Annotated in this window: 46 protein-coding genes, 1 other RNA gene and 1 pseudogene (1 of these 48 only partly in view); 24 read left to right on the forward strand and 24 right to left on the reverse strand. The window is 61.9% G+C overall.

Going from position 1 to position 50,824, the window contains the following annotated elements; all coding sequences use genetic code 11:
* The 11 genes from EPN31_RS04225 to rpmB form a co-directional block, all read right to left on the reverse strand.
* Positions 1-414: the beginning of an Hsp33 family molecular chaperone HslO gene (locus EPN31_RS04225; protein WP_291769974.1), read on the reverse strand. It extends 528 nt beyond the left edge of the window; only the first 414 of its 942 coding nucleotides appear in the window; the start codon lies at positions 412-414; the stop codon falls past the left edge of the window.
* Between the two features lie 19 nt (positions 415-433).
* A complete protein-coding gene (locus EPN31_RS04230; protein WP_291769976.1) occupies positions 434-955 on the reverse strand; it encodes an RDD family protein in 522 nt (173 codons plus the stop codon).
* An 86-nt stretch (positions 956-1,041) separates the two neighbouring features.
* Entirely contained in the window at positions 1,042-1,233 is a 192-nt protein-coding gene (locus EPN31_RS04235; protein WP_291769978.1) for a hypothetical protein, read from the reverse strand.
* Between the two features lie 97 nt (positions 1,234-1,330).
* Positions 1,331-2,893: a THUMP domain-containing protein gene (locus tag EPN31_RS04240; RefSeq protein WP_291769980.1), complete on the reverse strand. Its 1,563-nt coding sequence runs from the start codon at positions 2,891-2,893 to the stop codon at positions 1,331-1,333.
* Positions 2,894-2,899: 6 nt separating this feature from the next.
* A complete protein-coding gene (locus EPN31_RS04245) occupies positions 2,900-3,355 on the reverse strand; it encodes a CopD family protein (RefSeq protein WP_291769982.1) in 456 nt (151 codons plus the stop codon).
* Positions 3,319-4,578 (reverse strand): glutamate-5-semialdehyde dehydrogenase, encoded by a 1,260-nt coding sequence (locus EPN31_RS04250; protein WP_291769984.1) that lies wholly within the window; start codon positions 4,576-4,578, stop codon positions 3,319-3,321. The genes EPN31_RS04245 and EPN31_RS04250 overlap by 37 nt, the downstream gene beginning before the upstream one ends.
* 27 nt (positions 4,579-4,605) lie before the next feature.
* Positions 4,606-5,658 carry a DNA polymerase III subunit delta gene (gene holA / locus EPN31_RS04255; protein WP_291769986.1) on the reverse strand — a complete coding sequence of 351 codons (1,053 nt, stop codon included), beginning with the start codon at positions 5,656-5,658 and terminating at the stop codon, positions 4,606-4,608.
* On the reverse strand, positions 5,658-6,287 hold the full coding sequence (gene lptE, locus EPN31_RS04260) for an LPS assembly lipoprotein LptE (RefSeq protein ID WP_291769988.1): 630 nt from the start codon (positions 6,285-6,287) through the stop codon (positions 5,658-5,660). Before lptE ends, holA begins: the two co-directional genes overlap by 1 nt.
* 5 nt (positions 6,288-6,292) lie before the next feature.
* Positions 6,293-8,944 carry a leucine--tRNA ligase gene (gene leuS, locus EPN31_RS04265; protein WP_291769990.1) on the reverse strand — a complete coding sequence of 884 codons (2,652 nt, stop codon included), beginning with the start codon at positions 8,942-8,944 and terminating at the stop codon, positions 6,293-6,295.
* 143 nt (positions 8,945-9,087) lie between these two features.
* The gene (rpmG, locus tag EPN31_RS04270) at positions 9,088-9,255 is read right to left on the reverse strand and encodes a 50S ribosomal protein L33 (protein ID WP_291769992.1); all 168 of its coding nucleotides are present in this window, start codon (positions 9,253-9,255) and stop codon (positions 9,088-9,090) included.
* 21 nt (positions 9,256-9,276) lie between these two features.
* Complete coding sequence (gene rpmB, locus EPN31_RS04275; RefSeq protein WP_291769994.1) at positions 9,277-9,513, reverse strand: 50S ribosomal protein L28; 237 nt, start codon at positions 9,511-9,513, stop codon at positions 9,277-9,279.
* Between the two features lie 246 nt (positions 9,514-9,759).
* On the opposite strand from rpmB, the gene EPN31_RS04280 reads away from it, so the two are divergent.
* The 4 genes from EPN31_RS04280 (at position 9,760) to EPN31_RS04295 (ending at position 14,417) form a co-directional block, all read left to right on the forward strand.
* Positions 9,760-11,019 carry a class I SAM-dependent methyltransferase gene (locus EPN31_RS04280; RefSeq protein ID WP_291769996.1) on the forward strand — a complete coding sequence of 420 codons (1,260 nt, stop codon included), beginning with the start codon at positions 9,760-9,762 and terminating at the stop codon, positions 11,017-11,019.
* A gap of 279 nt (positions 11,020-11,298) precedes the next feature.
* Positions 11,299-12,348: an ABC transporter substrate-binding protein gene (locus tag EPN31_RS04285; protein ID WP_291769998.1), complete on the forward strand. Its 1,050-nt coding sequence runs from the start codon at positions 11,299-11,301 to the stop codon at positions 12,346-12,348.
* Between the two features lie 10 nt (positions 12,349-12,358).
* The gene (locus EPN31_RS04290; protein ID WP_291770000.1) at positions 12,359-13,213 is read left to right on the forward strand and encodes a proline/glycine betaine ABC transporter permease; all 855 of its coding nucleotides are present in this window, start codon (positions 12,359-12,361) and stop codon (positions 13,211-13,213) included.
* Between the two features lies 1 nt (position 13,214).
* Positions 13,215-14,417 carry a glycine betaine/L-proline ABC transporter ATP-binding protein gene (locus EPN31_RS04295; RefSeq protein ID WP_291770002.1) on the forward strand — a complete coding sequence of 401 codons (1,203 nt, stop codon included), beginning with the start codon at positions 13,215-13,217 and terminating at the stop codon, positions 14,415-14,417.
* A gap of 49 nt (positions 14,418-14,466) precedes the next feature.
* Here the strand turns inward: EPN31_RS04295 and EPN31_RS04300 are convergent, their stop codons facing one another.
* The 4 genes from EPN31_RS04300 to radC form a co-directional block, all read right to left on the reverse strand.
* On the reverse strand, positions 14,467-15,861 hold the full coding sequence (locus tag EPN31_RS04300; RefSeq protein ID WP_291770003.1) for an MATE family efflux transporter: 1,395 nt from the start codon (positions 15,859-15,861) through the stop codon (positions 14,467-14,469).
* Positions 15,858-17,627 (reverse strand): glycosyltransferase, encoded by a 1,770-nt coding sequence (locus EPN31_RS04305; protein WP_291770004.1) that lies wholly within the window; start codon positions 17,625-17,627, stop codon positions 15,858-15,860. The genes EPN31_RS04300 and EPN31_RS04305 overlap by 4 nt, the downstream gene beginning before the upstream one ends.
* A gap of 107 nt (positions 17,628-17,734) precedes the next feature.
* Positions 17,735-17,995 (reverse strand): type B 50S ribosomal protein L31, encoded by a 261-nt coding sequence (locus tag EPN31_RS04310; protein ID WP_291770006.1) that lies wholly within the window; start codon positions 17,993-17,995, stop codon positions 17,735-17,737.
* Positions 17,996-18,194: 199 nt separating this feature from the next.
* On the reverse strand, positions 18,195-18,872 hold the full coding sequence (gene radC / locus EPN31_RS04315; protein ID WP_291770008.1) for a DNA repair protein RadC: 678 nt from the start codon (positions 18,870-18,872) through the stop codon (positions 18,195-18,197).
* Positions 18,873-18,923: 51 nt separating this feature from the next.
* Here radC and EPN31_RS04320 point away from each other — a divergent pair, with 51 nt between their 5' ends.
* The 3 genes from EPN31_RS04320 to EPN31_RS04330 all read left to right on the forward strand — a co-directional run bounded on the left by EPN31_RS04320 (position 18,924) and on the right by EPN31_RS04330 (position 21,896).
* Entirely contained in the window at positions 18,924-19,400 is a 477-nt protein-coding gene (locus EPN31_RS04320) for an FKBP-type peptidyl-prolyl cis-trans isomerase (protein WP_291770010.1), read from the forward strand.
* Positions 19,397-20,401 (forward strand): 4-hydroxy-3-methylbut-2-enyl diphosphate reductase, encoded by a 1,005-nt coding sequence (gene ispH / locus EPN31_RS04325; RefSeq protein ID WP_291770012.1) that lies wholly within the window; start codon positions 19,397-19,399, stop codon positions 20,399-20,401. Before EPN31_RS04320 ends, ispH begins: the two co-directional genes overlap by 4 nt.
* Before the next feature lie 67 nt (positions 20,402-20,468).
* Positions 20,469-21,896: a YdgA family protein gene (locus tag EPN31_RS04330; protein ID WP_291770016.1), complete on the forward strand. Its 1,428-nt coding sequence runs from the start codon at positions 20,469-20,471 to the stop codon at positions 21,894-21,896.
* 21 nt (positions 21,897-21,917) lie between these two features.
* Here EPN31_RS04330 and EPN31_RS04335 read toward each other — a convergent pair whose 3' ends face one another.
* A complete protein-coding gene (locus EPN31_RS04335) occupies positions 21,918-22,406 on the reverse strand; it encodes a hypothetical protein (protein WP_291770019.1) in 489 nt (162 codons plus the stop codon).
* Positions 22,407-22,822: 416 nt separating this feature from the next.
* Between EPN31_RS04335 and EPN31_RS04340 the strand changes: the two genes are divergently transcribed.
* The 6 genes from EPN31_RS04340 (at position 22,823) to EPN31_RS04365 (ending at position 30,765) form a co-directional block, all read left to right on the forward strand.
* Complete coding sequence (locus EPN31_RS04340) at positions 22,823-24,184, forward strand: substrate-binding protein (RefSeq protein WP_291770022.1); 1,362 nt, start codon at positions 22,823-22,825, stop codon at positions 24,182-24,184.
* A gap of 90 nt (positions 24,185-24,274) precedes the next feature.
* Positions 24,275-25,141 (forward strand): branched-chain amino acid ABC transporter permease, encoded by an 867-nt coding sequence (locus EPN31_RS04345; protein WP_291770025.1) that lies wholly within the window; start codon positions 24,275-24,277, stop codon positions 25,139-25,141.
* Entirely contained in the window at positions 25,138-27,030 is a 1,893-nt protein-coding gene (locus EPN31_RS04350; protein WP_291770027.1) for a branched-chain amino acid ABC transporter ATP-binding protein/permease, read from the forward strand. Before EPN31_RS04345 ends, EPN31_RS04350 begins: the two co-directional genes overlap by 4 nt.
* Positions 27,017-27,721, forward strand: a complete 705-nt coding sequence (locus EPN31_RS04355) for an ABC transporter ATP-binding protein (protein WP_291770030.1) — start codon at positions 27,017-27,019, stop codon at positions 27,719-27,721. Before EPN31_RS04350 ends, EPN31_RS04355 begins: the two co-directional genes overlap by 14 nt.
* A gap of 102 nt (positions 27,722-27,823) precedes the next feature.
* Complete coding sequence (gene ribA, locus EPN31_RS04360; protein ID WP_291770032.1) at positions 27,824-28,471, forward strand: GTP cyclohydrolase II; 648 nt, start codon at positions 27,824-27,826, stop codon at positions 28,469-28,471.
* A gap of 191 nt (positions 28,472-28,662) precedes the next feature.
* Complete coding sequence (locus EPN31_RS04365) at positions 28,663-30,765, forward strand: bifunctional diguanylate cyclase/phosphodiesterase (protein ID WP_291770035.1); 2,103 nt, start codon at positions 28,663-28,665, stop codon at positions 30,763-30,765.
* Positions 30,766-30,778: 13 nt separating this feature from the next.
* Here the strand turns inward: EPN31_RS04365 and EPN31_RS04370 are convergent, their stop codons facing one another.
* Positions 30,779-32,362 carry a glycosyltransferase family 39 protein gene (locus tag EPN31_RS04370; protein WP_291770037.1) on the reverse strand — a complete coding sequence of 528 codons (1,584 nt, stop codon included), beginning with the start codon at positions 32,360-32,362 and terminating at the stop codon, positions 30,779-30,781.
* A gap of 60 nt (positions 32,363-32,422) precedes the next feature.
* Here EPN31_RS04370 and lipA point away from each other — a divergent pair, with 60 nt between their 5' ends.
* The gene (lipA, locus tag EPN31_RS04375) at positions 32,423-33,415 is read left to right on the forward strand and encodes a lipoyl synthase (RefSeq protein WP_291770040.1); all 993 of its coding nucleotides are present in this window, start codon (positions 32,423-32,425) and stop codon (positions 33,413-33,415) included.
* A 33-nt stretch (positions 33,416-33,448) separates the two neighbouring features.
* Here lipA and EPN31_RS04380 read toward each other — a convergent pair whose 3' ends face one another.
* Positions 33,449-34,357: a LysR family transcriptional regulator gene (locus tag EPN31_RS04380; RefSeq protein WP_291770043.1), complete on the reverse strand. Its 909-nt coding sequence runs from the start codon at positions 34,355-34,357 to the stop codon at positions 33,449-33,451.
* Positions 34,358-34,449: 92 nt separating this feature from the next.
* On the opposite strand from EPN31_RS04380, the gene EPN31_RS04385 reads away from it, so the two are divergent.
* A complete protein-coding gene (locus tag EPN31_RS04385; RefSeq protein WP_291770045.1) occupies positions 34,450-35,307 on the forward strand; it encodes a pirin family protein in 858 nt (285 codons plus the stop codon).
* A 102-nt stretch (positions 35,308-35,409) separates the two neighbouring features.
* Here the strand turns inward: EPN31_RS04385 and EPN31_RS04390 are convergent, their stop codons facing one another.
* Both EPN31_RS04390 and EPN31_RS04395 read right to left on the reverse strand, forming a co-directional pair.
* Entirely contained in the window at positions 35,410-35,721 is a 312-nt protein-coding gene (locus EPN31_RS04390) for a hypothetical protein (RefSeq protein ID WP_291770047.1), read from the reverse strand.
* A 159-nt stretch (positions 35,722-35,880) separates the two neighbouring features.
* A complete protein-coding gene (locus EPN31_RS04395) occupies positions 35,881-36,549 on the reverse strand; it encodes a dienelactone hydrolase family protein (protein WP_291770050.1) in 669 nt (222 codons plus the stop codon).
* A gap of 239 nt (positions 36,550-36,788) precedes the next feature.
* Between EPN31_RS04395 and fliD the strand changes: the two genes are divergently transcribed.
* Both fliD and ssrA read left to right on the forward strand, forming a co-directional pair.
* The gene (gene fliD / locus EPN31_RS04400) at positions 36,789-38,210 is read left to right on the forward strand and encodes a flagellar filament capping protein FliD (RefSeq protein WP_291770052.1); all 1,422 of its coding nucleotides are present in this window, start codon (positions 36,789-36,791) and stop codon (positions 38,208-38,210) included.
* Positions 38,211-38,317: 107 nt separating this feature from the next.
* Positions 38,318-38,682, forward strand: a transfer-messenger RNA (tmRNA) gene (gene ssrA / locus EPN31_RS04405).
* A 196-nt stretch (positions 38,683-38,878) separates the two neighbouring features.
* On the opposite strand, the gene EPN31_RS04410 is transcribed toward ssrA, so the two are convergent.
* From EPN31_RS04410 to EPN31_RS04420, 3 genes are read right to left on the reverse strand one after another with little or no spacing between them, the layout of a single operon-like run.
* Positions 38,879-40,303, reverse strand: coding sequence for a TniQ family protein (locus EPN31_RS04410; RefSeq protein WP_291770055.1), 1,425 nt, complete (start codon positions 40,301-40,303; stop codon positions 38,879-38,881).
* The gene (locus tag EPN31_RS04415; RefSeq protein WP_291770057.1) at positions 40,300-41,313 is read right to left on the reverse strand and encodes a TniB family NTP-binding protein; all 1,014 of its coding nucleotides are present in this window, start codon (positions 41,311-41,313) and stop codon (positions 40,300-40,302) included. Before EPN31_RS04415 ends, EPN31_RS04410 begins: the two co-directional genes overlap by 4 nt.
* Positions 41,313-44,078, reverse strand: a complete 2,766-nt coding sequence (locus tag EPN31_RS04420; protein WP_291770060.1) for a DDE-type integrase/transposase/recombinase — start codon at positions 44,076-44,078, stop codon at positions 41,313-41,315. The genes EPN31_RS04415 and EPN31_RS04420 overlap by 1 nt, the downstream gene beginning before the upstream one ends.
* Before the next feature lie 379 nt (positions 44,079-44,457).
* Between EPN31_RS04420 and EPN31_RS04425 the strand changes: the two genes are divergently transcribed.
* The 4 genes from EPN31_RS04425 to EPN31_RS04440 all read left to right on the forward strand — a co-directional run bounded on the left by EPN31_RS04425 (position 44,458) and on the right by EPN31_RS04440 (position 48,260).
* Entirely contained in the window at positions 44,458-44,673 is a 216-nt protein-coding gene (locus EPN31_RS04425; RefSeq protein WP_291770062.1) for a hypothetical protein, read from the forward strand.
* 504 nt (positions 44,674-45,177) lie between these two features.
* On the forward strand, positions 45,178-45,567 hold the full coding sequence (locus tag EPN31_RS04430; RefSeq protein WP_291770064.1) for a hypothetical protein: 390 nt from the start codon (positions 45,178-45,180) through the stop codon (positions 45,565-45,567).
* Positions 45,568-45,597: 30 nt separating this feature from the next.
* The gene (locus tag EPN31_RS04435; protein ID WP_291770067.1) at positions 45,598-47,265 is read left to right on the forward strand and encodes an AAA family ATPase; all 1,668 of its coding nucleotides are present in this window, start codon (positions 45,598-45,600) and stop codon (positions 47,263-47,265) included.
* A 158-nt stretch (positions 47,266-47,423) separates the two neighbouring features.
* Complete coding sequence (locus tag EPN31_RS04440; RefSeq protein WP_291770070.1) at positions 47,424-48,260, forward strand: metallophosphoesterase; 837 nt, start codon at positions 47,424-47,426, stop codon at positions 48,258-48,260.
* Between the two features lie 241 nt (positions 48,261-48,501).
* Here the strand turns inward: EPN31_RS04440 and EPN31_RS04445 are convergent, their stop codons facing one another.
* Entirely contained in the window at positions 48,502-48,717 is a 216-nt protein-coding gene (locus EPN31_RS04445; protein ID WP_367188291.1) for a transposase, read from the reverse strand.
* On the opposite strand from EPN31_RS04445, the gene EPN31_RS04450 reads away from it, so the two are divergent.
* The 3 genes and pseudogenes from EPN31_RS04450 to EPN31_RS04460 all read left to right on the forward strand — a co-directional run.
* Complete coding sequence (locus tag EPN31_RS04450; protein ID WP_291770073.1) at positions 48,698-49,156, forward strand: hypothetical protein; 459 nt, start codon at positions 48,698-48,700, stop codon at positions 49,154-49,156. The two genes, EPN31_RS04445 and EPN31_RS04450, sit on opposite strands and share 20 nt — an antisense overlap.
* Positions 49,157-49,284: 128 nt before the next feature.
* Complete coding sequence (locus EPN31_RS04455; protein ID WP_291770077.1) at positions 49,285-50,358, forward strand: SIR2 family protein; 1,074 nt, start codon at positions 49,285-49,287, stop codon at positions 50,356-50,358.
* Positions 50,355-50,824, forward strand: a pseudogene (locus EPN31_RS04460) (hypothetical protein); the annotation flags it as partial. The gene EPN31_RS04455 and the pseudogene EPN31_RS04460, both read left to right, overlap by 4 nt.

A 50,824-nucleotide genomic window follows, 5' to 3' on the forward strand; every position in this document is an offset into this window, starting at 1 on the left:
CGGCACGATCCCCTGGTAGAGGCTGGTACCTTCGCCGCGCCGGGAAGGGTCCAGCATGACCGTGAAGCGGCCCTTGCCGTCCGGGTTCACCAGCGCCTGCAGGCCTGCGTCTTCAGGCGGGGCTGCCGCGGCATCCCGCAGGTGTGCAGTGGCCCGCAACTCCAGCGCCCCCGTGCATTCCGCCACCATCAGACTGACGGGGCCGCTGCCCTGGATCTGCAGGACCACGGAGCCATCGAATTTGATGTTGCCGGCCAGCAGGACGCAGGCGGCCGATAGCTCGCCCAGCAGGCGGGTCACGGCCGCCGGCAGCTTCTGGTGCGCCAGACCGTCCTGCCAGGCCTGCGACAGCCTGAGCAACTGGATGCGCGTGCTGTGGTCGGTGGTCAGATATTTCTTCAGCGTATCGGTCATGGGGTTTCGGCTGATCTGCTCAGGATCCGGCGTCGGGCCGGTTCAGGTCATGCAGTTCGGTGCCCAGCAGGCGGTCGTGCAGAAATTGGCCCTGGGGGTCGAACCACGTCCAGATGAAGATGGAGAATGGCGCCAGTACGATCAGCATGTCAAATGGCGGCCAGGCCAGTGCCCGGGAAATGGCTCCCACCAGCAAGCCCGTCAGCAGCGGGAGGGGCCAGATGAGCAGATAGCGCAGCAGCAGGCGCGAGCCGCGCAATGGCCGCGCCCCGCGATCGGTCAGGCGGATGGCCCAGGTCTTCATGGGTAGCGTCTGGCCGCCTTTGCGCCAGCAGGCAATGAAGTACAGGCCGATGGCCAGGAACAGAAAAACCTGCCGGGTGTGGCGCAGCATGAGACCGCTGCGGCTCTGGGTGAGTGTGTCGAACACGTAGCCCGCCAGGAACACGACACCAAAGAGCAGCACGCCTTCGTACATCATGCAGGCGAACCGCCGCAGGCGCGCCGGAGCGATGGGGATGGGCGAGGGAGTGTCAGACATGGTTTTAGCGGATTTCAAACCCGCAATTATCGCCCAGAAACACAGAGGCCGCCCGGTGGGCGGCCTCGTCTGCGGACCTGAGCGCCTTAATGGGCGGTATGGGCCGTATGGTGCATCAGCCGGACTTCCGGTGCCCTGAAGAAGCTGGCGATCTTTTGGAACAGGTGTCCGATCGCGCGGTCAAGGGCGTAGCTTTGCTGATTGGCGATCGCTTCTTGCAGAAGTTCACGTTCCAGAGCGTCGGTCAGACGCACATCGAAGTTTTCCAGGTTCTTCATAGCAAGCCTCTTTGCTTGAAAATGAGCGTTTCGCTCAACTGGAAGCATTATAGGGTTAACCCTAGTATCGTGCAAGTCTCGTGGTAGAAAAGAGACTTCAGTCCGACTCTTGAGACCCCGACGCCTCAGACGCGCCATCGGCCGGGTCCCGGTAGCCCGCGCTCACCAGTTCGAACTGGAACAGCCGGCAGTCCAGGTCGCCGTTGTACAGCGGGTAGCGCCGCCGCGCCTTGAGCCGCAGGCGCTTCGGGAAGTCCAGGTCGCTGGTGATGACGTTCAGCCGCCAGCCGCCGTAGTGGCGCTTCAGGTGGGTTGCCCATTGTGACCAGAGATCGGCGTCTTCCTCGCTCAGGCGTTCGCCATAGGGCGGGTTGGTGACGATCCAGCCTGCGTCGCCGGGCGCCGGCAGCGCTCGCGCGTCGCAGACTTCGAAGCGGATGGCTTCGGGACCCAGGTGGGCGCGCTCCACGTTCGAGCGGGCAGCCGCGATGGCGGCCGGTTGCAGATCGCAGCCCACGATGGGCTGCTCGAGCCGGGTGGCAATCCTGGCCCTGGCGTCGTCCTTCAGGTCACGCCATAGCCGCGCATCGTGGGAACGCAACCGTTCGAATCCGAAGGGGCGCCAGATCCCGGGCGGTACGCCCAGCGCGATCCAGGCCGCTTCGATCAGGATGGTGCCGCTGCCACAGAACGGATCCAGCAAAGGGGAATCGGGCGTCCAGTCCGACAGTGCGAGCATTCCTGCTGCGAGGTTCTCTCGCAGCGGTGCTTCGCCCTTGTCCAGGCGCCAGCCCCGCTTGAAGAGCGATTCGCCTGAGACGTCCAGATACAGTGTGGCGGAATGCGCGTCCAGGAACAGATGAACTCGAGCATCCGGGCGCACGGTGTCGATATCCGGCCTGGCGCCTTCGAGTTCGCGCAGGCGGTCGCAGATGCCGTCCTTGGTCCGCAAGTTGCAATACTGCAGGCTCTGCATCGGGCTGCGGATGGCGGAAGTGTCCACGCGCAGCGTCTGTTCTGCGCCGAACCAGCGCTCCCAGGGCGTCTGCCGGGCCAGTTCCAGGATGTCGTCTTCCGTGTGGACGTCCGCGTGCGCGACCTGGACCAGGATGCGCGTGGCCAGTCGGGAATACAGATTCGCCCGCAGGATGCTGGTCCAGTCGGCCTGGAAGTGACAGCCCGCCCGGCCGGCCTGCACCGATTCGTAGCCCAGCGCCTGCAGCTCCAGCGACAGGGCTTCTTCCAGGCCGTGCGGGCAAGGGGCGAAGACGGTGAAGGTTTCGGTGATGCGCGGTGCTCGCGGGGTTCGCGGCTTGCGCTGGATGCGCGGTTCGGAAGGTGCCTCGGACAGTGATTCAGCGACCACCTGTTCCGCGGCGCGCGACGACGGACTCTCGCGTTGTGCGTCGCGGGGAGGGCGACGAGGGGCTGCATGCGGGTGCTGTTGCTCCGTATGCGGACCCTGTGGCCGCTTGCGGGCTTCGCTGCGGGGTGCCGCGTCGGTCGCCGACGGATTGGCCTGTTGCGCGTGCTGCCGCAGCGCGGCTTGCCGCGCGCGGGCGCCAGCGCGCGGGCGGTCCTTGCGTTCGGGTGTGGTGGAGTCGCGGCTCGTGCTGCGCGGCTTCAGGCTCAGGGTCTTGCGGGATGGCGTATCGCTCATGATGACTCAGAAGGGTTTGGTGACCACCAGGATCAGGATCAGCAGGAGCAGCACCACGGGGATTTCGTTGAAGATGCGAAAGAACCGGTGCGAGTGGGCGCAGGTGTCCGACTCAAAGGCTCGGAGGTAGTGGCGACACGCCAGGTGGTCGGCGATCAGCAGCACGACGAACAGCAGCTTGGCGTGCATCCAGCCTTGTCCCTGGCCGATGCCGTAAATCAGCCACAGCCAGAGGCCCATGATCAGCGCAAGGACCCCCAGCGGCGTCATGAAGCGGTAGAGCCGTTGGGCCATTCCCAACAGGACCGCTCGGGTGCCAGCATCGGTAGTCTGCGCCAGGTTCACATAGATTCGCGGCAGATAGAACAGCCCCGCGAACCATGAGACGACGAACAGGATGTGGAAGGTCTTGACCCAGAGCACGCTCAGCCCCGCACCTGACCGTCGCCGGTCAAAACCCATTTCTGCATGGTGAGGCCTTCCAGCCCCACGGGGCCGCGCGCGTGCAGGCGGTTCGTGGAAATACCGATTTCCGCGCCCAGGCCGTACTCGAAGCCATCGGCGAAGCAGGTGGGCAGGTTCACATAGACGGAACTGGAATCGACTTCGCGCTGGAACCGCTGAGCGGCCGCCAGGTCTTCGGTCACGATGGATTCGGTGTGCTCGGAGCCGTAGCGCGCGATGTGGTCCATTGCCTGCTCCAGCGAGTCCACGACACGCACGGCGAGGATGGGTGCGAGAAACTCCGTGGCCCAGTCTTCTTCGGTTGCGGGAACCGACTGCGGCAGCAGCGCTGCTGCGCGTGGATCCGCCCGCAGCTCCACGCCCAGCTCGGTGAAGCGGGCGCCTGCGCGTGGCAGCCATTGAGGCGCGATCTGATCGTGCACCAGCAGGGTTTCCATGGCGCCGCAAATCCCGGTGCGGTAGGTCTTCGCGTTGATGGCGATGGCCAGGGCCTTTTCCGGATCGGCTGCCTTATCCACATACACATGGCAGTTGCCTTCGAGGTGCTTGATGAGCGGCACGCGTGATTCGGCGGACAGCCGTGCGATCAGGTTCTTGCCTCCGCGCGGAATGATGACGTCGATGAAGTCGGTCAGCGTGATCATCTCGCCCACCGCGGCCCGGTCCGTCGTGGGCACGACCTGGACGGCGTGCGTGGGCAGGCCCGCTGCGCGCAGGCCTTCCTGGATGATTTCGCCCAGCGCCCGGTTCGAGTGGAAGGCCTCGCTGCCCCCGCGCAGGATGGTTGCGTTGCCCGATTTGAGACACAACGCGGCGGCGTCTATGGTCACGTTCGGGCGGGATTCGTAGATGATCCCGATGACGCCCAGTGGCACCCGCATGCGCGCCACGCGCATGCCGTTGGGGCGTATGGTGGTTTCGCTCAGGCTGCCGATGGGATCGGGCATGGCTGCGATCTGTGACAGGCCGGTGGCCATGCTGTCCAGCGCCTTGTCCGAGAGGCGCAGGCGGTCGATGAGAGGATCCGCCAGTTGCTGGTCCGCCGCCTCCTTCAGATCATGGGCGTTTTGCGCTTGCAGCCAGGCGCGGCGGGCCTGCAGCCCATCGGCCATGGCCAGCAGTGCCGTGGATTTCATCGCCCCCGTCGCCATGCGCATGGCGCGTGCGGCTTCCCGGGCCTGGCGGCCCAGGGTCTGCATGGAGAAACTGCTGTCGTTCATAGAAAATCCGCGTGAAATTCGGTAAGGTCAGGTGCGGGGGGCGCCTGCCGTGGCCATGCGCATCACCAGCCTGGCAAGCTCATCCCAAGGGTCGCTGAGCCGACCCTCGACCGGTACGCCTTTGATCATACGATCGATTTCGTGGACGTGCCGTAGCGCCGGCGGCCAGACCGCCGCCGGAATTCGCCTCAGGGCCTGGCGTGCCAGCCGTTCGCGTGCGCCGAAGATCCGGTTGGCACGCAGGCCGGCGTCCAGATTGGCCGGCCCCAGATCGGATATCCGGCCCAGGATCCGGATTTCCTCGCCCACCGCCCACAGGACCAGCAGCAGCGCTTCGCCTTCGGCACGCAGGCCTTCGAGCACCGTCAGGGCCCGGTCTGCCTGACCCAGCAGCATGGCATCGCGCAGGTCATAGAGATTGTAGCGGGCGACGTTCAGCACGGCCGCCTGGACCTGTTCCGGCGACAGCGCGCCGGCAGGATAGATCAGGGCGAGTTTCTGAATTTCCTGGTGTGCGGCCAGCAGGTTGCCCTCGACCTTTTCGGCCAGCCAGGCGAGTGTCTCCCGGTCCGTGCCTTGTTCCTGGCGGCGCAACCGATCGGCGATCCAGGCGGGCAGCGTGTCTCGCGGAATGCCGGGAATGTCGATCCAGTGCGTCTGCTGGCGCAAGGTGGTGACCCACTTGCTCTGTTGCGTGGCGCGGTCCAGCGCCGGCAGCTGGATCAGGAGGCGCACGTCGGGCAGCTGTCCTTTGGTCGCCAGCGACGCGAGGTTCAGCAGGGCGTCGGCGCCCGTCTTGCCCGGCTTGCCGCCCGGCAGGCTGACTTCCAGCAGGCGCAGATCCCCGAACAGCGAGCTGTTGCGTGCAGCCGCCAGCACCGGGCTCCAGTCGCTGCGCGCATCCATCACCCAGTGGCTGCGTTCGGTGCAGCCCAGCCGTGCCGCGCTGGCGCGGAATGCGTCCACGGTCTCGGTCAGCAGCAGAATCTCTTCGCCGGCAAGCACACAGCAGGCCGGGAGTTCTGGCGCGCTGGTCAGCTGCTCCAGGGTGCGATTGAAATCCTGGACCCGGTTGTTCATCAGGGTAATGAGCCTGGCGTGCCGGGGATGCGGGGGGTGCCCGGATGGCGCTGGCGGTTGATCTCGGTGCTCGGGATGGGCACCACGGGCCGGTGATCCGCGTTGCGGTAGGCTTCTTGTACGTCAGGGGCGCTCATGCGGCGCAGGATCTGGTCGATCAGGCTGTTGCGCATGTCTTTGAAAGTGCGCGTGATTTCGCTGTCTTTGGCCTGGACGATGTTGACGTTGTAGGGCAGTTCGCGAACGCTGTGCAGGACGGTCGGTGCGAGCAGTACATGGCCGGCCTTGTCCAGCAGCTCGAAGCTGAAGTTCAGATCCAGTTCGTATTCGTCGACCTGGCCCTGCGCGTTGATGGAAAGCTGGCGCAGGCCCTGGTCGTCGGAAATCTGGTGCAGATAGACTTCCGCCTGGCTCCGGTCTTCGATGAAGCGGGTGTCGGGCGAGTTGGCTTCCACGGCACGGCGCAGGCGAGCGCCGAACTCGGAATCCAGGTTGATGTTGGTAAACAGGGTCTTGAAGGGCAGCGGCGTGGCGGCCTTCAAGTGAAAGCCGCAGGCGCTCAGCACGGCCAGGCAGGGCAGGGCCAGGCACAGTCTGCGGGTTCGCTGGAATTGTTCGGAAACGGCCATGTGCATCATCCCACCACGTTCACCAGACGCCCGGGGACCACCACGATGCGTTTGGGCGGACGGCCTTCCAGAAAACGCCCGACAGCCTCGTGGCTTCGGGCCAGCGCATCGATGGCTGCCTTGTCAGCGTCCTGTGGGACGGTGATCTGACCGCGCATCTTGCCGTTGACCTGCAGGACCAGTTCCACGGTCTCGGCCTTCAGGGCTGACGCGTCGACTTGCGGCCATGGCGCATCCAGCAGATCGCCGAGCGCATCGGCGAAGCCGAGCTCACGCCAGAGCTGCCAGGTGATGTGCGGCACGACCGGGTACAGCACGCGCAGGAGAATGGACGCCGATTCGACAATCGCCGTGCCGTCGGCGCCCTCGTGGGTGGCTGCTTCCAGCGTGTTGAGCATTTTCATCGCGGTGGAGACCACGGTGTTGTACTGGATGCGCTGGTAGTCGTAGTCGGCCTGGCGCAGCAAGGTGTGGATCTGACGCCGCAGCGCCAGGCCCTGGTCCCCGAGCTGGCTCCAGTCGGCTGTTCCCTGGTGGGTGCGGATGACGTCGTGGTGGGCATGACCGAATGCCCACAGGCGTCGCAGGAACCGGTGTGCGCCCTCGACTCCGGAGTCCGACCATTCCAGCGTCTGTTCGGGCGGGCTGGCGAACATGACGAACAGGCGCGCCGTGTCGGCGCCCATGGTTTCGATCAGCGACTGCGGGTCGACGCCGTTGTTTTTGGACTTCGACATGGTGCCGATGCCGCCGTAGTCCACCGTGGAACCGTCGGATTTCAGGCGGGCGCCGGTAATCGCGCCCTTGTCGTCAGTGATATTTTCGACCTGGTCGGGCCAGAAGTATTCGATGCCGCCGCGTTCGTTGCGGCGCGAATAGATGTGGTTCAGAACCATGCCCTGGCACAGCAGCCGCGTGAACGGTTCGGAGAACTTCAACATGCCCAGGTCGCGCATCACGCGCGTCCAGAAGCGCGCATACAGCAGGTGCAGCACGGCATGTTCGATGCCGCCGATGTACTGGTCCATCGGCATCCAGTAATTGTTCCGGGCGTCCACCATGGCCTGGTCATTGCCGGGCGAGGTGTAGCGCATGAAGTACCAGGACGAGTCGATGAAGGTGTCCATGGTGTCGGTTTCTCGACGCGCGGCCTTGCCGCAGCGGGGACACTGGCAGGACAGGAAGGCTTCGTTGCGGGCCAGCGGATTGCCGGTGCCGTCCGGCACCAGGTCTTCGGGCAGCCGGACGGGCAGGTCTGCTTCCGGCACCGGTACCGGGCCGCAGTCCGGGCAATGAATGATGGGGATGGGGGTCCCCCAGTAGCGCTGTCGCGAGATACCCCAGTCGCGCAGGCGCCAAGTGGTGCGCAGCTCGCCCAGCCCCATGGCCTGCAGGTCGGCCGCCACTGCCTGAATGGCCGCGCTGGTGGTCAGGCCGTCGTATTTGCCGGAATTCACGGTATGGCCGACCTGCTTGTCGGCGTACCATTCCTCCCAGGCGTCGGTGGAATAGGTCTGTCCGTCCGCGGCGATGACCTGGCGGATCGGCAGGTCATATTTGCGCGCAAATGCGAAGTCGCGCTCGTCGTGTGCGGGCACGCCCATCACGGCGCCGTCGCCGTAGCTCATGAGCACGTAGTTGCCTACCCAGACAGGGACGGGTTGGCCGGTCAGCGGGTGTGTGACGGTCAGCCCGGTGGGCAGGCCTTCTTTTTCGCGCGTGGCCAGTTCGGCTTCGGTCGTGCCGCCCTTGCGGCAGGATTCGATGAAGGCTGCCAGGTCGGGGTTGTTGCGGGCCGCGTGCGCCGCGAGCGGGTGTTCTGGTGCCACCGCGCAGAAAGTCACCCCCATGATGGTGTCGGCGCGCGTGGTGAAGACGTGCAGGAGCCCGTCCTGGATGAGGGTGCCATCGCTGTTGTGGATATCGTGGCGGAAGGCGAAGCGCACACCTTCGCTGCGGCCCAGCCAGTTCTCCTGCATCAGGCGCACGCGATCGGGCCAGCCCGCCAGGCTGCCGTCTTCCAGTGTGGTGAGCAGCTCGTCTGCGTAGTCGGTGATGCGCAGGTAGTAGCCAGGGATCTCGCGCTTTTCGACCAAGGCGCCCGAGCGCCAGCCGCGTCCGTCGATCACCTGTTCATTGGCCAGCACCGTCTGGTCCACGGGGTCCCAGTTGACGATCTGGGTCTTGCGGTAGGCAATGCCCTTTTCCAGCATCTTCAGGAACAGCCACTGATTCCATTTGTAGTAGTGCGGATCGCAGGCGCACATCTCGCGCGACCAGTCGATCGCCAGCCCCATGGCCTGCATCTGCTTCTTCATGTAGGCGATGTTGTCGTATGTCCATTTGGCGGGCGGCACGCCATATTTCATGGCCGCGTTTTCCGCCGGCATGCCGAACGCATCCCAGCCCATGGGCATGAGCACGTTGTACCCGCGCATGCGCAACTGGCGCGCCATCATGTCGTTGATGGTGTAGTTGCGCACATGTCCCATGTGCAGCTTGCCGCTGGGGTAGGGCAGCATCGAGCAGGCGTAGAACTTCGGTTTGGGGGAACCGTCTCGGCCCTTGGCGTCTTCCGTGACGCGGTACACGTCGTCTGCACGCCAGTGTGCCTGGGTGTCGGATTCAACCTGGGTGTGGAGGTAACGTTCCTGCATGGGTCTGTCTGTGGAGTGAATGGGAAAAGGCAAGCCTTGCATTATAGGCTGCGGGGCTGGATTCCGGACCGGCAAAAAAAACCCCGCGACAGGGCGCGGGGTCTTCGAGAAACCGGTGAGACGATCCGGGAGAGGTGCCCGGATTATTTCAGCTTGGTTTCCTTGTAGTCGACGTGCTTGCGCGCAACCGGATCATACTTTTTGATCAACATCTTTTCCGGCATGTTGCGTTTGTTTTTCGTCGTCGTGTAGAAGTGGCCCGTTCCTGCGGAGGATTCGAGCTTGATCTTTTCGCGAGCGCCTTTTGCCATGATGTGCTCCTATGCGGCCGTTCAGGCCAGTTCGCCGCGGGCGCGCAGGTCGGCCAGCACGACGTCGATGCCGTTCTTGTCGATGGTGCGCAGGGCTTTGGTGGATACGCGAAGGCGTATCCAGCGGTTCTCGGATTCAACCCAGAACCGGCGCGATTGCAGGTTGGGCAGGAAACGCCGCTTGGTCTTGTTGTTCGCATGCGAGACGTTATTGCCCACCATTGGGCTTTTGCCGGTTACTTGGCATACGCGTGCCATGGTCCCACCTCTGTTTGTCTGTCAGGAAAGCCCTGCATTCTATACTGAAAATCCGTGGTAAATCAAGCAGGTCTCGTGCGGCGGGGTGCCCAGGCGCCATGGAGTGCACCGGATGCAGGGCCCGGTCGTGCCTTCGTGCGAAATCGTTACCCCGCACGAAGCGGCCAGAATGGCGCCTGAAGGGCTTGGCTCGCCGATGTTTGGCGCTATATTAACAGGGTCCTGTTCGCACTGAGGGAGGCTCTGTTGAGCGCGATTACGTCCATCATCGAGAAAAAACTCGGGTCATTGGCCATGCCGGTATCGCTAGAGATGCCGGACGGAGAAAAGATCGGCGCAGCCGACCCCACGATCCGCCTACGCATCAAGGACGCATCCGTCCTGACCCATTTCGCGGCTGGCCAGGTCGGGGTGTTGGGCGAAGACTACGTCGAAGGAAAGTTCGACTTCGAGGGTTCCATGCGTGACCTGATGCGCATGGCGGCCACCATCCTGCCGGGCTCCCCGATCGATGCCTCGCAGCTAGGTTGGCTGTCCGGTTTCGTGCGCCGCATGATCTCGGTCTGGCACCATTCCATGGAACGGGACGCGCGTCAGATCGAATTTCACTACGACCTGTCCGATGACTTCTACGCTCTATGGCTGGATCCGCGCCGCGTGTATTCCTGTGCCTACTATAAAGAGGCCGACTACACGCTGGCCCAGGCTCAGAATGCCAAGCTGGATCATATCTGCCGCAAGCTGGCGCTGAAACCCGGTGAGCGGTTCCTGGACTGTGGCGGCGGCTGGGGCGGCCTCATGCTGTGGGCCGCCGAAAATTACGATGTGGACGTCACCGGCATCACCCTGTCGCACAATCAGCATGCGTATGTGAACGATCTGATCCAGAAAAAGGGGCTGTCCGGGCGCGTGCGCTTCGAATTGCTGGATTATCGCAAGCTGGATGAGACCAAGCCATTCGACAAAATTGCCTCGGTGGGGATGTTCGAACACGTGGGGCGTGCCCAGCTGACAGGATACTTCTCCAAACTGCGCCGCCTGGTCCGACCCGGCGGCCTGATCATGAATCACGGCATCACCGCCGGCGGCCTGAGCAACACTGAGCTGGGCAACGGAATGGGGGATTTCATCGAAAAGTTCATCTTCCCGGGTGGCGAGCTGTCGCATGTCCATTACGTCATGCAGACCATCGCCGAAGCGGGCCTGGAAGCGGTCGACGTGGAGAACATCCGTCCCCACTATGCCCGCACGCTCTGGGCCTGGAGCGATGCCCTGGAGCAGCATCTGGGTGAGGCTCGTACGCTGCTCAATACGCCTTCGGCCGAGCGCTCGCTACGCGCCTATCGCATGTATCTGGCCGGGTGCGCGATGGGGTTCGAGCACGGTTGGGTCGCTCTGCATCAGATCCTCGCGCAGCATGTCCCGACTGGCCGCTCCGATGAACTCGATTACCCTCGGGATCTCGCCTATCCCTGGCGCCGTGACTACATTTATGTAGACCGTTGAATCCGTCACGCGTCCCCCGTTTTCCGGTCCGTTCAGGCCCGGAAAACGGGATCTTGGTTTATTTTCTGTTATCCTGAATTAAAGTAACGCTTCTGCTGTAGTACTGGATTTCAATTCTGGCGGTGCCGTCTCCGGTCCCGCCTGTCCATCCGGCGCCATGTGGCGCCAGTAGTGCCGGTATGTATTGGCGGTCTCCCCGGCCGTCTTCCGCACACCCTCCCCTAAGCTATGGCGTTGGACGCTTGCGTCCTGCGTCTCCGTAACCCAAAGGAGGCTTCAATGTCTGTTCCTTGTTCCCTGCCGCCACGCGCGGCTCTTCCCTGGTCCCGTGCTTTTCTGGGGCTGGCGCTGTCCGCATCGCTGAGCGTGCTGTCCTTGGCGCCGGTTACGGCGCAGGCCGCCGGCACACCCGAATGCGAGCTGCATCGCCCCATGCGCTTTGGCGGCATGAACTGGGAATCCAACCTCATGCTGGTCGAAATCGAGCGTTTCATCGTCAAGCATGGCTATGGTTGCGATACCGAGGTTCTGCCGACCGATACGCTGCTGGCCCTGGCTTCGCTGGAGCGCGGCGATCTGGACATCAACAGCGAGCTCTGGCTGAACAGCACGCTGGAGCCCTGGGACAAGGCGAAGGCTACCGGCAAGGTCAAGCGCATTGGCGATCTCTTCAACGGCCAGGAAGCTTGGTACATCCCGAAGTACACGGCCGAGCGCCTGCCGGGCCTGAAAAAGGCGTCGGATCTGCCCAAGTACTGGAAGGAGTTCAAGGACCCCGAGGAACCGACCAAGGGCCGTTTCTACACTTGCCCGGCCGGTTGGGCGTGCGAAATCATCAACGGCAATCTCTATAAGGCCCTCGGCCTGGAGAAGACCTATACGCTGTTTTCTCCAGGTACCGGTGCCACCCAGAAGGCGGCTTTGATGTCGGCCTATCAGCGCAAGCAGAACATTGTGTTTTATTATTGGTCGCCGACCCCGTTGGTCGGGGCGCTCGATCTGGTGAAGCTCAAGCTGCCCCCCTATGATCCAGCCAAGCAGAAATGCCTGACCGACGCCGACTGCGCTGATCCGCAGGCCACCGACTTTCCGGACAACCCCGTCTTCACGGCTGTGAACACCAAGTTCGCCGAACAGGCGCCGACGCTCATCGCCTTCCTGTCCAAAGTCAAGATTCCGCTGGCGGTCGAGAACGAAGCCATGGCCTACATGGAGAAGAACGAGGCGGAACCCAAGGATGCGGCGCTCTGGTTCCTGAAGAACAAGCAGGATGTCTGGGCCCAGTGGCTGCCCGCCGACGTGACGGGGCGGGTCAAGGCGGCACTCTGAGGGGGCTGCCATGTTTCCTGAACTGATTTCGGCGCGGGAGCTGCAGCGGCCCATTGACGTTTTCGTCAATGGGCTGGTGAACCAGTATTCCGACGTCCTTCGCGCGCTGACCCAACCTCTGCTGGATCTGCTGATCTGGTCTGACAATCTGCTGCGGCATTCACCCTGGTGGGCCATCATTGCCGTGATCATGGGTGTGGCCTGGCTGGCCAGCCGCAAATGGCGCTTCAGCCTGGCCATGGGCGGCCTGCTGGCGCTCCTGGGGGCCATCGGCCTCTGGGAGCCGTCCATGCAGACGCTGTCCCTGATGCTGGTGGCGGTGGCGATTTCCGTCATGCTGGGGATCCCCGTGGGCATCGCCATGGCGAGTTTCCGCTGGGTGCGTGCCGTGATGTTGCCGATCCTGGACGTGATGCAGACCATGCCCAGCTTCGTCTACCTGATCCCGGTGGTGATGCTGTTCAACCTGGGCAAGCTGGCGGCGCTGTTTGCCACCGTCGTCTATGCCGTGCCGCCGGTCATCCGCCTCACCGATCTGGGCATCCGGCTGGTGGACGCAGAGGTGCTGGAGGCTTCGCGCGCGTTTGGCGCGAGCCGCACCCGCCAGTTGTTCGGCGTCCAGCTGCCGCTGGCGCTGCCCAACATCATGGCCGGCATCAACCAGACCACCATGATGGCGCTGGCCATGGTGGTGATCGCCTCCATGATCGGCGTGCGCGGGCTGGGCTACGAGGTGCTCCAGGGCATCAACCGCTTGCAGGTGGGCCGTGGGCTGCTGGCCGGCCTGGGCATCGTGATCCTGGCCATCATCTTTGACCGGATCACGCAGCAGTTCGGCCGTCGCCACCAGAAGCGGGGGAACTGACATGAACAAGATCGAGGTCCACAACATCTACAAGATCTTCGGCCCGCATCCGGATCGCTGGATGGGCGCCGCGCGTGACGGGGTGTCCAAGGACGCCTTGCTCGAGCGCAGCGGCCACACGCTGGGGCTGCGCAACATCAGCCTGTCGATCGAGGCGGGTCACATCCACGTCATCATGGGCCTTTCCGGTTCCGGGAAGTCCACGCTGATCCGCCATTTCAACCGCCTGATCGAGCCCAGCGCCGGGCAGATCCTGGTGGATGGCGTGGACGTGATGGGGCTCAAGCCGCGTGAACTGGAAAAATTCCGTCAGCAGAAGATGAGCATGGTGTTCCAGCGCTTCGGGCTGCTGCCGCACCGGACGGTGCTGGACAACGTCGCCTATGGGCTCACGGTGCGCGGCGTGCGGCGGTCGGAGCGTGAGGCGCGGGCGCACCACTGGCTGGAACAGGTGGGACTGACCGGGTTTGAATCGCAGTACCCGTATCAGCTGTCAGGCGGGATGCAGCAGCGGGTGGGGCTGGCCCGGGCGCTGGCCACCGATGCGGAAATCCTGTTGATGGACGAGGCCTTTTCGGCGCTGGATCCCTTGATTCGTCACGAAATGCAGGACCAGTTGCTGGCACTGCAGGCTCAGCTGAACCGGACCATCGTGTTCATCACGCATGATTTGGACGAAGCGCTGCGGCTGGGTAACCGGATCGCGATTCTGAAGGACGGCGAACTCGTCCAGGAGGGCACGCCCGAGGACATTCTGCTGTCACCGGCCAACGATTACATCGAGGCGTTCCTGCAGGACGTCAACCGGGGCAAGGTGCTCAACGCTTCCCATGCCCTGGTGGAACGGACGCTGACCCTGACCATGCGCACGCAGCCCGTGCATGCGCTGGAGCGCCTGGTGGCCCGGGGTTACAGCTATGTGACCGTACTCGATGGCAAGCGGCTGGCGGGTGTGCTCATGCGCGCGGATGCGCAGCGTGCAGTCAGGGAGGGCGCGCGCGACATCTCGCGCCATCTGTCGGACATGGCCTCGGTGCCCGCATCGGCGGGCCTGGACGAAGTTCTGGCCCGGTTGTTGTGCAATCCGGAGCCCGTCGCCGTGACAGACGACCAGGGTGATTTCATCGGCGTCCTGTCGCGCAGCAAGGTCGTGGAACTGGTCACACCCAGTGCAAGCGGCGAGCCGCCCCAGCAGGCTGCCTGAGCGGCGGTCACGGGTCTTGCGGTGCGGGTCGTTGCAGTATGAAGTGACGTCAGGCTGCCTTGCGGGCGTATTGGCGCAGCACATGGCCGTACCAGCCAAACAGTGTCAGGGCGGTGAGCGCCAGCCCGGCCATGGCCATGAGCCACATGGATGCTGCGCCTACCGGTGCGCCTGGCATGAACCAGTGCGCAACCGGGGCCAGTGTCCCGGCTCCGGGCCCGTATCCCAGCCACCAGCCGCCCACCAGCCCCAGTCCCGTCAGCGACGTGATCTGCAGGATCAACGGAACCAGCGCGACCTTGTAGGCGCGCAGCACGTAGGAGCTTACGCAGTGCATGGCGTCGCAGAGATGGAACCAGGGGGCGATCTGCAGCAGCGCGAGCGCCAGGACCGCGACCTGGGTTTCGTCCGTATAGGCGGCCACGATGGAGCTCGATCCGACAACCAGTATGACGTCGGTGAGTACGGCCCCCGCGAACACAAGCAGGATGCCGTGGCGGCCGGTGCGCCGGGCCAGGCGCAGGTCGCCGGCGCCCACCGACTGCGCCGCCAGCGATGCGGTGGACAGGCTGAGCGACATGGGGAGCATGTAGCACAGTGCGATCAGGTTGCCCAGGATCTGCTGTGCGCCGCTGGCGTAGATCCCGTCGCGGGCCACCAGCAGGGCCATGAAGCTGAAGGCGCAGATCTCGATCAGATAGGAGCCTCCCATGGGCAGGCCCAGGCGCAGCAGTTCCTTCTGGTCGGCCAGGCGCGGTCGGACCAGCCGCAGCGACAGGGCCTGGAAAGCGGGCCGCCGGCGGATCATCCACAGACCCGTCGCCAGCATGAACCAGTTGACCAGCAGTGTGGCAACCCCCGCGCCGATCGCACCCATGGCCGGAACGCCCCAGCCGCCAAAGATGAACCACAGGTTGAAAACCAGCTTGAAGACGATGCTGGCCAGGTTGATCGCCATCACTTCGCGCGTCTGCGAGATGGCGGTGGCCATGGCGTAGATGGTGCGGAAGATCAGCGCGGCGGGCAGGGCGCCCGCCAGGGCCAGCAGATAGCCGGCGATGCGGTGCCGGACCTCCGGCTCCACATTGCCTGACAGCGACAGCCAGATGTCGGGGAAGAGCAGGCTGGCGGCGCCCAGCACGGACAGTCCCAGGGCCAGCCAGACACCCTGACCCCATGCATGTCCGGCATCGGAGAAGCGCCGGGCGCCGAAGTGCTGTGCGATGATCGGGATCAGGGCATGTACCACGCCCATCAGACCGATGAAGACCGTGATGTAGATGGAGGCGCCCAGCGCCATCGCCTGCAGGTCGGCGGCGCTGGTGTGCCCGACCATGGCTGTGTCCAGCACGGCAAAGATGATGCCGGCCCAGGCGCTGACCAGGATGGGCCAGGATTGCTGCAGGATGGTGCGCCAGGGCGTTGGAGTGGCGCGGGCAGTCATGAAGCCGGTTTCAGGCGCAGCAGCCGGAACATTTCGTGCCGATCGGGGCCGCGCCGGCCTTGCCAGAGTGCCGGGTGATTCGCGTAGTCCGCTGTGCCGGTCGCCAGACTGTGCGGGCTGACCTGCTGCAGCAGCAGCGTGCACCGGGAATCAAAGCTGAATGTGATGTCGTTGAATACCAGGAACGAGGCGCGCTGGCCGCTGCCCAGGTTCAGTGTCCGGACGCATTCTCCCGGTTGCCGGTACAAGACCAGCGCATGGGCCAGCGAGGCTGATACGTCGCGGTAGCTCCGGATGTAGTCCAGCACCGGCATCCACAGGGTTGCCAGCAGCAGCCAGGTGGTGATCAGGCCGCCCGCCGACAGCGCCGTGCCGCGCCACAGGCCCTTGGGGTGGCTGTGCAGCCGCCAGTGCACCAGAACGATCCACGCCAGCGTGCCCAACCCGGCGATGAAGGTGGCTGGCCAGGCGACGTGGACATCGTAGCCGTATGTCTGGCGGCTGATGTTGTCGGCAATCTGGTGGGGCCATCCGGCCTGAAGGGCGATCCAGCCCAGCCAGACGGTGGCGGCCGTCAGCGAGAAGCACATGACCGCGAACCAGTCCAGCGTGTTCACTACCCCGCGGCGCAGCGTCGGCAGCGCAAATGCAGCCAGCACTGCGCAGGGCACGGCCAGCGTGCTGTATTCGGGTTCAAAGGGGTCTGTATTGAACAGCAGGACCAGGGTTGCCGCGACCAGAAAGCCGAGAGGGATGCGGATGTGGGGTGCGCGGAACCAGCCGCGCCAGCGCCAGAGTGCGAGCAGGGCGAGCGGCCAGGTCGGCCAGAGGAACCAGGGTAGGTCACGGGCCACGTTGATCCAGGCGTGCAGGCGCGGCAGGCTGAAGGCGTGCTTGGTCCATTGCAGCCAGCTGGTGGTCCAGTAGGTGCCGAATTCCCGGGCCGGGATCCACCAGAGCAGGATGACCGACGTGCAGATCAGGGCGCTGACGATCAGCCATTTGCGTTCGCCGGCGAGCAGTCCGCCTGGCAGGAAGATCACCGGGACGGCGAGCATGAGCGGCAGTGCGCCAACCCAGCCGCGCGCCAGAAAGGCGGCCCCCAGCGCCGCCCCCAGCGTGATGGCCCCCGAGACAGGGTGATCCAGCATGCGCGCGACGGCGTAGTAGGCCAGCGCCTGGCACGCGATCACGGCGGGGACCTCGGAGGTCTCGTGCATGCGCCAGATGATTCCGACCGTGGCGACGATCAGCAGCAGGGCGGCGTCGGCCAGCATTCGGCCGTAGTCGCGCCCGGCCGGTTCGCCGCCGAATGGCAGGGCCAGCGGCTGCGCCTCGGTGCGTCGGCCCAGCAAGTAGGTGCCGTACCAGATCGATGCGGTGAGAATGCAGAACCAAAGGATGTTGGGCAAGCGAGACGCGATGATGGCTGAGTCCAGGGGGCTGAAAAACAGCTCGAAGAAAGGTCTGAAGGTCTGGATGAAGATCGCGCCGACCCAGGTGACCAACGGGCCATCCTGCGCCTGCGCAAGGTGCCCGATCTGCGGCAGCAGCCAAGCGTGTTGCTGGCCGGACAGCGCCGTAAGCATGGTGGCCAGTCCGGTGACGTCGTCTGTTTTCCAGGGGTCGCGGTAGAACAGGCCGGCCAGGATATAGACCAGGCCCACCGCCGCCAGGAACAGGCGCGGCAGTTTGGCGGCCGCAGTCGCCGTCAGGCGGGCGGGTGTCGAGCGGATGACGTCAGGAGGCACCAGGAAACGTCCCACGAATCTCTAGGGGAAAACCCATATTAAATGAAAAGAGGCAGCCAGTAGGCTGCCTCTTGTGCGGAGGTCCGGGGCGGGGGTCCGCCACGGCTCCCTGGAGCGCCGTGTTATTTCTTTACGGTGCCGCTGGTGCGGGCAAAGCGCGCGCGGAACTTTTCGACACGGCCCGTCTCGACGATGCGGGTCTGGGCGCCGGTGTAGAACGGATGGGACTCGGACGTCACATCGCATTTGAAAAGCGGGTAGGATTTGCCGTCGATCTCGGTGGTCTCGCGCGAAGCGAGCGCTGACCGCGAGATGAACTTGTGGCCAGTCTGCAGGTCCAGGAACACGACCTCGCGGTATTCGGGGTGGATGCCTTCTTTCATGGTGTATTCTCAACAATGGTTGGGGTCGCCAGTCAGATGGCCGCGCATGACGTACAAAATCGGCACCGAACCGGTGCCAAGCCGCCGCGCCGGTACTGCCGACGCCAAACGATGTGCCGATGGCCCTGACTACGTATCCAAATGGAGCCGGCCATTTTAGGATGTCTGGCCGTGATGTGCAAACTGGCTGGGTGTGTCATCAGATCTGCCCTCGCTCGGCCAGCGAGCTGACCTCGGTCGCGCCGACCACCAGATGATCCAGCAACCGGACGTCCACCAGCGCGAGGGCCTGTTTGAGCTGATGTGTGAGACTGACATCGGCTGGGCTGGGCTCCGCCAGCCCAGAGGGGTGGTTGTGCGCCAGGATCAGGGCCGCCGCGTGGTGGGCCAGGGCTGCCTTGACGACTTCACGTGGGTAGATCGAGGCCTGCGACAGCGTGCCGCGCGCGATTTCCACGCAGTCAATGAGCTGGAGCTGGGTGTCTAGGAAAAGGGCAATACAGTGTTCCACCCGCAGGTGCGCCAGCCGCATGGCGCAGAATTCCTTGACCCGTTCGGGTTGGTTCAGGATGCGGGTCTGGCGCAGGGGTTCTTCGAGCGATCGGCGGCCGAGTTCCTGGACCGCCAGCAGTTCACAGGTCTTGGCGGCGCCCAGGCCCGGGAATGCAAGCAGGGTCACGGATTCGGCAGCCAGCAGCGGCCGCAGTCCGCCAAAGTGCGCAATCAGTTCGCGGCCCATGGTGACCGCATCGCGCCCGCGCGTGCCCGTGCGCAGCAGGATCGCGAGCAGTTCGGCCGAAGTCAGGACGTGGGCGCCGTGCCTCAGCAGGCGCTCGCGCGGACGTTCGTCGCAGGGGGATACCGTGTCTTGTGGCATGATAGGCCCTAAAATTGGCATGTCTGACCAGAACCGCTACGGTGACACACTTTGACTTCCGCGAACGATGTGGTGAACGCTTTTGTCCACCCTGACTCCTACGTAACGCTGCACTATCGCATCGAGCCTCTGACGGGTGCCGCCGCCGGCACGGCCTTCGTCGATACCTTTCTGGATCGCCCGGCCACCCTGCAGATGGGGGTGGGGCAGTGGGCGCCCGGCATTGAGGCGCTCTTGCTGGATCGCCCGGAAGGCGACCACTTCACGGTGGATCTCCCGGCGGCTCAGGCCTACGGCGACCGCAATCCAGAACTGCTGCGCTGGATCTCGCGGGCCGAAATGATCCAGAATGCGCCACCGGGTACCGAGTTCGAGACGGGCGACATGGTCGAATTCGTGGCGCCCAACGGCGGCCGCTATTCCGGTGTCCTCAAGACGCTGCAGGACGACTCGGCGCTCTTCGATTTCAACCATCCGCTGGCGGGCATCGACCTGCAGGTGGAGATCCAGATTCTGGGGGTCCTGTGAACGCAACGCATTCGCCGGACCGTGCGGCGGCGGCCGAACCCGAGATCCTCCTGGCGCAGCCGCGCGGGTTCTGTGCCGGCGTCGACCGCGCGATCAGTATCGTCGAGCGGGCGCTCGAAATCCATGGCTCGCCCATCTATGTGCGCCATGAGATTGTCCACAACCGGTATGTGGTGGACGACTTGCGCTCAAAGGGCGCGATTTTCATCGACGAGCTGGCCGACGCCCCCTCGGGGGCCATCGTGATCTTTTCCGCGCATGGGGTGTCGCGGGCCGTCCGCGCCGAAGCCGAGCGCCGTGGCCAGCGCATCTTCGATGCAACCTGCCCGCTGGTGACGAAAGTACACGTCGAAGTCGCGCGCATGCGCAAGGAAGGCCTCGAGGTCATCATGATCGGCCACAGGGGACACCCCGAAGTCGAAGGCACGCTGGGACAGGCTGATGGCGGCATGTACCTGGTGGAAACCGTGCGCGACGTGGAGGCCCTCCAGGTCAGCGACCCGCATCGGGTGGGCTTCGTGACGCAAACCACCTTGTCCATCGATGATGCGGCCGAGGTCGCCGACGCGTTGCGCAAGCGCTTTCCCGGCATCGTGGAACCAAAGAAAGGCGATATCTGCTATGCGACCCAGAACCGCCAGGACGCGGTGCGGATCATGGCGCCGCAGTGCGACCTGGTCATCGTCGTCGGCAGCCAGAACAGCTCCAATTCGAACCGCCTGCGCGAGGTCGCCGAGCGCAAGGGCGTGAAGGCCTACCTGCTGGACCGGCCCGAGATGATCGATCCGGCCTGGCTGGTCGATGCTCGTCGCGTGGGAGTGACCGCCGGCGCTTCAGCCCCTGAGGCTTTGGTCCGGCAGGTCCTGGACCGACTCAAGGAACTCGGCGCCCGGTCGGTAAGACCGCTCCAGGGTGTGAAGGAGCAGGTTTCCTTTCCTCTACCCCGCGAGCTCTCGCGCAAGATTGCCCCTCAGTCCACCGACGCTGCCGATCTCGCCTAGTGCACGGTCTCCTGTCTGATCGGTGGATCGGGCGGGGCACGGCGTCATGTGGTCACTTGGAGTCATAATGAATCACCGCTTTCTGAAACTTGCCGGCGGCCTGCTGGCGGTCCTGGTTCTTGCCTATGTGGGTGCGTCATGGTACGCAGGGCGCCTGGCGCAACAGTCGATCGAGGCCTGGGTGAACCAGACCAACCAGAGCATCGCGAGCCAGTGGACGGCCAAGTCACCCGGTCCGGTGCTGCGGATCCAGTCCTATGAGCGCGGGGTGTTCAGCTCGGCCATCCGGTATGCGCTGGACTATCAGGATGCGCGGGGAACCCGCCACGAGCTGGGTCTGCAGGATGCCTTGCGGCATGGTCCCTGGCCCTGGGGTGCCTTGCGCAGCGGCAACTGGCGGCCAGTGGCGGCGTACAGCCGTGTGACGCCAACCCCGGACGGCGACTGGAAGCTGTGGGCGGATGCCATGCCGGCGGGAACGCCGCCCTGGGTGGCGCGCTCGCGCATCGGCTTCGATGGCGGCGTGACGACCGAAGTCCAGGTGGCGCCGGTCAAGACCGCCGAGGTCGATTTCGGCGGCGGGTCGCTTCGGGTGATCTATGCACCGAATGAACGTCAGACGCAACTCGCCGGGCGATTCGAGACATTGACCCTGACTGATCCCGGGGTGCAGACGACACTCAGATTCAGCGGGCTGGCCCTGCAGGCGCGCAGCCGTCACAGCGGTCAATCAGACTATCAGTCGCACCAGGAAATGCGCCTGGAAGGGCTGGCGCTCTCTGTGGCAGACGATCAACCCATCGTCCTGAAGCAACAGGTGCTGACCGTGGATGTAGCCCGGACAGGGGATCTGATGGACAGCCTGGCCAGCTTCGAGGCCGCGCATCTGTTGTTCGGGATTCACGACGTGGGCGCGTTGAAGACGGCTGCGGCGGCGCAGAATCTCTCGGTGCCGGCCTTGCAGGCGCTGGTGCGTACCCTGGCGTCGATTGACGCGAGGCATGAGCCGGGCAGTGACCTGTCGGTGCAGGATCGGCAGCAGATCCGTGCAGGCCTGCTGCCGCTCCTGGCTGCTTCGCCGCGCATCGCGCTGAGCAAGCTTCAGTGGGTCAACGCCCAGGGTACGACGGAGCTCAGCGGCCAAGCCGATTTCCGCCCGGTGGGAGACGATGCCTCCCAGGACCTGGGGGTTCTGGTGGACCAGGGCATTCGCGGCCTTTCAGTGCATGCGCAGGTTTCCAAGCCCATGCTGCTCCAGGTGCTGCGCCAGACCCAGTCGGGATCGGACGCCGATGTGGCCCTCGCCCTGGTCAGCATGGTGTTCGACCAGTATGCGGGGCGCCTGGCGCGGGTTGGGTTGGTCCGGCGATCCGATGAGGGCGTGATTCAGGCCGATCTGGCCTATGCCGACGGGCAGGTGACGGTCAACGGCGTGAAGATGACCCCCGACGAATTCAGCCAGCGGCTGGCGGCCTTGCAAGGCCGCCTGTTCTAGATCGGTAGCCCACCCGGCCGGCTATCGCCGGGGGCCGATCCGGCGGATTTTCCGTCCGTCAAATTCCCAGATATCCAGCTTGCCGGGATCGGCGGGGTCCGGCGTTTCCATGCGCAGCAGCCGGCCCTTGGCGCTCATGCGGATATCGCTGGAGCAGGATCCGAAGGGTTCGGTGATGTGGTAACCCTGTTCGCTGATCACCACCCAATAGAAGCGGATGGGGCAACTGGTCTGGCCATTGTCCAGGCTCACCAGCGCCATCTGCCGACGGCCTACGACGTACGCATAAGGGATGTTCAGGATACCCTGCATGCGGGGCGTCGTGGGCGTGTGATTGAAGGTCAGCGTGGCGCTGTACAGGTAGTCGCTGGGGCGTACCGCCAGCGTGCCATACGGCGTTTCCAGAACGGTTCGATGGGGACTTTCGGGCCATTGCTCTGGGGCGGCGCAGACCGCGGCCGGGGTTGTACCCAGGACAGTCAGGCACAAAAGGCCAATGGAAAACCGCATGATGGAGGCCTGCACGGGCGTGGTGGGAGTGAAACCGGTTTCGATGCGTCATTACAGGGCATTTCGCGATCACGCGCAATAGCACGAAGGGGGTTGTGATCATCCGATCAGCATCCCCTTTTGGTCCCAGTTCAGGGAAAGCCATAGCTGACGTTTTCCCTAGGGTGTCCCGCTTTCAAAGCGCCGCGTAAGTTTTGCGTAAGTTTCGAATCCCCTAATGACATCACGCAGAAATCCGGGGCTGGCATTGCCTGATTCCCTGGTCTGCCGAAGCAAAGACAAAGCTGTTCAAAGCCATAAAAACAAATCGCGGGTCAGGCGGGGTTCCGGTGGGATCGGAAACCTGCCCGGAAGCTGAATCGCAGTAATCAGCCGGGACCTAGGTGCCCGGGACACTCAAATCAGGAGACAAACCGATGGATGACAAGAAAACTTTGGGCCAGGCCCTGCAGACTCGCGTCAAACGCCGTTCCGTGCTGAAGGCCGGAGCCGCGGGGGTTGCCGGCAGCATGCTGTTGCCTGGCGCCGTGCGGGTGGCCATGGCTGAAGACAAAAAGCCTCTGGGCGCCTGGCCAGCCGGCTCCCAGGGCGATTCGGTGTTCGTCGGCCTGACCGTGGACTTGACGGGGCCGTATTCGGCCCAGGGCGCCGAGCAGAAAAACGCCTATGAACTCGCGGCCGAAATGATCAATGCCGGCGATCCCCGGATCCAGAAGATCTCGCCGCTGCTGAAAAAGGGCGTACTGGGCAAGTCCATCAAGGTCGGTGCAGCCGACTCCGAAACCAAGCCGAATACGGCGGTGCAGGCCGCGACGCGGTTCATCCACGACAACAAGGCCCTGATGGTGGCCGGCAGCACCAGCAGCGCCGTGGCCATTGCGCTGCAAAAGGTCTGCAATCGTGAGCACACGCCTTATTTCACGGCGATTTCGGGCTCCACCGAAACCACTGGCGTGGATTGCCAGCGCTACGGTTTCCGTCCCGGCTATTTTGCATACATGTCCTGCAAGGCCATTGCCCCCGTTGCTGCCAAAGAATTCGGCAAGAACCGCAAGACCGCCTATCTGACGCCGGACTACACCTATGGCCACACGACCACCAAGTCGATGATCGAGTTCTCCGAAAAAGAGGGCTGGAAGACGGTCACCAATCAGGTCCACCCGCTGGGCGCGAAGGACTACAGCTCGTACCTCATCAACATTGCCAACACGGATGCGGACGTCCTGGTGGTGGTGGCCTATGGCGCGGATGCCGCCAATGCCATCAAGCAGGCCAAGCAGTTCGGGCTGCTCGACAAGATGAAGGTCCTGCTGCCCTACATGTCGGGCTACCTGGAAAAGGAAATCGGCGCTGAACTGATGCAGGGCGCGCTTGCGGCTAACGGCTTTTGGTGGACCATGCAGGACACCAACCCGGTGGCCAAGGATTTCGTCGAGGCCTATGACAAGAAATTCGGCGGTAAGCCGCGCGATGCGGCCCTCTACGCCTATCTGGGCATGATCCTGTGGGCTGACGCGGTGGAGCGCGCCAAGAGCTTCTACCCGCCCGATGTCGTGAAGGCCCTGGAAGCCGGCGTGGTGCGCGACACCCCGGTGGGCAAGATGACCTTCCGTGCCGAGGACCACCAAGGCGATGCCAGCTTCCCGATCATGCGCGGCAAGAAGCCGGCCGACATGAAGAACCCGGATGACTTCTTCGACGTCATCGAAGTCGTGGGCGGCAAGAGCGTGATGGCACCAGTCGGCTTGCTCGGCTGCAAACTCGGCGGTTACGTCTAAGTCCTGGGCCTGTCCGGGGCCTGCGCTTGTCGCACGCCCCGGACAGGCGCGGATTTTCAGGTCTTTGAAGGAGGCAACTCGATGCCGAGCATGTCTTTAGTCTTCTCACAACTGTTCAATGGTCTGTCTGTGGGCTTGCTGCTCGCGCTCATCAGCACCGGATTGACCATTATCTACGGCACGCTCGGTGTCATCAATTTCGCGCACGGCGCTCTGTTCGTCGTGGGTGCTTACGCTGGCTACACGACTTATGCGCTGACCGGTTCGTTCGTGCTGGCTGTGGCAGGCGGTGCGGCGGTTGCGCTGGCTATCGGTCTGATCATGGAGCGCGGGCTGATGCGTCAGTATTACAGCCGCCCCCCAGAGGACCAGATCCTGGTGACCTTCGGCATCGGTATCGTTCTGGTGGAGATCGTGCGGGGCCTGTATGGCGGCGTCAGCCTGTCGGTGGCCCCTCCGCCCTGGGGCACGGGGATCGCCCGCATCGGCTCCCTGATCTATCCCCTCTATCGCCTGGAGACTCTGGGCATTGCGGCAGTGACGCTGCTGCTGTTGTATTTCGTCTTGTATCGGACCAGCCTGGGGCTGATCGTGCGTGCCGGCATCGAAGACTCCCAGATGGTCAATGCGCTCGGCATCAACGTGAAGCGCACCTTTCTGGTGGTGTTCGGGATCGGCGCCATGGCGGCCGGTTTTGCGGGGGTGGTGAATGCCCCCATCGTGGCATTGACGCCCGACATGGGGTTCCGTTATCTGGTTGATTCCTTTGTGGTGGTGGTGATCGGTGGCGTGGGATCGTTTCCGGGTGCGGTGGTCGGCGGCATCATCGCCGGCGAAATCCTCAGCCTGACCGCCATGATCAACCCGCAGTATTCGGATGTGATGTTGTTTGCGGCGATGGCGCTGGTGCTGATTTTCCGTCCCCAGGGACTCATGGGCCAGGAGGGTCGGGAATGAACACTTATCAGACCACGGCCGTACCGGCGGGTGACGCTGCAACCGCACCCAAACAGGCCGTACATGCACCCCGAGGTGGCATCATGCGCAGACAGTTGCCCGAAATGCTGGTGGGGATCGGCCTGCTGGCGGCGCCATTCATATTGCCCGTAGTGGGCATGAGCCCCGATCTGCTCACGCGGATCCTGATCTGGGGCCTGTTCGGGCTGGGGTTCGACCTGCTGTTCGGTTATACCGGCCTGCTGTCCTTCGGCCAGGCCGCGTTCTACGGGACGGGCGGCTTCGTCACGGCCTATCTGCTGACGGATGGCCTGGTGTCCAATCTGCTGCTGGCGCTGTTCATCGGCACCGTCATGGCGGCTGTCGCCGGCCTGGTGATCGGGTATCTGACTTTGCGGCGCACGGGCATCTATTTCGCCATGAGCACGCTCGCCTTTGGCGAGATGTTCTATTTCCTGGAGAATTCCTCGTTCAAGGAATACACCGGCGGCGAAAACGGCATTGCGGGCGTACCGCCGCCGGAGCTTTCCCTGGGGTTCGTGAACATCCACATTTCCAGCGGCTGGCCCATGTACTGGTTCGTGGCAATCTTTTTCTTCGTGGGCTATTTGATCGCGCGGCGCATCGTGCGCTCGCCCTTCGGGGCCGTGCTCAAGGCGATTCGCGGCAACCCCAAGCGTGCGACGGCGCTGGGGCACTCCATCCAGTCCTACAAGCTCACGGTGTTCGTCGTGGCGGCCGCCTATGGCGGGCTGGCGGGCGGCCTGCTGGGCCTGTTCCAGTCGTACATGCCCCCGGATGCGTTTTCGCTCGACACGTCGGCGCAGCTCGTCATCCAGACGGTCATGGGCGGTGCGGGTACGCTGCTCGGGCCGCTGCTGGGCGCCACCATCTGGCTCTATCTGTACGAGGGCTTGCAGCAGCTTGGCGACATTGGCGCGTACTGGAAGTTGATCCTGGGGGTCATCTTCGTGATCCTGGTGACCGTGTTCCGTCATGGCGTGGCGGGCGGCATCCTCGATTTCGTGCGCCACCGCCGCGCGCGGCCGCTGTCAACCGACGAAGAGGCGAGCGACCGTGTGGCTGGCACACTGGATATCGTGGCGCCGCTGGCGTCCACGCGGGCCGGCTCGCCCGTGCTGGAGGCTCGGGGGGTGACCAAGCATTACGGGGGCCTGAAGGCCAATACCGACATCAATTTCACGCTTCGCGAGGGTGAACTGCACGGGGTGATCGGCCCGAACGGCGCCGGCAAATCGACCTTCTTCGCGATGCTGGCGGGTGAACTGGCCACTACCTCCGGGAAGGTCTTCTTCCGCGGTAAAGAGATCACCGGCATCGGCGTGACCGAGGTCTGCCAGCTTGGGATGAGCAAGAGCTATCAGATCAACCAGCTCTTCGAGCACTTGACGGTGCGCGAAAACGTCATGATTCCGGTGCTGGCGCGGTTGCGCGGCAAATACCGGAATGACATGCTGCGGGGCCTGCATTCCGACGAGCTGGATTCCCAGGTGAATGCGGCCATCGGCATGGTCGATCTGACCCGGCAGGCGGACACGCGGGTCTCGGACATGTCCTATGGTGAAAAGCGTCGCCTCGAAATTGGTCTGGCGCTGGCCACCGGCGCCAACGTACTGCTGTTCGACGAACCCCTGGCGGGCCTCGGGCCCGAAGAACGCGTGCTGGTCGTGGCGCTGCTGAAGTCCATCCGCGCAGGCCGCAGCATGGTCATCGTCGAACACGACATGGACGCCATGTTCGAGCTGGCCGAGCGTATCACGGTGCTCTACGAAGGCCGCAAGCTGGCCGAAGGCGCGCCGGACGAGATCCGTCGCAACCCCGAAGTCCAGGCGGCGTACTTGGGAGGGATGGACGATGAGTCTGCTTGAAATCGATCGAATCAACAGTTTTTATGGCGACTCGCACATCCTGTTCGATGTTTCCATGCGGGTCGAGGAACACGAGGTCGTGGCGCTGCTCGGACGCAATGGCGCCGGCAAGAGTACGACGCTGAAATCCCTCATGGGGATGGTCCAGGTCAAATCCGGCACCATCCGCCACCGCGGGGTGGAAATCCAGCACCTCCCGCCCTATGCGCGGGCGCAGCTCGGGATTCAGCTGGTCCCTGAAGAGCGCCGCGTGTTTGGTTCGATCTCGGTGCAGGAAAACCTCCAGCTCGCTGCCATGACGGCCCCAAAGCCACGCAGCCTGGATGAAATCTACGCGACGTTCCCACGCCTGGCCGAGCGCAAGCGCAATCGGGGCAAGCAGCTGTCGGGCGGCGAACAGCAGATGCTGGCCATTGCGCGGGCCATGATCCGCAACGCCGAGATCATCTTCCTGGACGAACCCTTCGAGGGCCTGGCTCCGCTGATCGTGCGCGACCTGATCTCGGTGTGCCGCAATCTCGCCGATTCGGGGCACACCATCGTGATTGTGGAGCAGAACGTACGAGCGGCGCTGGCGCTGTCTGACCGCAGCTACATCGTCAACAATGGCCATGTGGTCTACGAGGGTACACCGAAGGACCTGCACGAGAACGGCGATATCATCGAGCGGTACCTGGGCGTGAAGGCGTAGGCGACTGGTGGCGGCATGACGGGGTTCCGGGCGGTGCTGTCCGGGGCGGAAAGGCCGCTGCCTGGTGGTAACCTATAGGCCGTTCAAACTTCATTTCCTGACATGCCAGTCCTAACGGGAGCTTCAGCGGATCCGGATACCGATATCCTGCGGTTCGTCGCCTCCAGCCAGCTACCCACGCCGTGGGCGGTTTTCCAGATTCATGCTTTTGCCGAAACGGTCAGCGGCAAGGAGCATGTCGCCCTGACATTGGGTGATGTCGGCACAGACGAGCCGGTGCTGGCGCGCATCCATTCCGAATGCCTGACCGGCGATGCGCTGTTCAGTCAGCGGTGCGACTGCGGGGCCCAGCTCGAGGCCGCGCTGCAGCGCATCGCAACCGAGGGACGCGGCATTTTGCTGTATTTGCGCCAGGAAGGACGGGGGATCGGGCTGCTGAACAAGATCCGGGCCTACCACCTGCAAGACGAGGGCGCCGATACCGTGGAGGCGAACGAGCGGTTGGGGTTTCCGGCTGACCTGCGCCATTACGATATCTGCCGGCCGATGCTGGCGCACTTTGGCATCCGTCGCGTGCGGCTGATGACCAACAATCCGCGCAAGGAACGGTTCCTGAACGAGATCGGCGTGTCAGTGGTGGAGCATATCCCGTTGCAGGTCAATCGCAATCCGTACAACGAGTTCTACCTGCGCACCAAGGCTCGCAAGCTGGGGCACGAGTTCAAGGAATACTTCGGCGAAGCCCCCTGATTTTTGGGGAAACTCCTGATCGACTGTGCTTTGTGCGGCCGACCGGTTTGTTGCGGGTTGCATACGGAAGGACGCGTGCAGTAGTTTTACCAATAGTCGTGTCCGTAACATCATGATAAAAATGCGGGCATTGACAGGTGCTTTGGTAGGTTTTCCGTGCAGCCAGATTTGCGTCCGCTATCATCCCGGTGATGTTGCCCCTGTCACCCTCACCGCAACTGGCCCCGGTTCCCGACGCGCTGGATCGATCCCACATCCTGGCACTGCTGCGGTTGGGCGATTTCTCCCAGGACTCCTTTCTGGCGACTGATTCCGCCGGCATCGTCATCTACCTGAATCGCAGTGCGGGACGCCTGTTTGGCTATCGGAACGGCTCGGCGCTGCATCTGGACGTGGGCGTGCTGCTGCCGGAGATCCGGCGGGTCAACGAACGGTTGGGTTCACTGGGGGCGCGCAACAGCGTGCTGTGGCGGGGCTACGGGCTGGATCACCAACGCGGGGCTCTTGCGCTGGTGGGGGCGGCCACACATATCCCGTCGCCCACGGGCGACAGCTATCTGTATGTGATGCGGGAGCGCCGGCCGGTCGCGGTTGATCGGGGCCGCCAGGCGGAGCTGGCGTCGCTGGTCTATCGCAACACCAGCGAGGGCATGCTGGTGCTGGACCCCAAGGGCTTCATTCTCGATGTGAATCCGGCTTTTGTAAAACTGCGCGGCCGGGATGCGGGCGAGGTCGTCGGCCGCCATGTACGGTGCCTGAACTCTCCGTGCCACGACCGTGATTTCTACCGCGCGGTCTGGCGCACCGTCATGGCGACCAGCAGCTGGCAGGGCGAACATTGGGGGCAACATGCCAACGGGGAGCTCTACCCGGAATGGCTGAGCATCAACACCTCCTTTGCCGAAGACGGCCAGGTCTACCGGCGGGTGATGATCTTCTCGAACATCGCCGAGATCAAGCAGGCCGAGGCGATCATCTGGAAGCAGGCGAATTTCGACCGGCTGACCGATCTCCCGAATCGCCAGATGTTCCATGATCGGCTGGAGCAGAGCATCCGCAAGTCCCAGCGGTCGGGCGAGCGCACGGGCCTGCTGTTTCTGGATCTGGACCGGTTCAAGGAAATCAACGATACGATGGGCCATGCGATGGGCGACGAGCTGCTGAAGGAAGCCGCGCGCCGCCTGAGCGGTTGCGTGCGCCAGAGCGACACGGTGGCGCGGCTGGGGGGCGATGAATTCACCATCCTGCTGAACGACATCGGCGATCCACGTGATGTCGAGCGCCTTGCCCGCAGCGTGCTGCGGCAGCTCGCCGAACCTTTCCGCCTGGGGGTGGAGACGGTCTTCATCTCCACCAGCATCGGCATCACGTTCTATCCCGACGATGCGACGGATGCCGAGACGCTGCTGAACAACGCCGATCAGGCCATGTATGCCGCCAAGGCCGAAGGCCGCAACCGGAGCTGCTATTTCACGGCTTCCATGCAGGAGCAGGCCCAGACACGCATGCGGCTGGTCAATGACCTGCACCTGGCGCTGGACCGCCAGCAGTTTGCGCTGGACTATCAGCCCATCGTGGATCTAAGCACGGGACGAATCGCCAAGGTGGAAACCCTGCTGCGCTGGCACCACCCCATTCTGGGGCGTGTGCCGCCTTCGGAATTCGTTCCGCTGGCCGAGGAAACCGGCATCATTCGTACGATCGGAGACTGGGTGTTCTGTGAAGCAACCCGCCAGGTTGCCCACTGGCGCAGCCAGTTCGCGCAGGACATTCAGATCAGCGTCAATATCTCACCGGCGCAGTTGCGCCACGAGGGTCTGGATCATGGCTTCTGGCGCAGCCATCTGGACACGCTGGGGCTATCGCCCGAACACGTCATCGTGGAAATCACCGAGGGGCTGCTGATCGATTCGGATGACAATCACATCCAGAAGCAGCTTGCCCTGTTTCATGAGGCTGGCATCCAGGTGGCGCTCGATGACTTCGGGACGGGGTATTCATCGCTGTCCTACTTGCGCAAATTCGACATCGACTTCCTCAAGATCGACCAGTCTTTCGTGTCCAATCTGGATACGTCGAACCCCGACCTGGCGCTGTGCGAGGCGATCATCCTGCTGGCACACAAGCTGGGGCTGCAGGTCGTCGCCGAGGGCATTGAAACCCAGGAGCAGCACCGTCTACTGCGTGCCGCAGGCTGTGATTACGGCCAGGGTTACCTGTTTGCCCATCCATTGTCCGCCGACGATTTTGCGGCTTTGCTGGTCGGTGATCCGGCCCTGATTCCGACGCCTTGAGCGTTGGCGGCGATCACCGTCGCGACGGTTGCAGGCAGTCGGGGCCGGCCGGGATCACGGCCCAGTGCAGGTCTATCATGGGTCCCTTCGGACCCCAGCGGACGAAATCCACGCCCTTCCAGGAGGCCGCGTCGTACAGGGCGTGTACGGCCGGAGTGGCGGGGCCGCGGCCAACGTCGCTGAAGGCGATCAATGCCCCGCACCGCAGCGCCGTGCCCGGTGCGAACCATGGCGATTCCGCGTCGCTTGCGTCGATGTAGACCTGGGTCGCCGGGCCGGCATGGATGGCAATGTTGCCGCCCAGCCATGTATTGGCCACGACGACCCGCAGGGGCCGCCCGGGCTGGTAGGCGCTCCAGTGGGCCTGCGCCTTTGCGGCGAGTGCCTGTGCCGGGTAGTTCGAGCGGCTGGCATGGCCGGTCAGATCCGCCAGCGGTCCGCGCGCAATCGCGTAGCCCGCAGCCATGGCGGTCTGCAGGCAGAGCGTGATGATGAGCATTCGGCGAAGCTGGACCGCATCCTGGCCGCGCAGCCACCACAGGCCATAGAAACCGGCGAGCACGAAGAACGTGCTGGCCCAGGATGCCTCCAGCCGCGTTCCCAGAATCACGGAGACCAGGACGGTGCCCAGGAAGGGCGCGAGCCCCACCCAAAGCAGAAACTGCCGGTCGGCGGCCGAGAAATCCTGGAAGTAGCGCGCACCTAGGGCGGAGGCCTGAAAGTGTTCGTCGTTGGCCGCGTAGCCCGGCGCGCGGTTGCCGCTGCGCCGGTACCAGAACGTCCACGCGGCGAGCGCAATCAGCATCGGTGACAACCGGCCTGCCTGATCCAGGGCAAAGGACAGCAGATCGCCCAGCGCTGCCAGCCGCCCGCCGGCCTGCAGGGACTCGTCGGCGTAGAACAGCGGTTCGAAGTGGTGATGGGACAGCCATGCGACGTGCGGAACCAGGACGAGGCAGAAGGTCGCCGTGGCCCATGCGATGCCTCGCCAGCATCGACGCTCGCGCAGTTTGCCGGTACGGAGCAGATACAGGAAAAACGCTGTGAACTGGATCAGTGCGCTGTACTTGGTGAGCATGGCCAGGCCGCAGACCGCGCCCAGCAGAATCCAGTCGCGGGTACGGTCGTCGCGCAGTGCGCGGTAGAACAGCCAGATAGAGGCCGTGATGGACCAGAGCTGCGCAGTGTTGTGGTTGTAGATCGTGCCGCGCAGAGAGAAGTAGGCCGTGACTGACACCAGCAGCACGGCGATCAGCGCCCGGTGCCGTGTCGTGATTTCACAGCCCAGCTTCCAGATGAACCACAGGCCCAGTGCCGAGAAAAGTTGCCCCATCAGGAAGGGCAGCCAGGCCGGCCGGCCCAGAAGCTCCGTCGCAAAGTGCATGAACCAGGAAGGAAGCGGCGGATGTTTGGTGTAGCCCAGTTCCAGGCTGGCGGCCCACACCAGTTCTTCCATGCCGTCCAGGTCTGGCGCGGTGTGGCTGATGGCGCACAGCACGGTCCACAGCGTGATCATGAACAGCAGGCAAATCACCACAAGCGCGGTGCCGGGGCGCCGTGCGAGCAAGGGAATCCTGGGCGGGGTGATGGCCAGCATGGCGGCCAGTATACTAGTGTCCTGTTTGGCTAATCCGCCCGTTCACATTACAGGTTTCCCATGACGACCGAAGTCCCCATCATCCGCGCACGCGTTCGCCCGGGTGCAAAATTCGTCAGCCCCCAGGGCACCAAGGCCGTGAAGGACGGCATGCGGCCCAGCGATCTGACCGGCATTCCCGATTCTGCCCCCAAGCCCAGCTGGCTGCGGGTGCGGGCGCCGGCGGGTGAACAATACCAGAAGGTCCGCGACATCGTGAAGACGCACCACCTCAATACGGTGTGCGCCGAGTCCAAGTGCCCGAATATCGCTGAATGCTGGGGGCGGGGCACGGCCACGCTGATGCTGATGGGATCGGTGTGCACGCGCGCCTGCAAGTTCTGTGCCGTGAGCACGGGAAATCCGCATGGCTGGCTGGACCACAACGAGCCGGCCAGCGTGGCGGATGCCGTCGTGCTCATGCAGCTCAAATATGTGGTGCTGACCTCGGTGGACCGGGACGATCTGCTGGACGGCGGCGCCGGGCACTACGCAGCCTGTATCCGCGCCATTCACGAGCGCTCGCCCAGCACTGCGGTCGAGGCTCTGACGCCTGACTTTCAGGGCAATCATGGCTGTGTGGCCAAGGTCCTGGACGCAGGCCTGACGACGTTCGCTCAGAACATCGAGACCGTGGAGCGCCTCACGCATGTGGTGCGCGATGTGCGTGCCGGCTATCACCAGACGCTGGACGTGCTGAAGTTCGCCAAGGAATATGCGCCGCAGACGCTGACGAAGACCAGCATGATGCTGGGGCTGGGCGAAACGGACGAAGAAATCGAGCAGACCATGGATGACATCCGGGCGCACAACGTGGATATCCTGACGCTGGGCCAGTACATGCGCCCGACCCAGAACCACCTGCCGGTGCAGCGTTTCGTCACCCCCGAACAGTTCCGCGCCTATCGCGCCATTGGGCTGGCAAAGGGCTTCCGAGAGGTCGTCTCCGGCGCCCTGGTGCGGTCCAGCTATCGCGCCGAGCGCGTACTGGAACACGACAACGTGGGCCTCTGATTCCATCATCCGTGGCTGAGCCCTCTAGCGGGCTCAGCCGTCTCCACCAGGGATGGGATTCACTTCGCTGCACAGTTGCTGCAGGATCGTGGCCAGTTCCTTGCACGCGATGCCCGGGAATTCGGGGTGTGCAAAGATCCGGTACACCATGGCGTAGCGGTGGCGTCCTTCGGCCAGCGGCAGTGGCTTGAGCCGGCCTTCCGCCAGCTCGGCCCGGATGCGCAGCTCCGGATACCAGGCAAAGCCCATGCCGGCGCAGGCGGCCTGGATCGAACTGGGCACCTGGCTGAACGTCCAGCGTTGTTCGGCATCCAGCCATCCGGCATTCTGGCGCTGGCTGCCCGAGTCGCGGACCACGAGCTGGCGGTACTGGCGTAGATCGGCCCATTCCAGCGGCCGGTCCAGCGCATTCAGAGGATGGTCGGGGGCGGCCACCGCCACGAATCGGATCTGCAGCAGCGGCTCGCCGCTGAAACCCTGTGGAATGCGGGGGCTGATGACCAGATCGGCTTCGCGGCGCAGCAGCGCCTCGTCCGTGCCGCTCAATACCGTTTCCTGCACCTCGATCCGGGTGGTGGCGCAATCATCACTAAAGCGCTTCAGCGCCTGCAACAGCAGCCAGTCGGGGAACAGGCCGTCGATGGCCACGCGCAGCAGCGGCTCGCGGCCGGCGGCCAACTGGCGGGCAGCCGATTCCAGGCCCCGCGCGTGTTCGACCAGCAGACGGGCGCGCTGCAGCAGGACCTGGCCCGCCGTGGTCGGGACGGCGCGGCGGCCTTGCTGTCGGAACACGCGCAGCCCCAGTTGATCCTCGAGCCGCTGTATGGCATAACTGACCGATGACTGGCTTTTACCCAGGGCTTCCGCCGCCTGTGCGTATCCGCCATGGTCGACCACGGCGAGCAGGGCTTGCCACTGTGAAATAGGGATGATGTCGTTCATATCTATCAGTTAGATCAAAGAGAGCCAGTATTTGCTGTTGATCATCTATTTATATGATTCATAATGGACTCATTCAGGACTTGGAGTCAAACATGACAGTTCGTTCAGTCACTCGCATCACGCCGGCACAGGCAACGCAGGATGGGGCGGGCGTGCGTCTCTTGCGCGCCCTGGGGTATCAGCACCAGGTTCGCATGGATCCGTTCCTGATGCTGGACGCGTTTTCGTCCGATGATCCGCAGGATTACATTGCGGGCTTCCCGGCGCATCCGCATCGCGGGTTCGAAACCGTCACCTATATCGTGGATGGCCACATGCGCCATCGCGACCACATGGGTAACGAGGGCGACCTGAAGGCGGGTGGTGTCCAGTGGATGACGGCCGGGCGTGGCATCATCCACGAAGAAATGCCGCAACAGGAAAACGGCCTTCTCCGGGGGTTCCAGATCTGGCTCAACCTGCCAGCGGGTGAAAAGATGCAGCCGGCGCATTATCGCGATATCCCGGCCTCGGAGATCAGCACGGCGGAGCTGCCCGAAGGCGGTTTCATCAAGCTGATCGCGGGCACGATTCCCTGGGCCACTTGCCCCCTGAAGGGCGCCGAGCAGGGACAGCGGCAGACACAGCCCATCATCGCGGACGTGTGCGTGATGGCCGGGCAGTCGGTAGATTTGCCGATACCGTCCACGCACAGTGCGCTGCTGTATGTGTTCGAGGGCCAGCTTCTGGCCGGCGACCGGCGGGTGGATGCCGGCCATGTAGCTTGGCTGTCGGAGCAGGGGGACACCGTGCGCGTGGCGGCAGCCCCAGACGCCGGCGTGCGGGTGCTGTTGCTGGCTGGCAAGCCGCTGCATGAGCCGATTGCCCAGTACGGCCCGTTCGTCATGAACACCTCGGAGGAAATCGAGCAGGCGTTGCGCGATTACCGTGATGGGGTGCTGGCGCAGTAAGCACGACCCGTTTTGGCGCGTGCCATAAAAACACCCCGGGACCGGATCAACATCCGGTCCCGGGGTGTTTTTGTCGGAGACTATGAGTGGGAGCGCGCAGCCCTAGCGGTGCCAGTGCCCGCGATCACCCCTACGACCCCAGTGCTCGTCTCCGTGCCGGCCCCGGTCCCAGTGCCCGCGACCACGCCAGCCATAGTAGTAGCCGGGTGCGGGAACATAGACCGGCCGAGGCGCCACGTAGACTGGCGGCCCGCCGTAGTAATAAACGGGAGGTGGCGGATAGTAGGCGGGTCCGCCCCAGACGACACCTGGTAGACCAATGCCAATCCCGACGCTGACGTCTCCGGCTTGGGCTACCGGCCCCGCAGCCATGGCACCAATGACCAGTGCCGCTGCAAACATTGCTTTTTTCATGAGCGGTTCCTGCGAATGATGATGTCCTATTGTGGCCCATACTCCCCAGCAGATTGTGTGGTTCCGGTGGGCAGACGCATCAAAACGCTACGTTTGCCCATGCTTTTGCGCCATGGGGAACAAGTGTTCACGTTTGTTGCGTCTTAACACCAACGGTGTTCAGCGGTGCTGGTCGAAGAAGGCCAGTGTCCGTTCCCAGGCCAGTTTCGAGGCGGCGGCGTGGTAGGCGGAGTCGCCCTCGCGGCCGAAGGCGTGCCCCGCGCCTGGGTAGGTGTAGATTGACAGATCCGGCTGGGCGATCTTGATGGCAGCCACGTCGTCGTGGCTGATGTGCTGGTCCTCGTTGCCGAAGTGGAGCTGGACAGGGATGCGCGGCTTGTCCTGGCGATGGTTGACGATGCCCCCACCATACCAGCACGAGGCCGCGCTGAATCGGTCGCTCATGCAGGCGGTGCGCCATGTCAGGTAGCCTCCCCAGCAGTATCCCGTCACCATGCACTTGGGCTGCTTCTGCAATGCGGCGGCGGCAGCCTCGATGTCGAGCAGTGCGTCCTCGTCCGTGACGGACTTACGCAGCGCCATGCCCCGGTGCCGGCCCGGCAGGTCGTAGCCCAGTTGCACGCCGGCTTCCACGTTGGGTGCGCGGTCAAACAGAGACGGGCAGATGGCGCGATAGCCGTGGTCTGCGTAATGTTCCGCCATATGTCGGATGTGGGCGTTGATGCCAAAGATTTCAGGCAGTACGACGACGCCGCAGGCGGCGTCTTCCGGCCCGGTGATCCAGGCCGTGAACCGATGGCCATCCTTGGCGGTCAGCAACATATCCATGAGTGGGTCCTCGTTCGTTGATCGGTATTCATCCGGTCCTCATCGTACGCTTGCCGCGCGTGAGACGGAACTTTGATTCTGTCATGTTCCTGAACAGATTCAAAGGGTTACGGCTATTACACATAGTCTGTAAAGGTTGTCTCAAATTGCTTACTCAACCAGCCTGGTAGGCGGCATAATGACACATCTTGTTAAATGAGCGGTGGGCATCGGGCCGAACCGCTGGCTGGAGCCCTGTCATGGCAACATCCGTCGCACCCGTTGATTTGTCCAACACGTCACTGTTCTCGTCCATGGGGGTAGGCTCGGGCCTGCCGCTGGGCACGCTGCTCACGCAATTGCAGACCAGCGAAGAGGCCGCACTGCAGCCCATCCAGTCGCAGGAAGGCGTGGTGAGCGCCACGCTGTCGGCGTACGGCCAGGTCCAGGGTGCCGTGACTGCCTTGCAGGTGGCCGCCCAGGCGTTGACCACCCCAGGGACGTTCAATGCGCTGCAGACCAGCGTCACGGGCTCGGGCTTTACCGCCAGCGCCGGCGCCGGTGCGGTCGCCGGGCAGTACAGCGTGACGGTTGATCAGCTCGCCAAGTCACAGACGCTGGTCACCAGTGGACAGGCGAGCGCGACTGCCGCCAACGGGACTGGCGGCACAGTCACCCTGACGTTGGGCGATGGCAGCACCCATACGCTGGACATGACCGGGAAGGACACGTCGCTCAATGGTCTGGTCAGTGCGATCAACGCCGACCCCAGCCTGGGCGTGTCTGCGACACTCATCAATGACGGGTCGTCCACCCCGTATCATCTGTTACTGATTGCCAACGGCACGGGGACACAGGCCGCCGTCAAGAGCATCAGCAGCAGCAATGGATCCCTCCAGAGTCTGCTGGGTTTCACTCAGGGTTCCGCATCGAGCGTGACTGAATCTGCGGCTGCCAATGCCCAGCTGCACATTGACGGCATTGCCGTCACCAGCCAGAGCAACACCGTGCAGGGTGCCATCTCCGGGGTCACGTTGACGCTCAATGCCGTCAACGCGACACCATCGACCCTGGCGGTCACCCAGGACAATACCAAGGTCACCGACGCGGTGCAGGGCTTCGTCAACGCCTACAACACGCTGCAGTCCACCGTCCAATCGCTAACGGCTTACGACACGACCTCAAATTCCGGCAGTGTGTTGACGGGGGATTCCCTGGCACTGCAGGTTCAGAGCCAGACCCAAAGTGCGCTGGATACTTTCCTGCCCGGTGGCACCATCAGTTCGCTGTTCCAGCTGGGTGTCAGCTCCGACCCGACGACAGGCAAGCTTTCGCTGGATACGACTGCGCTGTCGCAGGCTCTGGCCAAGGACCCTACCGGCGTCCAGAATGTGCTGGGCGGTACGGCCGGCGTCGGCAAAGCGGTGCAAACACTGACCACCAACATGCTGGAGACAGGCGGCCTGTTCTCCAATGCCGATAGCAGCCTGAACCAGACCCTGAAGGACCTTCAGTCTCAGTACACCGAGATGTCGAACCGCATCAGCGCTGACATGAGCAACTATCGGCAACAGTTCACGGCGCTGGATTCGATGGTGGCGCAGATGAATTCGCTCAGTTCGTATCTGACCCAGCAGCTGTCGGGCATCAGCTCGTCGAGTTCGAGCAAATCGGCGGGTTGATCGCTGCAGGACGGGCTGCTGGCGGCCTGCTGGTCGCCCCCGCAGCCGTTGCAACGATGCCGCATCGACGTTTCACTATCTGGAAAACCCAGGTAGAATAGGGGTCTGGGGCCGACTTGGCTTCGACGTGGGTCGCAAAACAGGATAGTGCATACCGAGCACCAGTTCGCTCGTAAATCCACTGGAAATCTACAAACGCCAACGACGAGCGTTTCGCTCTGGCCGCTTAGGCGGTGAGCCGCTGCACCGACTGGTCCCTGGGTCGGGTGGGGTAAAACCTACAGCAGCGTCATTCACAGGGAATCGGGTTCGATCAGGTCACTGGGTCGGGTCTTAAACTAAAGTGAATCGCCAAGGAAGGGCCTGTCGTCTGGCATGATCCAAGGTTAAAACTTAAAGTAGGCCGACTAAGTATGTAGAGCTACTTGCAGAGGGCTTGCGGACGGGGGTTCAATTCCCCCCGGCTCCACCAGTCTCCAGAATCCCAACCTTGATGGTTGGTGTGGAGTTAAGCAAAAGTTGGCCATTTGGCCACTTTATGCTTTATTTCACGGATGGCCAGATTTTGCTTTTTTGCAAAAATGTAGTAGGAATTCAGAGATCTGCCCATGTAAAAGGGGTGTCTCCAAACGGAGACACCCCTTTTTTATGCTGGCAGCGTGGTGGACTTAGACCGCGTTGTCGTTTGCGGCCTGGTACGCGAGGTCAGTGAGAACTGTATATAGATGTCGGGTGCTGTTGATCGTTTTGGTTCCGACTCGCTGCTCGACCTCGCTCACGGTGATTCCTTCCCCTTCATTTTTTAGGGCAATGCACGCCTGTTTCAGTTCGTTGTGTAGCGCGGCTTCCCGAAGACTAGCTTGCTCATGGCGGTAGCGAAGGTGATATTCGCCCAACTGTCTGGCTTCTTGTGTGGCCTGGAGGTAGAGTAACCGCGTGTTGATGGACAGCGACTTGGCCACTTCGGTGACGCTGCGGGGTTTGGGCTGGAGCAACTCCCGGCGCAACGTGTTCCGGATGACTGACCAGTCATGCTCACGTCGTTCGCGGGGTTTCCGCTTTCCAGGCTCTGCCAGCACAAGCGCCATCTGTCGCTGAGCATCGGCCGCAGGCTGCCATTGATCAACCTTGCCTTGTAGTAAGTCCGCCAGCGGGATATCGCAGCATAGGGCGATGCGCGTGATTGTGTCCATGGTCACAGGCGTCTGAGAAGTGCGCCAATAGTGGATGGTCGATTTGCGCACCCCCAGTCGCCGAGCAAATCGCGCATCTACGCCTCCATCCAATTCATTGATGATGTGTTCAACCGCTTGGTGCAACGAGTCGGGGCCGGCCGTGAATTCATCCGGTTGGGGCGACGAGGTTACGGCGAGCAACGCGCTGATGCTCCTGGTGCGTGCGAAATTGATATCTGCGCGCTCGGCTTCGAGTGTGCTGGCCGAATTTCCGCCTTGTGCAGGTAGTGGCTCCGTCCGCGATTCTTCGTTGTTAGAGCCCAGGAACGTGCCACACGCGGTACACCACCCTGGTACGACAAAAGTCGCTGTGTGCCGCACATTGGACTTCTGGCAATGAGGGCAGCGGGCAACCAGTGCTGTGTTGTGGCGCTCGCAGACCTTGTTCAACCCGATGTCCCAGGCCAGGCGAAAGTACGGCGGTCGGCCTGACTTCTGATCGGCGGCAAAGCACTGCGGGCACCACCGCGCCTGATTCGCCATTAGTCCCTTGGATGCGACACAACCCCGCAAAGGCAACAGCGTCAGATGCTTCAGGGTATTGACGCTGGTCAGCTGCGCCAGCATGCCCGCCCAACTCAATGCAGCGTCTCCCAACCCTGAGATTGAGCGTTCATACCAGAGATAACGGCTTTTGCCGTGAGTGCCCTGGTGGGTTTCCCACCGCTCAGGCTCAATCCTCTCGATAATGAATTTGGACAGATCGTGTGTCGTGCAAGCATGGCTATGCACAAGTCGGCAGAAGTAGCTCGTCAGGCTCTCAACTTGCGGGGTTGAGAGCCCAATGGGCGCCAATGCATGCAAGCTGGAGCGAGGCACAGAAGCCAGGGTGCGATCCAAAATGGCGAGATTGCTCATTCGGGCCTCCTTACTTCTTTGGTGGAGATTGTTTCGTTATCAAAACACTGCTCACCCCACTGAATCTCTTCCAGGATCCTTGTGTGCTGTCCAGGGGTAAGCAGGCAGCGATTGAGCAGCCCTTGCGTGACTGTGCTCGTCCTCTGGATCTGTGCAACGAATTTACGCACGATCGTCATGAGATTCCCAATGCAACCCAACGTGTTTTCTTGCAGCGTCGGGGCATTTTCAGTGAGTAGTCCCCCAAAGAGTCCACCGCACCGGCTCTCCAGTGTTTCAAGAAACACATAAAAGCTTTGGACGTCGTCGGCTACATCCACCTTGTAGCGCGAAAAGTGGATCTCTTCGATGCGTCGCGCAAGCTGTCCGGATAGACGGCTGACGCCCAAAATGTCGTAAGAGCCAAAGAGGATGATCTGGCATTCCGCACAGTTCGACAGGCTTTTGAGAGCGTCAGTCTGCCGTTTCATCTGACTATCAGACACGTTTGTGAGGTGACCACCCTCATCGATCATGAGCACCTTCACGCCGCGTGCGCGCAGGGCGTACTCTACCTTGGCGTGCAGGCCATCGGTCGTGTTCTTGCTGTGGCCCAGCGGCCGGTACATGTGATTGGTGTGGGGATCAATGCCGTAGGCCACCCCCGCAGGGGCGTCCATGCTCATCTCAAGCTGGCTGAGGATGGTGTTGTAGAAAAGTTTCCAGTTGAAGTTCTTTTCTGACGTTGCTCGTGCCTCAACCTTTAGCACGGGGATGAGCCCGGGATTGTTGTTCATCTCGGACAAATAGCGCTTTTGCAGGTCTACTTCCAAAGTCTGCGAGAGTGTTGTTTTGCCGACCCCGGCTGGGCCAGTCACCAAAATGATGTGCCCTTTGCCCAGACTCAGCTGGGTCTTGATTTCGTCGATCGCATCCTTGATGCGTGGGTGCGTGATCCGTTTTTCCATCGTGGCATACGCTGCAGTGAGCTTGGCTTGCAGCGCTTGTTGTGCCTGGTCTTTCTTGTTCATTAGTCCAAATCTCCATATAAGTCTGTTTGATAGGCAGCCGCGTTGGCGGCAGTTTTTTGCTCTTTGTGGCCTATCAAGACTTTTCGGAGAGATTTCTTCCTGATGGAATCGTGTCCGCTGGCTTGGTCGCGAGCGTATTGCTGGAGCGTATCCAGTCCAAAGGTTTTTGTCTGATCGTCACGCTGCTCAAGGAGCAAGCCGAGCTCCTGGTGTAGACGCGACGTCTCTTCCATTTTCTCCATCTGACGGCGGCTGTCCTCGCTGAGAGACATCGTGCAGATGAACTCCCTCAGTCGTGTGGCGGTGCCGATGAACGGGTATGGGGGCGCTGCCTGACGGAATTTTTTGGAGTGCGTTTTCTGGTATTCAGCACTTACCGCCGCAAGTTGGCGTTCGTCCATGCGGGGCAGGTCGCGCAGCAACATGCAATGCGCATCAATCCACGTGCGATCCGGCTTTTGTACAAATACGCGTCCAACATTTTCCGGATCGAAGCGAACCGGCACCTTCCTGCTCGTCAACAGCAGGCTGTCAAAGTAAGGTGATTGGTAATAAAAATTATTGACCTTGACGCCCCTTTGCCGATCAATGGTTCGCAGTCCACCTTGATCTACCGACGGGCATGTCAAGATCAGAAGGTCCCGGTTGTAGGCAATCATGTGATGCGCTCGCTCGCCCGTTTCTTGTAGTGCCCGCTCAAACGCATCACGTGGAGACATGTCTAGCGTCGGATGCGGGGTCTGATCGTAAATGTTGAACGCCCAGTCCTCCAATACATGATAGAGGTGCTCCAGCCCCCAGGTCGCCAGGCGCTGAGGCAAGTGTGTGCCGGTGAGCGAGCGGACGTTCCTAGTGAGCTTTGTGTTGCCGTCCAGGTTATGAATGAGTTGCGTATTGAGTGTGCCGAACATGCGCTCCATCACGGCGCCGGTTCGGGGTTGGCCGGCGGGGCGCAGCCGAAGGTTCGTACCCATGTAGCCCAGGAAGGATCTGACGTCATGGGAGATGAGGTCTTTCCCGTTGTCTGTCATCAGCGTTTGTGGCACACGATTCCAGCGCCGTACGAAATCGCGCAGGCACATAAAAACGGCTCGCCGGTCTGGTGGCATAAAGCTCAGGCACATCGCCATGATCCGTCGCGAGTAGGCATCTACCGCAAGCGAGAGCCAGGGCCTGCCCAGCGGGGTGCCTGTCTTTTGGGCTCTGAGTTCAATGTCGAGCAGTGTGTGGTCCATATGCACGCACTCGAATGGCCTCACACCATGGCGCGGGGTGTCATAGGAAAGGCTGTAGTAGAAAGGGGCCTGCTGATACGCAAGGCGCTTGCCGTATCGGGCCCTACGGCTCGCATTGCTTTCATTGGCCTTCAGATAGTTGACGAAGGTGGGGTAGCTAGGGCACCCGATGGACTTGTTCTGGCAATGGGCCTGGAGTTCCTGGTGCGCGGCTTTGGCGGTAGGCGCGCGTGAGGTCACATAAAAAGTTTTCCGAATGAATTCCATGGCGCCGATTTGCTCCTCGGACAGGCGTGGCTTGCGATTGCCTTTGTCGCCATGCCGGGGAGCAAGAGACAGGATTTCGTTCTCGTTGTTGATTACTGCAAGTGACTGTTGGGCTTTCAGTCGGCGGAAAGTGCGATCAGAAAACGGCGTTCTGCGCGGGTCATAGCCTTCGTCAAGCGCACGGGCGCGCTGGCGAGCCTTTTTGAGTTCGGATTCCGAGCGGCACAGCAGAGGGCTGATGTCGATTTCATTGGTGCTGGGGCTGCTCAGCACCGTCAGTTTTCCACTGGCATGTGTGTTGAGCAACCAGTCTTTGTTCAGAGTGGTGGTTCTGTTCTGTCCGGGGATGTTGCACACAACGCCATCTGCAGTCAGCAACTCAATCGTGAAGATGGTGCCGGAATAGCTAAAGGATGCCCCTTGGACCAGGGGGAACGCGAAGCTGCCCTCAGGCTGAGGCCTGCCTTCCATCAGCCGATCACGGTGGAACACCATCAGTTCGTGATCCCGATACACCAGGAAATTGTCGGGAGCACTCAGAAGCGCAGAATCCAGATCGCACATGAGATGCCCGTGGGCGACAGCAGTATTGATCTCGTCAGCCTGAAAACCAAGCCCATGCAGATCCCGGATGCTCAGGCGCCCGTGTTCTTCGAGTGCAGCACGCAGCCCCGCCAAGACCTTCGGTGAGCACGATGGGGTCCTGGGATCAAAATAGTCGCTGAGGATTTCCAGGTTTTTTGTGCGATTCGGATGGACGGCAGCGCTGCTATGCAACTCGTAGCCAATGCCCAGATCAGCGCAATACGCCTCGATCTGAGGGCTGCGCCACTGTGAACCTTGCTTCTCATAGCGCCAGGGGTGGCGCCGAGCCAGGGACATGAGCTTGTCTTCTGTTTTCCACTCCTGCAGCGTGATTTGGTCCTTTCGGATTACGAGAAAGTCAGGTGTGTGATCGATCGGATGCACTTGATCATTGCTCTCATCGAAGAGGTCAAGCTTCAGCCTACAAGGCTGTGGGTAGTATTCCAGTAGCTGCGGGTCGTATTCGTAGTTAAGGGCAGCGGCGTATTCCGCTTGCCGGCTTTCCGTGGCGATCTCGCACCCCATCTTGCGGCTCGCGAAGTACGTGATGATATTGGTCCCACGTGACTTCACCTCGCGCACAGGAGCTTGCTGTCGCGCATCTCGAACCAGCTTGCGCCCCTTTTCGGGAGTACCGAGACGATCGAACAAGCTATCCATTTCGACAGGAGTCAGCATGTCACACCATCCTGGTAATAGGCGCAGTTAGTGTGCGTCAGCGCACGAGCGGAGGCGCCAACGCCTGCGGTGCTGAGGCCCTCTCTCCAAGCGGTGCTGTAGATGCGCATTCCAGTGTTCTCCTTAGATCTCATGCAAAACAATCTATAGACTTGGATCAAGTTGATTCAAGCAAATTGAAGAATTGGATGTTCTGAGATGACCTAATGTGCAGATTTCTGCTCATTAGGTCCCCGCGCTGTTGCAAAACTGCATTACTACCGTCGTGTGGTGGTAGTCCTCTCACAGCGCGGCGAGGTTGACAGAATTGTCCTTATCCTCCTTGCCTGCACATGACGCTCTGGCATACTGGTCCCGTTCAGTCAGCCAAGAAGCCACCATGCCACTTCTCGTTGCGCTTGATGAGTACGACGGCGCGATCCAGTGCATTGCCGCGCATGCGCAGCTTGCTCTGGCAGCACCTGAGCACCAAGAGGCGGCGTTGCAGTTGATCCTTTCTGTATGCCAAAAGACCGATGAAACGGTGGAGGACGTGCTGCGGTATGCAGGTCCTGCCTGCTTCACGAGCCTCGACGCAGACGTTTACTTGCGGTGATTCCCCGCCTTGATGCTCGGGGAAGAGGCTCATCTTGCGGGCGTGTCTTTTTCACGACGGGCGCGGGATTCTCCCACCTTTGGTAAATTTCTCCTTGCGCGTGGCTTGCGGCGTTTGATAGGCTATTCCCATAGGCTGTACCTTTGCCCACACATCAACCGCCCATCGGGTCCCATCATGAACCACTACGAACGTCGCACGCCGAAGAATTGGACGATGACGGCCGCTTATATAGCGACCGTCGTGACCGCGTGCGCGGGGGACGTGATGGCGTGACGTATTGATTTCGTCACCTGACAAGCCCCGCCACCGCTGCGGGGCTTGTTGTTTTTACGGGCTTCGCAAGATCTCAAGCTTCTTGGAGTCCGCCATGCCGTTGATACCGCTTCCCGCCCAGAACGGCTGACCGTCGGTAGGCTGCTCTGCCGTCCCGAGGGAGGTTGAGCGTCCGTCGAGCAGTCGCGATTCCCGCCCTTTGCCACTCGTTTTTATCGGAGACACGTCATGTCCGAGGCCCGTGCTCGTCTGGATGCTTTGCCCAATCTCTACCCGCACCTTTTTCAGGGCGGCCCCTTGCCTTGGGGTTTCGAGGTGGGTGATGGCTGGAGCGATCTGATCGCCACGCTGTGTGTCCGCATCGATTCCATCCTGCGGGAGGCCCCGGGCGCCCAGTTCGAGATCTTGCAGGTCAAGGAAAAATTTGGCGCTCTGCGTTTTTACTACGAGATCGATGGGGTTGAAGAGTCTATCTCCGAGGCGGTCCTGGAGGCAGTGATGCTGGCCGGGAAGGCGAGCGTCCATATCTGCGAGCGGTGCGGGCGCCCGGGCGATCATGGCTCCAAAGAAGGCTGGCTCTTTACGCGATGCGCGGTCTGCCAGGCCGGTGATCCTTGAAGACTGGAGATATGGATAGGAAGAACCATCATGGAACGCAATGAATTTACCGACGCCTTGTCCGACTTCCTGGGCGATGAAGCTCGCGAGGATGTGCTGGGCGATGAGGCCCGATCTGGCGAGGTGCCAAAGGCACCATTGAACAATTTCTTTGGCGACGACTTTCTGACCCTTTTGTACTTTCATAAAGGGCCATGTGCCCATGGGCTTGAGCGCCATCGGAAAAGCCTCGAGACGGTGGCCCACCTGAAGGCCCCGCGTCATCGGAGAATTGAAGCCGCTCTGGCGCTCGGCCGCTTCATGGCGTCGCGCCACGCCGGCTCCGATTTTCGTGCACGCGGCACCAGCCATCCTACCGATTGGTTCCTTCTCGCGCGCCAGCTGGGTAGCGTCGTTGGTGGCTTAGCCTATGCCGATGCCCTGCTGGCTGAAAACGAACAGGAGGTCCAATTTTGCCTTGATCGTGATCCGTTGCCTCGCCTCGTGCGGAACTCAAAGTCGGGTGACGATGATGTGCCCCATCCGAGTGAGGAAGTGTGTCAGGCATGGTACCTCGGTGCGCGCACCGCATTGCGTCACGTGCAGCGCGGCTTCACTGGCTGGGATGCTCATACGTTTGACTGCGCACTGGCTTGCATCGTCAATTACCTGACGTTGTTGCCTGGGCAGCGGCTCACTCAGACGCTTCCGTTGCCGCAACGCCGTGCGGCGCTCGCTTGGCTCAAGCCTTTGTGGAATCGTCTGATTACCGCTGCACCCAAGCATGGGCCTGACCCGCAGGCGTACCGCGTGGCTCTCATCGAGCAGCAGCTTGCAGTCTTCATGCGCCTGGACGATCTGGAGAATGGGGGTAGCGATTGCAGGCAGACTCTTGAGGTGGTTGATCCGCCCGTTGTCGGGGGTGATTGGATTGTCGTGATCCGTAGCAAGATCCCGGACACGTCTGATCGCCCGGAGATGGAATACCTGAAGCGCTATGAGGTGCTGCGCCGACCTGTGGCTTTGACCGCTTTGCCTGACCTCACCGCGTTGGGGGAGATTCGCCGCAAGTTGGAGGCGGAGTTTCCTTGGGCCTCCGATGCGATTGAGGCGGTCATGAGCGATCTGCTCGCCCGACGCCGTCATGGTGTGGTGCGCCTGGGGCTGTCTCCTGTTCTGTTGGTGGGGCTGCCGGGCACAGGCAAGACACGCTTCGCGCAGCGTCTGAGTGACCTGTTGGGCACGCCCAACACGGTCGTCAACCTGGCGGGCATGTCCGACGTCAAGCTCCTGAAGGGGGTGACGCGGGGCTGGGCGAGCAATCGCCCGTCCAGGATGGTGGAGTTCATCCAGCAGACCCGCGTCGCAAACCCCTTGTTCGTGCTCGATGAGATCGACAAGGCGGGCAGGGTCTACGGCAATGGCGGTGATCCGCAGGAAGCGCTCCTCGATTTGCTGGAACCCGGCAACGCCAGGCGGTATCAGGACATCTACCTCATGACCGAGTGCGATCTGTCCCACTGCCTGTACGTGGCGACGAGCAATTCGCTGGCAAGGGTGCCTGAGCCGCTGCTCTCGCGCCTGCGCCCGGTGCTTTTCCCGGCGCCCGGACCCGAACACACCGAGGTGATCGTCCAAGGGGTGCTGGGAGATATGGAGCGGGCCTGGGGGTTACCGGCAGGAGCACTCGAGGTTTCGTCCGACGGGTGGAGTGCCTGAGGGGGTTGCCGCCGCGTCAGGTGCGCCGCGCATTGCTTGCAAGCTTTGGGGACGAGGCCGACGCATCGCTCTACACGCTGCATTAATTCGTACACCGTCCCATCGCGCAGTGGAATCTTTCCGGCCGACGCGATGGGCCAGAGCATTGAGAGGTCATCATGCCAACTTTGCACCAACGTTTGCCGGCCAATGCCGCAGGTCGCGACTTCATCATGGGCGATCTTCATGGGTGCCTTGATCTGCTACGGGTGGAGATGGAAAGGATTGAGTTCGACCCGGCCGTGGATCGGTTGTTCTCCGTCGGGGACCTGATCGATCGAGGGCCGGACTCCATGGGCTGCCTGCGGCTGCTGCGTGAGCCATGGTTTCATGCGGTCCGAGGGAATCACGAGGACATGCTGCTCGATTACGCCTATCCGGTAACGACTCCCTATGCCTACAGCGGTGCGGGGACCCTGCTCCTTAGCAATGGCGGACGCTGGGTGTTGGATCTGGGCAAGTCCGATCAGGATGAACTTTGGACGGACCTGGCGCCTCGGGTGGCCAAGCTTCCCTATGTCGTCACTGTGGGAGAGGGGGTGAGCCGATTTCATGTCGTGCATGCCGAACTCATGACGGGGCATGTGGACGAGACCAACACCTGGTACAACCGGATGGACGACGATTGGGGTAAGCCCAAGCGCGTGCTGACCGATACGATGGTGAAGGATGCTGTGCTTGCGAAGATGATCGAGCAGATCACCTGGGGAAGGCGGCTCATCCGCGAGGTCGAGTCGGAAAATGCGTCGGAGGTGTCCACTCCTTCAGGAACGCTGCTGCGTAGTCACAAGACCTGGCGCAAGGGACTCTCCCTGACCTATGTGGGACATACGCCGCTGAAGTCCATGGTGCTGCATGCGTCGCACTTGTTCATCGATCGCGGCGCTTACCTCAGAGAGCCAGGGACTTGCCTGTTGGTATTGGAGCATCAGGAGGTGCGGGAGTGGCTCGCTTAGTTGAGCAGGACATATGATCCGCCCGCCCGCGGCCGACCCAGTGATCCGCTGAAGGCCCAACGTTTGGCGCGTCGAGAACAGATAATGACGCAGTGAGAGCAGTAGCCTCAAGCGCCGTCTCTACGCGCGGAAAATCGTTTCGCTATTCGTACTTCGTAAGTGCGGCAATCCTCGCGAGGCTACCCGCCCAATCGCCGAAGAACTCCAGGGCGTGGGGTCCGGTGTGCCCCTCGATAAAGTCCTAGACAACGGCCTTGAAGTCCTCGAAGGCGGCTGGGGCGTAGGCCCAAAGATACAACTTGTGGGTGGTGCGGCCGCCGGGATTGAGCATCTTCATCGGTGTCTCGTCGCCGTGCAGCACGCGAGCCTGGCGGCACGCTGAAACGCACGATGCGTCTATTTGGAGTAAAACTTGTAAGAAAATGATTGGAGGGGCGGTGTCGATTCTGCAAGAAATACTGGCCTGGAGTCAGGAGTTACCCGCATGGCAAAGCGATGCAGTCGCACGTCTGTTGGCCAAGCAGGTACTGACTGCGGATGACCGAGACGACCTATTCACGATGCTCAAGTCAGCACATGGCATCCCTGATCCGAAAGGTCGTACGCCTAAACCGCTCACAGCTGACCAAATTCCAGCACTAGTCAAGGTGACGACGCACATTGGATTGCTAGCAATGAAAAATATGCGTCACGTCAACGCGATTGCAGAGAATCAACATCTGGTTTTCGGCGTCGCCGGAATGACTGTTACCGTTCGCTTGCGCGTCGCGACAGGCCGCAATCCGCTGCGCAAGGGACACTGGACAAAGATATCCGAGCGGCTGCAATGGGTTGAAAGCAGTCTTTCGAAGCAGACCGCTTCCGACCCAAAGCGGGTGACCATACAGCTACGCTGAATCAGAGGGTGAGTCTAATTAGCCACGATTGCTTCCATATAGGAGGATTCCCGAATAAGTCGGACTAAATCCATGCCTCCCAAATCAGTATCTAAGGATTAGCATAATCGAACTTGGAGCGATAATACATGTCAGCTGAGATTAAAGAGCGGGTACTTCAGTGGTTGACAGGGTCTGATACCTGTTTTTTGATTGGCGCCGGGTGCAGTCGTTGCGCTGGGAAGCCTCTTATTGGTGAGTTGACGGAAAAGGTGCTGGCGAACGTTGACCCAAAGATTAAAGTAGAGTTTGATGGGTTGAAAGGAACTGGAACGAGACCGCCTACCATCGAAGATCTCATCAATTATCTGGTGCGTTACCAATATATTCTACAAACGGTGCAAAACACCGACAAATATACCCTCCAGCCCTCATGGATTAACGATTCATTGGAGGCTATCAAGGAGCAAATCGTCAATCATATTGCTGATGCCTGGACAGACAGCACAGTGCATGCACGCTTTTTGCAGCGAATCGCCAGCAAGTGGTCAAAGTCCGCTCGCGATATTTTCACTCTCAACTACGACACCCTGATTGAAGCGACGCTTGACAAGTTACGCTATCAATATGTAGATGGCTTCCGTGGCTCTCGGCTTGGTTGGTTTGATCCAACGATTTTTGAAGAAGCGTCAACATGTGCACCGAATTTCAGGATTCATAAACTGCATGGCTCAATAAATTGGTTGCGAGAAGATACTGGGCATGTCCGTCGTTCTGTCATTAGTTCTATTGATGACATCAGGGAAACTGTCGTTGTCTATCCGTCTGAGCAGAAGTATCTGCAAACGCAGTTTGGTGTGTATGAAACACTAATGAGCAGATTTAGAGCACGCCTGCGCGCGCCCAGTGTGAACAATTGTCTTGTGATATTGGGCTATAGCTTCAACGACGAGCATATCAATGAAGCGATTGTGGATGCCATTAACGCCACCGGTAGCAATCTGACTGTGATCGCATTTGTTGGACCCGATGCGAAGGTGGCAGAGCAGCAGTCACAACTAACCAACGTAGAATCACGATGCGACAACCGCTTTAATGCCTTCGTCGGCAACTCGTTTTACGTTGGCAATGCGCTCGATGAAGTAGGGGCAAAAAGTCTTCTTGAGACAGAGCTTTGGAAATTTGAAAATTTGGTTGACTATATTGCAGGGGCAGCGGCATGAGTGCGGAAATTCTGCGGGTTGGCCGAGTTATTGAGGTTTCTGGTTCTCAGGTCGTTGGTGAGCTAGAAGCTTCAGTCGAAGACCTGTATCGGACATATAAGAGCCGTCGTTACACTGTTGGGCAGGTCGGATCAATTGTTCGGATCGAATCAGGTGACAAATTGGTGTTCGGGCTCGTGACCGCATTGCGAATGTCCGAAGTCGCCATAGCTGAAAGATCGCTGGAGAAGAAAACCACAGAACGAAGCAGTGACGCGAAATGGCTCGAGATCGAGCTATTTGGCGAGGGCTTACGCAGCGGCATTGGTGAAAATGACTTTGAGTTTCAGCGCGGCGTCGTCACCTATCCACTGCCAGGCCAGCCCATATTCGTCGCAACCGTCAGTGAACTGAGCCGAATTTATAACCGCCCAGACAAGCCGTCCGTTCATATTGGTTCACTCTCGCAGGCCTCAGGATTGCCGAG

This window comes from Castellaniella sp., from assembly GCF_004321985.1.
In the GTDB taxonomy this organism is placed as follows: Bacteria; Pseudomonadota; Gammaproteobacteria; order Burkholderiales; family Burkholderiaceae_B; genus Castellaniella.

What these genes read in the sequence shown, in the direction of transcription:
- EPN31_RS04230 (WP_291769976.1), bottom strand. Translation starts at nt 955, where the DNA reads ATGTCTGACACTCCCTCGCCCATCCCCATCGCTCCGGCGCGCCTGCGG.
- EPN31_RS04235 (WP_291769978.1), bottom strand. Translation starts at nt 1,233, where the DNA reads ATGAAGAACCTGGAAAACTTCGATGTGCGTCTGACCGACGCTCTGGAA.
- EPN31_RS04240 (WP_291769980.1), bottom strand. Translation starts at nt 2,893, where the DNA reads ATGAGCGATACGCCATCCCGCAAGACCCTGAGCCTGAAGCCGCGCAGC.
- EPN31_RS04245 (WP_291769982.1), bottom strand. Translation starts at nt 3,355, where the DNA reads ATGGGTTTTGACCGGCGACGGTCAGGTGCGGGGCTGAGCGTGCTCTGG.
- EPN31_RS04250 (WP_291769984.1), bottom strand. Translation starts at nt 4,578, where the DNA reads ATGAACGACAGCAGTTTCTCCATGCAGACCCTGGGCCGCCAGGCCCGG.
- holA (WP_291769986.1), bottom strand. Translation starts at nt 5,658, where the DNA reads ATGAACAACCGGGTCCAGGATTTCAATCGCACCCTGGAGCAGCTGACC.
- lptE (WP_291769988.1), bottom strand. Translation starts at nt 6,287, where the DNA reads ATGGCCGTTTCCGAACAATTCCAGCGAACCCGCAGACTGTGCCTGGCC.
- leuS (WP_291769990.1), bottom strand. Translation starts at nt 8,944, where the DNA reads ATGCAGGAACGTTACCTCCACACCCAGGTTGAATCCGACACCCAGGCA.
- rpmG (WP_291769992.1), bottom strand. Translation starts at nt 9,255, where the DNA reads ATGGCAAAAGGCGCTCGCGAAAAGATCAAGCTCGAATCCTCCGCAGGA.
- rpmB (WP_291769994.1), bottom strand. Translation starts at nt 9,513, where the DNA reads ATGGCACGCGTATGCCAAGTAACCGGCAAAAGCCCAATGGTGGGCAAT.
- EPN31_RS04285 (WP_291769998.1), top strand. Translation starts at nt 11,299, where the DNA reads ATGTCTGTTCCTTGTTCCCTGCCGCCACGCGCGGCTCTTCCCTGGTCC.
- EPN31_RS04290 (WP_291770000.1), top strand. Translation starts at nt 12,359, where the DNA reads ATGTTTCCTGAACTGATTTCGGCGCGGGAGCTGCAGCGGCCCATTGAC.
- EPN31_RS04295 (WP_291770002.1), top strand. Translation starts at nt 13,215, where the DNA reads ATGAACAAGATCGAGGTCCACAACATCTACAAGATCTTCGGCCCGCAT.
- EPN31_RS04300 (WP_291770003.1), bottom strand. Translation starts at nt 15,861, where the DNA reads ATGACTGCCCGCGCCACTCCAACGCCCTGGCGCACCATCCTGCAGCAA.
- EPN31_RS04310 (WP_291770006.1), bottom strand. Translation starts at nt 17,995, where the DNA reads ATGAAAGAAGGCATCCACCCCGAATACCGCGAGGTCGTGTTCCTGGAC.
- radC (WP_291770008.1), bottom strand. Translation starts at nt 18,872, where the DNA reads ATGCCACAAGACACGGTATCCCCCTGCGACGAACGTCCGCGCGAGCGC.
- EPN31_RS04330 (WP_291770016.1), top strand. Translation starts at nt 20,469, where the DNA reads ATGAATCACCGCTTTCTGAAACTTGCCGGCGGCCTGCTGGCGGTCCTG.
- EPN31_RS04335 (WP_291770019.1), bottom strand. Translation starts at nt 22,406, where the DNA reads ATGCGGTTTTCCATTGGCCTTTTGTGCCTGACTGTCCTGGGTACAACC.
- EPN31_RS04340 (WP_291770022.1), top strand. Translation starts at nt 22,823, where the DNA reads ATGGATGACAAGAAAACTTTGGGCCAGGCCCTGCAGACTCGCGTCAAA.
- EPN31_RS04345 (WP_291770025.1), top strand. Translation starts at nt 24,275, where the DNA reads ATGTCTTTAGTCTTCTCACAACTGTTCAATGGTCTGTCTGTGGGCTTG.
- EPN31_RS04350 (WP_291770027.1), top strand. Translation starts at nt 25,138, where the DNA reads ATGAACACTTATCAGACCACGGCCGTACCGGCGGGTGACGCTGCAACC.
- EPN31_RS04355 (WP_291770030.1), top strand. Translation starts at nt 27,017, where the DNA reads ATGAGTCTGCTTGAAATCGATCGAATCAACAGTTTTTATGGCGACTCG.
- ribA (WP_291770032.1), top strand. Translation starts at nt 27,824, where the DNA reads ATGCCAGTCCTAACGGGAGCTTCAGCGGATCCGGATACCGATATCCTG.
- EPN31_RS04365 (WP_291770035.1), top strand. Translation starts at nt 28,663, where the DNA reads ATGTTGCCCCTGTCACCCTCACCGCAACTGGCCCCGGTTCCCGACGCG.
- EPN31_RS04370 (WP_291770037.1), bottom strand. Translation starts at nt 32,362, where the DNA reads ATGCTGGCCATCACCCCGCCCAGGATTCCCTTGCTCGCACGGCGCCCC.
- lipA (WP_291770040.1), top strand. Translation starts at nt 32,423, where the DNA reads ATGACGACCGAAGTCCCCATCATCCGCGCACGCGTTCGCCCGGGTGCA.
- EPN31_RS04380 (WP_291770043.1), bottom strand. Translation starts at nt 34,357, where the DNA reads ATGAACGACATCATCCCTATTTCACAGTGGCAAGCCCTGCTCGCCGTG.
- EPN31_RS04385 (WP_291770045.1), top strand. Translation starts at nt 34,450, where the DNA reads ATGACAGTTCGTTCAGTCACTCGCATCACGCCGGCACAGGCAACGCAG.
- EPN31_RS04390 (WP_291770047.1), bottom strand. Translation starts at nt 35,721, where the DNA reads ATGAAAAAAGCAATGTTTGCAGCGGCACTGGTCATTGGTGCCATGGCT.
- EPN31_RS04395 (WP_291770050.1), bottom strand. Translation starts at nt 36,549, where the DNA reads ATGGATATGTTGCTGACCGCCAAGGATGGCCATCGGTTCACGGCCTGG.
- fliD (WP_291770052.1), top strand. Translation starts at nt 36,789, where the DNA reads ATGGCAACATCCGTCGCACCCGTTGATTTGTCCAACACGTCACTGTTC.
- EPN31_RS04410 (WP_291770055.1), bottom strand. Translation starts at nt 40,303, where the DNA reads ATGAGCAATCTCGCCATTTTGGATCGCACCCTGGCTTCTGTGCCTCGC.
- EPN31_RS04415 (WP_291770057.1), bottom strand. Translation starts at nt 41,313, where the DNA reads ATGAACAAGAAAGACCAGGCACAACAAGCGCTGCAAGCCAAGCTCACT.
- EPN31_RS04420 (WP_291770060.1), bottom strand. Translation starts at nt 44,078, where the DNA reads ATGCTGACTCCTGTCGAAATGGATAGCTTGTTCGATCGTCTCGGTACT.
- EPN31_RS04425 (WP_291770062.1), top strand. Translation starts at nt 44,458, where the DNA reads ATGCCACTTCTCGTTGCGCTTGATGAGTACGACGGCGCGATCCAGTGC.
- EPN31_RS04430 (WP_291770064.1), top strand. Translation starts at nt 45,178, where the DNA reads ATGTCCGAGGCCCGTGCTCGTCTGGATGCTTTGCCCAATCTCTACCCG.
- EPN31_RS04435 (WP_291770067.1), top strand. Translation starts at nt 45,598, where the DNA reads ATGGAACGCAATGAATTTACCGACGCCTTGTCCGACTTCCTGGGCGAT.
- EPN31_RS04440 (WP_291770070.1), top strand. Translation starts at nt 47,424, where the DNA reads ATGCCAACTTTGCACCAACGTTTGCCGGCCAATGCCGCAGGTCGCGAC.
- EPN31_RS04455 (WP_291770077.1), top strand. Translation starts at nt 49,285, where the DNA reads ATGTCAGCTGAGATTAAAGAGCGGGTACTTCAGTGGTTGACAGGGTCT.